The sequence below is a fragment of the Roseibium album genome (assembly GCF_965233825.1).
GTDB classification, from domain to species: Bacteria; Pseudomonadota; Alphaproteobacteria; order Rhizobiales; family Stappiaceae; genus Roseibium; species Roseibium album.
In genome coordinates this window covers 5,375,936-5,433,606 of the sequence record NZ_OZ247583.1, presented here as the reverse complement: position 1 = coordinate 5,433,606, position 57,671 = coordinate 5,375,936, and the positions used below count along the sequence as shown (strand labels likewise).

Below are 57,671 nucleotides of genomic sequence, written 5' to 3'. Positions count from 1 at the left end.
TTCTGCGCGCTCTTCATCGCAGTTTCCCCAGGCTCAAGATCGAGGTTTCAGTCGACATATCCGTCAATCTGAGGGAGTTGCTGCTGGATCGGTCGCTCGACCTGACCATCCTGATGGGCCCGATATCTGATTACAGTGTTGACAATCTGGACCTGCCGCCATTTGAACTCTCATGGTACCGGCCGATCGATCTTGCCGATCCGGACCTCAGCACGACACCGGTCATCACCTACAACCGGAATTCCCGCCCGCACCGCGAACTGACACAGCAACTCCGCGACAGGTACGGCAGCACCGCCCAGATCTTCCCTACGAATTCGCTTTCGACCGGGTTCGAGATGGTCGCCTCGGGGATTGGCGTCGGCATCCTGCCCCACGTTCTGGGCCATCGCCTGGTGGAGGAAAAACGGATAACGACCTTCGACCCAGGCTGGCAGGCCACGCCTCTCAACTTCACCGCAACCTATATTGGCGAACCGAGAAACGAACTGATCTCCCGCGCCGCGCGGGTGGCGCAGAAGGTGGCGCTGGAGTTTGGAGACGTGGACCAAAGTGCACAGGGGCGAGCCGGGCAGGGCGGCAGTTTGTGAATGGCTGACATTGGTCGCGAGCAATGAGGCCGCCGGATAGCGTTCCCGGCAGGTCGTGCACTGGCTTTGTTCAATGTCGGTTTTTGCGCATAACGTTTTTGACGTGGACATTCACAAGGAGCAACCTAAAGATACCTTCCTTCTCCTGGCCGTTGATAGAGGTCTCTGGAGCGAAGGTCAGATTTTGGCCTAATGGGAAATCGCGGCATGCAAGGGCTATGCGCGCGGATTTATCAGTTCGAGGTATCCTTGGATAACAAACTCAGAATTCGGCCCGCTGTCGGGCGTGATGTCCAAAGCGTACGTATATGCGCCGAGGGAGCTTACGAGCAGTATGTTGACGCAATTGGCAAAGCACCTGCCCCAATGGTTGCAGATTTTGAAGCCCTGATTGCAGCGGAGCACGTGCATGTCGCGGTCAATCCGGACAATGAGGTTCTCGGGTTTGTCGTGTTTTATCCAACTGATCAGCACGTCCTGCTGGAAAATGTCGCTGTCAAGGCGAGTGCATCAGGGCAAGGGATAGGAAAGGCGTTGATCGCGTTTTGCGAGGCGTCTGCCAGGAAACTGGGCGCTCGATCCATCAAACTCTATACGAATGAGAAAATGACCGAAAACCTGTCGATCTATCCCCACCTTGGATACAAGGAGACCGGCCGTGTAACCGAAGACGGCTTCGAACGTGTCTATTTCGAAAAGGTGATCTGACGAACGGCAGATCGCCAGATTTCGTTCAAATCAAATGCGCCTGATGTCGCCGAGGCCTATTCCTGCGAACTGGCACTCAGCGCATCTACCCTTTTGCACGGGCCGCCGCGGCAGTGTCATGATACTCGTGAAGCTCCACGACGCAGCCGTCTTTCACCGTCCAGAACAGGGCCAACTCGGTTTCTCGCGTAGCACCTGTGTGCCGGCTGGTGATTGTGACGCCAATCTGGGTCGCGGCGCGCTCGCCGGAAACGATAATGTCTGTCAGTCGATAGTCATCAATGCTCCAGTCAGCCTGTATCCGGCCTATCGTTTCCCAGAATGCATTGGTGCCACAACAATCGGCGCAATAGGGACCTGTTTCCGCATTGGCGTGGATGCAATAACGAATTTCATCATGAAGCAGCGAGGAAACTGTTTCTGCATCCCCGCTTTTGTAAGACTGAATGGCTTTGCGAACGACCTCTTCGGTTGTCATGAGTTTTCCCTCCAAATCCAGAAAATGGGAATTCAGCCAGAGCGTTGGCGTGTTGAGCCGAGCTGTTGCTGAACCTTTCATGGCCCGGCGATTTGACGCCCCTATTGCTTGCCGCAAAGGCAGCGATCGAAAGTATCTCCGTCCAGTGAGCCAAGCTGTTGAAACAGGCTGAGAAAGTCAAAATGGTTAAAGGCTTCGATAATCTGGTCGTCCGAGAAACGGCCATAAACGGTACCGGTCATCTTGATGGGTTCGCCCGTTTTACGCGACCTTCCCTCGAAGACGCAGAGCGCGCAAAGCCATTCATCGGAGGTCATGTGGTGCGTGACGCTTATTTTTACGTCCTGCAAAAGGCCGAGCAGAGCTTTTTGAAAAACCTTGAATTCGTCCGGTCCCAGCATTTCATGTTCGCGAAATTCGCTTCCGCCAACGCGGGTCTGTGCTCCCAGTCCAACAGCCCGACCGTCCCTGACGAACATTTCATCGATGGCTGTTTCATCTTCCTCGTTCCAAACACGCTGAAACCAGGTTTCAAGAATTTCAAGATTTGTCATAATGAAAGACCTCTTCTGGTATAAATACACCCACCTTGCCATTACTGGTTGAAATTACGAAGGGGAATCGTGTGATTTTTACCAAAAGGGCAAGATTGTGCCTTCGCTTTTTTGCCGAGAGATCAAGCAAACGCCTCACGTTTTGGAAATGGCGGGTGCGAACAGGGTCAAATGCAACTTTACGTGAGCGCATTTGTTTTCGCGTTTGACGCAGACCGTCTCAAGCCTTGCCCCTGGCAGTCGAGAAGTGACTTGTTGGCTACTCGTGGCCGAACCGACGAATGCCGAATGTCGATCCGGTATTGGTTTTGAGGGAAGAAGGGCACCTGTGGCTTCAGAATTTCGAGAGGAGACAGCGTGTTTTCGGTGATACTTGTCCAAAAACAAATGAAGGCGAGGGGAATTTCAATCACAGTGTTGCGGAAATCGATTGAGCGAACTTTATCGAATGCCGCAATTGGCATGTATCGGTTCAATCGTCGCAAGGCGGTCCCTGCTACTCTCAGCGAAACACCATTTGAGGGAAAACGCTAAGCAAAATCACGACTATTCCGGCCACCGCGACAAAGGGCAGCGCGGATCTGAAGATCGCGCCGGCTTTCACATCGGACACGGTCGCAGCCACGTAGAGGGCGACGCCAACCGGCGGAGTAACCAGTCCAAGTGTCAGGTTCAGGCACAGAACAACACCCAGGTGATAAGGGTCGATGCCATAGACGGATGTCGCAACCGGCAGAATGATCGGCACAACCATGATGAGGGCCGGTATGCCATCAATGATCATGCCGACAGCCAGCATGATCAAATTGACCAGAAGCAGAAACAGTATCGGATGCTCGGCCACCGTTACGACCCACTCCGCCAGGCTTTGAGGGATCTGTCCGTAAATCAATATCCAGCTGAAGACGTTCGCGGTGGCAACCATGAACAGGACGAGCGCTGCGTTTGAACCGGCAGTCAGCAGCATTTTCGGGATATCCCGGTCCGAAAGCTCGCGTGTTATGAATTTGCCGATCAGATAAGCCATGAGTGCAGCTATGGCGGCCGATTCAGTCGGGGTGGCGATACCGAGCAAGATGCTTCCGATGATCGAAACAGGAATGATGAGCGTCAGAAGACCGTCGCGCAGCAACCCGACCCGTTCCTGCGGCGTCAGCGGTGGAGCCACAGGAAATGGGCTGAACAGACCGATCAGGAAGATCACGATCATGAAGCCGGCGGCCATCAACAGACCCGGCACAATTCCGGCGATGAAAAGGTCCCCGATCGAGATCTGAGCCAGCACACCATAGACCACGAACATCATGGACGGAGGTATGATTGGAGATAGCAGCCCCGCCGAAGTCGTTGTGGCAACTGCAAATGTCTTTTGATATCCGGCCCGCTCCATTTCGGGAACCATCACTTTGGACATGATCGAAATCTGTGCCGTGGCCGATCCCAGAATTGAGGCCATCATCATGTTGGCAAGAATGTTCACATAGACCAATCCGCCCTTCATCGTGCCGACGACTGCTCGCGCCATGCCTATCAGCCTGGCCGTGATGCCGCCGCCGTTCATCATCTCGCCAACCATCATGAAAAGCGGGATCGCCAACAATCCGTATTTGCCGATGCCCGATTGCAATTGAAGCGCATAGGAGCCGATCAGGGCGGTGTTGCCGGTATCCAACACATAGATTGCCGCGGAGACCGCAAGAACGATGCCGATCGGCGCGCCGACAAACAGCAACACGACAAAGACCAGGGCCGTAATCATCGCGGCGTACCCGTGGCCGGGGTGCCGTGGAGGTCTCGCAGCAGGCAAGCCGTGCTATGGATCGTCAGTGTGAACGCAAATAGCGGCATCACCAAAAAGAACCACAAGCGCCGTACGCCGATGGTGTTGGTTACTTCCTGATACACGCTGTTGTATGTGCTCTCGAAAAATATCTGCAGGTTGAACCCACTCCGGGCCATCGTGACGGGATCGAACCAGACCCAGGTGGCATAGGCCAAGAACAGCGCGAAACCCAGGTTGACGCACTGCACAGCGATTGACATCCGGCGGCGGAGAGATTCTGAAACCGCATCCGACAGAAGGGTGACCGAAAAGTTTCGCCTTTGGGCAAACATCAGGCTGGATCCGACAAATGCAAAGACAACCATAAGGTTGATGGCCAGTTCATCCACCCAGTAGAGTGACCAGTTCACTGCACGGCTGGCGACATTCAGGATCATCAACATCAGTACGGCCGCCACCAGAATCTTCAATAGAAACGCCTCGATTCCGGCGATCCAGTCAGATGTTTTCAGCACCATCTTCATAGCGTGATCCTCTTTGGTCCCCAGGTTGACCGCCCACGCCTGAACGTGGGCGTCTGACTTAACCCGCAAGCATCTTTGCTTCCTTTTGCAATGCTGCGATGGACGGTGCCTTTGGTTCCCAGATACTCTTCCATTCGGAAATCGTGTCCCCGAAGAAACCAGGCTCTGCATCGACAACATTGATCCCGGTACCTTTGAGATCATTCAGCCATTTCGGCTCGAACTCGACATATTGGGCGAAGAGCCAATCGATCTGCTCGGAGACAGATTGCGACAGCATCTGCTTTTCGTCGTCGCTCAGAGCAGCCCAATACCGGCCGGAAACCACGGCAACCACCGGGAACATCATCTGGCTTGTGATCGTCAGATTGGGCGCCTGGTCATAAAGCTTGAGCTTCCAGGCCAACTCCAGATCGATATCAGCGCCGTCGACCTGGCCATTTGCGAGCGCATCAAACAGACCGGGTAGGGGCACCGGTGTGGGGGCTACATCCATCAGCTCATAGAAGTCCCGCAGCGGTGCAAATGGCGTGATGCGATACTTGCGTCCGGCCAGATCAGCCGACGACAATCCCGGCTCGCGCGATATCAGGTGACGCATTCCACCCAGTCCGAAACCAAGACCCTTCATGCCCAATGTTGAATACTGTTCTAGCATTCCCGTTGCCGTGGGACCGGTCAGCAGCTTGGACGCCTGGCTGACATTTTGCACCAGATAAGGTGTGAATAGGGCTGCCATGTCATCAAGACGGTTTGAGAACTCCGCCACCGTCAGGAAGCCCATGTCCAAACCACCGGACTGGAGCTGCTGGATCATGGTTGCCTCGTTGCCCAGCTGGCCCGACGGGAATACCTGAGTGTCGAACTTGCCGCCGCTCTTTTCCGCCATCGACGCCCCGACCCGGTCCATGGTCTGTGTCCAGAAGTGGCTGCCAGGCGTGATCGTGCCGATGCGGAGTGTTTTTTCCGCGGCAGCGCTGGCGATGCCCGGTGCGGCAAGCATTGCGGCTGTCAGTGAAGTGGTCTTCAGAAAGGTACGACGGTCCATTTGATTTCTCCCCTTTTGGTTTGGTTCTTGTCAGTGAAAATATGCTCCGCCATCGACGACCAGCGTCTGGCCGGTCATGAAGGCGGAGTCCTGCGAAGCGAGAAACGCCACAGCACCAACGACGTCTTCAGGCAGTTGGTCGCGCGCAATTACCCGTGCCTTTTGCGAGATTTCTTGAAGTTTTGTGATCTGATCCGGGTTCGCCTTGACACCGTCGGACATGGTAAAGCCAGGAGCGACACCATTGACGCGAATACCGTCTGCACCAAGCTCCTTGGCCAAGGCCTTGGTCATGGCGTTGATCGCGCCTTTGCTGGCGACGTAGTGCAGCAGGTAGGGCACACCCTTGAAGGGGGTGCCCGAAGACATGTTGACAATCACTCCAGCGCCCTGTGCCTTCATCGCCGGCAACACCGCGGCAGTAACAAACGCCTGACCCATAACATTGACGTTCAACACCCGTTGCCATTCTTCAGGCGATATGTCGGTGAATTCCGTAAGCTTCAGTGTGGAATAGAGACCGGCATTGTTCACCAGCGTGTCGATCTGTCCGAAGGCTTTCAGGGCTTCAGCGACCATCTCGTTGCATGAAGCCGGATCGGATATGTCACAAAAGACACCTATCGCGGCTGCGCCTGTTGCCGAGATTTCCGCAGCCGCTTCACTCGCTCCCGAAACATCGGCAATCACGACGGCAGAACCATCCCTGGCAAACCGGTCGGCGATGGCGCGTCCAATACCCATGGCTCCACCGGTCACGATGACAACCTTCTTTTCATCCATTGCTCTTCTCCCGTAAGACTTGAGGCGTTTACTGGCCTGGCGAGGCGCGCCGCAAGTCTTCGATGGTTTGTGTCGGAGTGATCAGTTCAGGATCTACCTGAAGCTCAATCAGGCTTGGCCCGGGATAGTCACAAGCACGCTCCCAAGCTGCCGCAAACTGTTCAGTGCGCGTCACTGTTTCGCCGTGACACCCGTAGGACTTTGCCAACATTGCAAAATCGGGGTTAACCAGATCCGTCGCGCTGACCCGGCCCGGATAGCTCCGTTCCTGGTGCATGCGGATCGTACCGTACATTCCATTGTTGACGACGATCACTTTCAGATTGGCGCGATACTTCACGGCGGTTGCCAATTCCTGTCCGTGCATCAAGAAACATCCGTCACCTGCGAAGCACACGACCTGCCGTCCTGGATGGGCTCTGGCAGCAGCCACGGCGGCGGGCAGTCCATATCCCATCGACCCGGAGATCGGTGCGAGTTGGGTTCGGTATTGGCGATACTTCAGGTATCGATGCACCCATACGGTGTAGTTTCCGGCACCATTGGTTACGATGGCATCATCCGGCAGAACGTTTTTCAGGTGATGCATGACATCGGCCATGGCCAGTTTCCCACGACCCACGGGCAGCGTCGACCATGCGCGATAGTCGGCATTGCAATGCGCGACATGGGCTCGCCTTTCAGGTGATCCCTCCACTGGAGGGGCCTGGTTGTTCAGTACCGCGATAGTTTCTGCTGCAGGTGCGGCAATGCCTATGTCGGGCGCGTAAACCCGCCCGATCTCTTCCGGATCCGGGTAAACGTGGATGAGTTTTTGAGCAGGTTTGGGAATATTGACAAGTCGGTAGCCGCCGGATTCCATCTCGCTGAACCGAGTGCCCAGCAGGACCAGAACGTCGGCCGCGCTTATCCGTGCGGCAAGACCCGGGTTGATCCCGATGCCGGCATCGCCTGCGTAGCAGGGGTGTGCATTGTCGAAAAAATCCTGACATCGAAACGAAGCGGCAACCGGAACATCCCATTTGGCTGCGAAGTTCTGAAGGTTCTGCCGCGCGCTCTCCGACCATGCTCCCCCTCCGACAATGATCATCGGGTTTGAGGCTGTCACCAGTGCGTTGAGAGTGTTCTGGACGTCTGTATCGATCGGAGCAGCTTTGGCTGGTCGGGCAACAGCCAATTTCGGCGGGATCACATCCGTTGTCTCGACCAACATGTCTTCGGGAAGCGCCAGAACCACCGGTCCGGGGCGTCCGGACATGGCAACGTGAAAGGCGCGCGATACCATCTCGGCAATTCTGTGGGGGCTGTCCACTTCCGCGACCCATTTGGCAACCTGGCCGAACATCCGGCGATAGTCGATTTCCTGAAATGCTTCGCGTTCGCGCATGTCTCGCGCAACTTGTCCTACGAACATGATCATCGGCGTCGCATCCTGACGGGCAATGTGCAGCCCGGCACTTGCGTTGGTTGCGCCCGGTCCCCGTGTGACCATGCAGATGCCGGGCCGGCCTGTCAGTTTCCCGAATGCTTCGGCCATCATTGCCGCGCCGCCTTCCTGACGGCAAACGGTGATGTCGATTTGAGGGGCATCGGTCAGTGCATCGAGCACGGCCAGGTAGCTTTCGCCGGGAACCAGAAAACACTGGTCAACTTCTTGTTGAAGCAGACAGTCCACAAGACATTGTGCTCCGGTAAGCGACCTTGTCTGGAGCATCTTGTTCACAGCAACAGTCCTGTTTCACCGAAATTGCGATAGCTTTGGGACTTGGGTTTTGTCCGATCTTCTTCATTTTCGTAGTGAATGGAGGATTTTCCGCGCAACTCGTCAGGCAGAATCATCGCCCGGATGAATCGGCTCTGGATTGCGTGATCAGCCTGAGCAAATACGGGAAGAGGGCCGCTTTCAAACCAGGCGCCGCCAGGTCCGAAGGAGGTCGACTTGCCACCGGTGTCAATCCTGATGCCTCCCTCGCGCAGACAGCGGATACCCGGACCTTGATGAGTGTGCAGCAGCGCCGTGCCCGAAGGTGGAAATGTTACGCTGTCAAGCCGCAGAAAATTGCCTGCCCTTGCCAATTGCGCCGGGACTTCGCCGGAAAGTTTTTTCGTCGTGTGCTGGGGACGGGCGGTAGGTGGCGCATCGGAAAGGTCCCAACGCCAAAGCGATGCGCCTTCCGTTCCCGCGACCAGTGTAACCGGCCCGCTGGCAACGAACCCCTCATCAAGGCCATAGCTGTTGCCTTCGACCGTGACTTCACCGGCGGTCACATAGATCGCCCTTGAGCATGTGTTGCCGAACGCAACGGTTTGACCGTTCGAGAGATTGTCTTCAAACAAGTGCAATTCCATCGTGGCTTTCCCTCGAACGCTAGTCTCGTGTCTGCATGAACGGTGCAGGCAGCAGCAGCTTGTTTTCCTGATGCCTGACCAACGGCCGGATTTTCTTGATGTAACTTGTCCATTCGGGATCGCGGACCAGTTCCTTGCGACGGGTCTGACGATCAGCAAAATCGGCATAGGACCACATGTGCACGATCTGGTTCTGGGGTCCGAATTCGACCTGGTAGTATCCGAGAAGATTTCCCAGTATCCGGGTCTGAACGGCCAGACCCTCAGCTTCGTAAAGCTTCAGATATTCAGGAACCTTTCCAACGTGCAGGGTGTAGATGCGCTCTTCGACGATCATGACGCAGCTCCCAGCCCGGCCAGGCAGATGTATTTCAGCTCGGTCCAGTCTTCGATGCCGTATTTAGACCCTTCTCGTCCGATGCCGCTTTCCTTCACACCGCCGAAAGGCGCGACCTCGGTGGAAATCAGCCCGGTGTTGACACCGACAATGCCCGTTTTGAGGGCATCTGCTACGCGGAAAATTCGTCCTACATCACGGCTGTAAAAGTATCCGGCCAGGCCGTATGGCGTGTTGTTCGCCATATCGATCGCGTCCTGTTCCTTGCGAAAGCTTGTGATCGTTGCAACCGGACCAAAAACCTCTTCGTGAGCGATATCCATTGCGGGTGTGACACCTGTCATGACCGTCGGCTGATAAAATGTTCCGCCAACCGCATGTCGCTGACCACCAATGCAGATTTTTGCCCCTTTACCCGTCGCATCCGCGACCAGGCGTTCCACCTTTTCCAATCCACGGTGGTCGATCAAGGGGCCCTGGCTCACGCCTCGTTCGAGGCCATGACCCACCTGGATCTGTTGAGCCCTTTCACACAGAGTCTCTACAAATCTGTCGTGAATACTTTCTTGAACGTAGATGCGGTTTGCCGCGATGCAGGTCTGACCGGAATTGCGGAACTTGCAGATTTGTGCGCCGTCGAGAGCCGCATCAATATCGGCATCATCGAATACAATGAATGCAGCGTTGCCACCCAGTTCGAGGCTCACCTTTGTCAAATCGCCTGCGCAGTCGCGCATCAACTGTTTGCCGACGGCCGTCGACCCGGTGAACCCGATCTTGCGCACGAGCGGGCTGTCGATCAACGCCCTGCCGATATGCGGCGCTTCCTCCCGGCCACCGGTGACAACATTGAATACGCCGGCAGGGACACCTGACTGTTCGGCCAACGCGGCGATTGCAAGCGCCGATAGCGGTGTCGCTTCGGCCGGTTTCAGCACCAAGCAGTTGCCGGCGGCCAATGCGGGTGCTGCTTTACGCGTCACCATTGCCGACGGAAAATTCCAGGGTGTTATTCCACCAACAACGCCGAGTGCATTTCGGGTGACCAGTATGCGCGCGTCGGCACGGTGCGGGGGGATGATATCTCCGTAAAGTCTGCGGCCTTCTTCGGCAAACCAGCTAAAGAAGCTGGCCGCATACTCGATTTCAACCAGAGATTCACTGAATGGCTTGCCCTGTTCGAGCGTCAGCAGACTTGCAAGCGCTGCTGCATTGGATCGCATCGCAGCAGCCCAGGCAAGAAGTACAGTTGCCCTGTCAGCCGCCGTCCTGTTGCTCCAACCTTCAAACGCCTTTTGTGCCTCGGCAATCGCATGAGTTGTTTCCACCGCGCCCATCCGCGGCACCGTTGCCAATGTCTCGCCGGTTGCAGGGTCATTGACTTCAAGGCGTTCACCTGATTCAGCCTTGACCCACTGTCCACCTACATAACTCTCGGTTTTCAAAAAATCAGGCAATTGGGCCAAGATAACTTTCCCTGTCTTTGCTGGTGGCGAAGCACGATTTCATTGACCTCAGGATGGCACGCTCCTGCTCAGTGGTCTTTGCCACGGTTTCGTGCTATTTACCTTTTTGTCCGATTAATTGAGGCAAATGCCGAAGGGATGCCGTGGCTGACGCACTTGGGATCGCTGTAGGAGCGTTTGGGCGCGTCGCCTTGCTGTCCGCAACGGAGCCGGTTCTGGATCACGCCCATTCCCAGGTTCATGCGCTCATCAAACTTACAGGGCCCGACACGGTCTACAGCGTCGACGGTAAAGGCGCGCGGCTAACCGATACCCAAATGGTGCTGGTCAATCCCTGGGTCGTTCATTCCAATCAGCGGTCTACGGGTGTAGAGCCGACGGTTCTCTTGGCGCTCTACATCGACACGCTGTGGTTCGGTGAGAACGGCAATCAGATACTTGCCGGCTTCAAGAACCTTCCTTTCGCGAAATCAACGGCGACAGTCAGTTCCCGCTTGCAGGAGCAGGCCGTGAAACTTGCGGATCAGATGATGGACATGCATAGCGATGAAGAGCAGTTCGACACATTGCTTCGTGACCTGGTCTGGTCAGTACTCCAATGTTCGAAAACCGACGCTGTGTCGGAGCAGAGCACAAACTGCCTGTTTGTAAGCGACCACCGAATTCGAAGAGCGGTAAAGGCATTTCGCCAGGAACCTTCCAAGGAACTGGACCTGAACGATGTAGCACGGGATGTGGGATTGTCGCGGTCACAGTTTTATGCACGCTTTCGCCAATGCACTGGCCTGTCGCCACGAACTTATCTGGATACCCTGTGCTGCGAACGCGCATCGCACCTTCTTAGTGACCCTGCCATTACGATTGCGGAAATATCTGAACTGTTGGGGTTTTCTGCTCAAGGGCATTTCACAAGGTTCTTCAAATCCAAAACGGGCGTGTCGCCGAACAGCTTTCGAATGGGGCATATCGAAATCGGACGCGTCTTGAGGTAATGCCTTTCCGACAAGATCCAGACTGACTGGACATGCAGCGCAATCACTGATTTGCGCGCAGTCTTGTCGCTTTGTCTCAAGTTTTCAAATCAGTGGTTTCATCGGGGCAAAACGCCGAATGCTCTAAGAGTGGCAATTGCGTTGAACAACAAGAACGGCTGAGTTGTCCAAAACCCGATCGTTCGCTCGTCAAGCAATGAATGTGCGGATCTGTGTTCGAACCTCAGCAGTTGAATGATCAATTTGAGGACGGGAAGCTGTCATCAAGACCAATGGACGCGCGGGGTTCGTTGTCAGCCTATTCGCGCGTACTATCTGGCAGCGCCTTCGTTGACCGCGGATTTTAGCTGCCGGACGACCAGATGGCACACCTAATATGGAAATCAGAGTGAGACTCAGCTGCTGACACCCGGCTTGAAACGGTAACGGCCGGTGATCGGGAATTCGAGCAACCTGTCTTCCAGGCGGGTACCGGCACCGATGTTGTGTATGACAAGCGGACGATTGCCATCCTGTGAGCGGTAGTGCGAGACGATAGCAATATGCGGCAGGTTGCCAGGCAACATCTGCGAGACAACGTCTCCGGGCAGATAGTCTGACGCGCCGTTGCTGACCGGGAGCGCTGCGTCCTGTCTTTTGAAAAAGGTCTGCAGGTTCGGGACCCGTCTGTGATCGATGTTCCGATCCGGTCGCCTGAGGCCCCATATCTTCGGATAGGCCCTGAAGTGCGATTTCATATCGCGATTGACCTCTTTTTGAAGATCGAAACCGAAGGCATCGCGATAGGCCCGGACGATGACGTCGGTGCAAACGCCACGTTCGCGCGGCAGGTCACCATTGGGAAAACCCAGTCCAACATAAGCCGGGTCGTAGATCAGCGTTACCCCGATCTGGTCTTCGGCGGCTGTTATCAGTTTTTCCGCCCAGGGCTCGGCCTGCTGAAGATCCCGTTGAAAAGTAATCCTGACCAGTGGCTCGTCGTGATTTTCAATCGCGTTTTGTGCAAGTTGCAATCCGGCTTCGAGTTTGCCGGGTATCATCGCAGCTGCAGTCAGGCCGCTGCCTGCGGCAATACCTGCCCCGATCAGAAATTCGCGTCGCTTCATCCGCCATCCATAGTTTCTCGCCCGCTGACCTGAATATGCGGATTCTGAGTCAGGAATGGGGCAGGGGCCGGTTTTGTTTCTCAGGCGAAGCTTTCTGACGAAATAAGTTGTTCCGGCTCCTTCGATCCGGACCATTCAGGCGTATGACCCGTTCAGTTTTTGCATTGCCACCCAAGCAATAAAGTCGCCGATGGAGACGTCAAAGGAGAAACGTTACTTGAAACAGCAGAAACGGCATTGCAAGTCTTGCTGACATGGCATCTAGGCTCGATGTGAGCGAAGCGAGGGCCAGGTTTCCTCATGCTTTCAAAATTCCTGCCAGCAATTTCTTGGTTGCCTGTTCGTAGGCCTCGCTGTCTTCTCCGTTTGCAATCGCCAAAGCCGCCCGGTCAAACGCTGATGAGAGCAGGTCTGCAAGCGGCTCCAGAGGAATGTCTCCTATGGCACCCTGGGCAGCTGCGTGGCGAAGCCCCTCGAGCAGGGTTGCGCCGCCGGTTTCCCGGTCTATTTCAGCCATTTCGCCCAGACCAAGCACTGCGGGCCCTTCCAACAGCAGGATCCTTGCCCGGCCCGGCGCCGACATTGCCGAAAAATAGGCCTTTGCTCCTGCCATGAATGCATCAAGCGGGGATTGATCCGTACTCGTATCCGCGTTGATTTCCGATGCAACGGCGGCTGCCTCCTGGTGCACAAGCGCGCGCATCAAGTCTGCCTTGTCGGAAAAGTGGTGATAGAGCGCACCTCTCGTCACGTCCGCATATTTCACGATTTCCGGCGTTCCTGTCTCGGCGTAGCCCTTGGCAACGATCAGTTTCCTGGCGGCGTCCAGAAGGGCGCGTCTGGTCTCTGCCCTGCGCTCGGCCTGTTTTCGGCGTGGTTTTGCATCTTGCATACATGCAGCCTGTATGTTAATTCGAGTTACATACAAACTGTATGTCTTTTTAGAGCGCCTGAAAAGCCCCGGCGTTCCAATGCCGGGATTTGAAAGCGACTCACGAACAAAGGGAGAAACGCCATGAAAGCCACCCAGTACTACCCGGTTCTGATGACAGACGATGTTGCCGGGACGGCCCGGTTTTACCGCGATCATTTCAAATTCAAGGCAGCCTTTGAGGCGGACTGGTACATTCACCTGCAGTCGGAAGATGACGAGAAAATCAACCTGGCCATTCTCGACAAGGATCACCCGACCATTCCAGAGCGGGGACGCGGCAATTGCACAAGAGGCTTGCTGTTGAATTTTGAAGTCGAAAACGTGGACCCGATATACGACCGGCTCAAGGAAAAGGGGTTACCCATTCTTCTGGCCTTGAAGGACGAACCTTTCGGCCAGCGCCATTTCATCACGCAGGATCCAAATGGTGTCCTGATCGACGTGATCACGCCCATTCCGCCTAGCGCTGAGTTTCTCGCGCAGTATTCGCCGGACGCGGTCCCGGCGTGACCGACTGAAGCGGAAGAACGTTTTTTTCGGCAGCGAGACACTCAAGTCTTCTCCCGGATTGCCGCTTTCGGCAATCCGGTTCCCAGTTTTGGAACATCTGTGGATCGGAACATGCGCGCGACTGCAGGAACAGCCGCCGGCCGCAGGTGCAATGCGCAGCCCTGTGAAGCTGTCGGCGATCCGTTACATGCCGGGTACCTGATACCGCGATTGTTTCATCCTGGCGTTTCAGGCAATTCAGACGAAACCAACTCGACGCGGCATTTGCCTGGGGAAGAAAGAAACCCAATGTTCGAGGCAGCAAATCGGCTTTCGTATATAAAGATGGATGTTCCTGCGCAGAAGTAAAACGTCTCAAGTTTCTGAAAATGTTTACTTATCTTGCTGTCTGATCAACCTTCGCTTGTGGCGACGCGGTCGGTTTCAAGTTCGGGACAGCGCTGCCGGAAATTGCAATCCTGAACCAAATGGCCACATGAAGTGCGGCCAACCGGCAGAGGCAGGACACGCTTTGGATTGGATGATGAGGGGCACATGAAGCGAATTGGGACAGCTTTGTTGCTGATGCTCATTGCCTTGGCAGTTTTTGTCTGGATCAGTGATCCCACGAAACTCAAAACATCATCGGCGTCGCTGACACGGTTTGAAACCGGCGCGATGTCCGGGACAGAAGAGGGTATTGCTCTGTTCGGTTTCGGCGACTTCGGCGGTCTGAGTTCGGACACGCTGCGAACGTCGGCGGCACCCTGGAAACTTGCAGTTTCAGCGTTGGCGCTCCAGGAAACCGCCGGCGATGTTGCAGCATTGAAGCAAATTGATATTGCCGCAATCTATCGCAGGTTCGGATTTCACAGTCCGACGCAGATCGCCAACTGGCCGCCGACACTTGCCAGGCCGGATCTCTCGAAACCGGTCGGGATCAATACCGGTCTTGCGAAGCATACACTCCTGCCGATTGCCGTGACCATTGGAAACACCGGTTGCGCGGCCTGTCATTCGGGCGTGACCTACCGGGAAGACGGCACACCGGATACGACAAGAATCTGGTTGGGCATGCCAAACAGTTCGATCAATCTGGAAGCCTATACCGCTGCGCTCTACGCAGCGTTCCGGACTTACGGACATGACGATGCAAAGCTGTTTGAGGCTGTCGAGATCCTGTTTCCGGAGACAGGCTGGAGTGAACGGCAAACGCTTCGTTTCGCGATATTGCCAATGCTTCAACAGGAAATGGACGAAAGGAACAGGACTATTGGTCGACTTGTTCCGTTCGTGGCCGGGTTACCCGGTGCAACAAACGGTCTCGATGCATTGCGCAACCGGCTGGGGCTTATTCCCGAGGGTACCGTTGTCGACAAGAGCGTCTTCAATTCGGTTCCCGAGCTTGGTGGGAGGCTCTGGCGGCGCAGCTTCCTCAACACCGGCTCCTACGTGCCGCCGGGCGTTGATCCCCTCTCGGAAACCGTTCCGAAGGATCTCGATGAAAACCATCTGAAGGAAATGGCATCCATCGTCGCCTATTTCACGGTTCCGAGTATGGGGGTAAGCGCTGAAGTAGCCGAGGCCCATATTGCGGATGCTGAAGCGGTACTGCGTTGGCTTGGAGACTATGAGCCGCAGAGATTTCCTGGAAAGATCAACCGACATCTTCTGACCGATGGACGGTCTGTTTATGCCGACAACTGCAGTCAATGCCACGGCGTATACAACCAGGATCTCACCAAACCGGAGTTGGTCGCATTTCCAAACTGGCAGGGAGATATCGGAACCGATCGGCGCCGTCTGGAATTGACCGGTGAAAACGTCGCTGCCGCCGTCAATTCCGGTCATTTCGGACGCTATATCAGTGCAAGAAGCACCGGCACCTACGCGGCGCCGCCGCTGACCGGTATCTGGGCCAGCGCTCCCTATCTTCACAACGGCAGTGTTCCGACACTGTGGCACCTCATGCGTCCGGACAAGCGGCCCGAACGTTTTGTCGTCGGCGGCCATGCGCTTGACATGACACTGGTGGGGCTCCGCGGATCGGAAGATAAGAAAGGAGGCTGGATGCCGCCGCCTGATTATGAACCCTGGGCACTTTCGGCAGAAATCGACGTCAGTCAGTATGGCCTGGGGAACGAGGGTCACGAGCGTCCGTTCTCTTCCCTGTCCGAGGACGACAAGGCGGCACTTCTGGAATATCTCAAGCTTTTGTGACGAGTTGGTCGGCTGGCAGTCTGGCTTTTTCCGGCTGCCTGTTTCCAGGGTGGGGTCCGACACGCAAGACCGTAATCAGTTCGCGCTCCTCGGCGAGCTCAAACAGTTTCATCACCTCCCGCCGTGCCGTGGGATCGTCGGCGAGGACGGCCATGGGCCAGGCCGCGAATCCGGCGGCGGTCAACGCGAGCCAGAATTCATAGAATTTGCCGCCGCTTGTCCAGCGATCTTCTTCTGCCGGACGGTGAAAGGCGACGAGCCCGGTAGCCGTGACGGTTTTGCCGTGTTCTGAAACGATCGCCTTGCCGAACCCAAGCCGGTCGAGAATTTCAAACACCGGACGTCCAAGCGCAATTCCTGCCACACGCGCTTCGAGGCCTGACAACGCCAGAGATTCAGCGGAAAGACCATCAAGGGCCCAGCGCGGGTCCGAAGCGCGAAGCCGCATCCAGTCCACCAACTCCTTACGAAATGACGGAGATCGCATAACTGCGAGGCTTGCCTGGTCGTTCAATTCCGAGAGCATCGCAATCCTGTGCGCGTCCTGCGTGAGCGCCGTGTCGGAACGGCCGGCACACATGCCACTGAGTGACTTGCGCAGCTCCGGGCTGGCCTGTGCAAACCCTGCGCGGAACGTGGTCCGTCTTTTCAGGGTTTCGATCGGTTGGACAGGTCCGGGTGGGCCGGCGATGGCGAGGCGGGCGACGTCGTCAGAAATTTCCCAGCCCGACACGCCGTGGCCATGGCGGGCAAGGGCAAGCATCGTTCCGTAAAGTGCGGCACCGCCACTCAATCGTGCATCCTTGTTTTCCGGGTCACCCACAGGGAGCAGGCGGGCGGGGTCGAGGGACAAAACAATGGTTTTTTGACCGTCCATCGCCCAGCGGGTCGGCTGGGTGTTGTGCGCCGAGGGAGCGAGATTGGCTTCCGCCGCGATCTTTTCTAGAAATTCGGGGGTCACGTCAGCGCCTTCCGGTAGAGGTGCGCGCGGTGAAGCATGTGTGCACCGGCCTTCGTCTTCTGGGCCAGGCTCGCGGCGTTGACGTCAGCGATCCAGGTGTTGCCGAGTGTCTTGTAACCGGCCTTCTTCATCGCCAGGATCACATGCCGCAGAACAACGGGATTGATGCCCTTGCCCTGCATGTCCGCGCGGACCGCTGAATAGATCAGCACGGCGCGCTTGTTGGCAAACCTGTGCCGGAGAAAATGCCACGGCATCGTGAGCCCTGGACGGGACTGGATCTTTTTCAGAAATGGGTTGAGATCCGGGATGCACAAGATGGTCGCCACCGGGTCGCCTTTGTAAGTCAGGAGTGCGGAAATACGCGGGTCTATTATCCAGACCATATCCTTGGCCTGAAAACTGTATTCGTCGGCACTGACCGGGACGAACATCGGATTTTGCGCAAAGGCCGAGTTCAGCAGGAGCCGCGCCTGTTCCATACGTTCGCGGACATTCCAGCGTGAAATTCGGGCAAAAGCATAGTCCGGATCGTCAAGTACCTGCTGTTGTTTCGGTCCGATTGCCGGAGGTGCGCACGACGTCAGATCAACTTCGAAAGTTGCCATTGGAAAGTCACGCGCATATCCGTTTTCTTCCAATAGCCGGGGTATGTGGGGAGGGTTCCAGACCTGGTCCGTGTAAGGTGCGTTTTCGAACCCGTCCGTAACGACACCAATCTGCTGCATCGCTGTCAGGTTGATGTTTCCGACAATTTCGTCCAACCCGCGGGTGTGTGCCCAGGTTTCGGCAGCGGCCAGCAGGGCGCTGGCTGCGTCCCCGTCATCTGTACAATCGAAAAAGCCGAAATAGGCGCGCCGCCAGTCGAACTTCTTGTTGGACGCGTTGTGGACATGTGCAGTGAGGCGGCCGACGGGTTTTTCGCCTTGAAAGGCTGTGAAGATCGAAATGTCGTCAGGACCGGAAAACAACGGGTTCTTGTCGTGTGAGACGAAGCGAAGGAGATCCGCGCGTAGAGGAGACACATAAAGACTGTCGGGTCCATAGGCATTGAAGGGTGCTTGGAAGAAGGCGTCGAAATTGCCGGTCTCGATACGGATTGTCATGAGGTTCCCCTCCGGACCATGTCGCGTTCCGCGATCACCCGTGCAAAGCCGAAAGCGGAGCGCAGGCTGCTGCTTGAAGTTGCTGAAAAACCGGCAGGGGACCCGACTGCGACCATCAGCGGTTCTTCTGCCACGAGCAAAACCTCGTTTCCACCGGTGCGCGCGATCAATTCCCTGATCTGGCTTTGTGCTGCCGTGTCCAGCGAGCGGTTTTTCGGAAGATCGGACATGTTATGGGATCCCGTCGGTTTAAGCACCTGCACCATTAGATCGCCGTCATAGTCCTGAAGCTCGTTTGTTCGCAGAATTGTATAACCGGCCGTCAAGCCGTTGTTGTCGAGAGCGGCCAGGTAGTCGTCGAGACGTTTTGCATGTCGCATGGCGGCAAGGAGGGATGTTTGACGGCGGTCGCGGCGAATGGCTGCGGACGAAAGGCCGAGGACCAGGACAAGCATAAGCGAAACGACAATCGCCGAAGTCTCAAGTGTCTCTTCGGGAGACAGACCCGTCTGCAGTTTGACAAGCCAGGCTGCAAGGCAGCCTATGAAGGCAATCGAAGCGACAGCAGAAAACACGCGTGCGGCACTGGCTATCCTGGCTTCCAGCGTCACGGTGACCCAGGCGATCGTCAGCGCCCCAAGTCCGGACAGATAGGGCAGGTTTTCCGGTGGCAGCAGGTCGTAGTCCGACAACAGCAGGATCATCACGATCGGGATCGCAATGGCAAATCTGTTGATCGCCGTATTTTCAGTTGCAGTCAGGCTGGATCTGTCTCGCGTCAGAAGCATCACGAATATCAAGGTGAAGGACATCAACTGGTACGCGGCCAGGAGAAGCAGAAAACCTGGAGAGGACGCGACTGAGCCGGGTAAAAGCACCGCGGCGCACCCCGTGGCTATCATTCCGGCGGCAACGACCAGTTTCACGAAACGGGGTGCGTGACGGCGCAGGAAACCCTCCGTCAGCAATAACGCGGCGAACGGTATGACGGCCGCCGCAACGAAGGTTGCCGTTCTGAAAAGACCGAAGTCTGTCAGCCAGTCGGCAGCGCGCACGAAATAAAAGACAGCGACCACAAGCAGCGCAAAACGGAACCTGCCGGCAACACCACCACTGGCCGGATCGATCTGCCAGCGAACAACCAACAGACCGACGACGGCGGACAGGGTGACCGTGAGGTCTGTAACCAGTTGCGATTCATCCATCGGCTGCCTCAACCATGCCCGTAAGCTTTCGCCGCACGAACGGCCTCAACATTCCGGACAGGAGGCGAGGGAGCGGACGTTCGATTCTGGCCGTATAGGGGTTGAGGAACCAGCCGTTCTCGTCGGTATTGCTCGTCCTGCCAAGCAACAGGCCCAGCGTTTCATACGCCATCAGTGTCCCCGTGCTGATCACCATGGGCGCAAATGACATCCGGCTTCGCCTGCCGGCAGCGACATCGGCTGCAAGATCCAGATCGATATGGTGCCTGGATGAAGAGTTCAGCATGACATAGACGGCTTCAGCGAAGAAAGAAGCATCGCACTGGTCTTTCGTAAGCGCATTCCAGTCGGTTCCGATTGTCGGATAACCAAGACGCTCCTCCGGCATCGGTCTTCCGGGACGGGTTACATAGATCGACGGCAGCGGGGAAGCGTAAGCATCTATGACGGCACGGCCAAGTTCTCGTGACGTGCGATAGAGCAGGAGCGTGGCTGCAAGATCATCGGTACCGTTGATGACCACGTCAGCCTTCGAGACAAGCTCGGTGGCGCTTTGAGTCCAGGTCTGGTCGTAGACGTCGATATTGGCATCGGGATTGATGTTGAGGCACTGGGCCCTTGTTGCTTCGGCCTTGTCCCGGTCCAGGTGATCGAGATTGGCGAAGACCTGGCGGTTGAGGTTTGACGTCTCGAAGGAGTCAAGGTCCGCGAGGATGAGGTTACCGACACCTGCCCGAATGATCGACTGGATCGCAGCTCCACCCATTCCGCCTGTCCCGCACACGAATACGCAGGCCTGTTTCAACATCTGCTGTTCGGCTTCGGTGACAAATCCGATGTTCCGTGTGGTGAATTCCGAGTAGGTGAATGTCATCGTGCCCGCAGTAGACCGTAGTCTTTTTCTGAATTGAACCAGTGCGCCGCGGGAAGAAATACACGCCGCGCAAATACCAAAGTGCCCAGCGCCGCCAGCTGCATCAAAGATCCTCTGGGAACCGCGCGCGCTACGTACCGCTGAGCTGCTGCCAGATCGATCAGACCAATCTGCAAGACATCGTCTCCACGATCGTAGTTGAGTTCGTTTCGACACCAGGTGTTGTATTTTTCGTCACGATGCCTGGTGGTTTGTTCGATCGTTTTTTTCAGGTCGTCAGATCCACCGGTATAGGCATTGCGAATGACAAATCGCTTTTCGTCGAAATCCGCGTCAGCGCCCACGCCAAACACATGACGATGGTTCTGCATGATTTCGCGCGCAATCAGGATTTTTCGGAAGTCACTCGGTTCCGGTTCTTCTGGGCTTGGGCACACTTCGGAAAACGTCTCGCAAACCATGCCGACCACTGCCGGGACCTGCGTGACATTGGAGACATAAAGCGGCCGCAAGCCACCACGTATGAAGAGCAGGAGACACGTCAGTCCGTAGAGGATCCAGGAAAGCCCCTTCTGACGTTCCTGCGGATCTATCATGACCAGACCAAGGTGAATTATCCGGCACCTTGAGGCTGACTGATTGCAGTCCATCAATGAAAGTGCATTGAATGCAACGGGTTTGCCGTCGCTTGTTCGCCTTACCAGCGTTACGATCGCATTTTCCAGGCGCTCCCGGTTGCCTGACAACACTCCGTAGTCGAGTGCCCCGGTTTCAAGTGTTGCCGTTGCGATCCCGGTCAGGTCCGACCGGAGCTTCTCCAGACGGTCAGCGGTCATCCAGCGGCCCGGACGTTCGACGATTTCAACGGTATTGGTGCCGCTCTGGAACGACACATCGAGATAGTCCTTACTGACAGCTTTGGCGATCAGCCTCATCAGCAATCTCTCATGGCTGCCCAGTACGTCGCGAAACGCTCAGGCAAGCCTGTTATCCCGTTACCATAGTACCGGGACCAGTTGCACCTTCAGTCAGATGGACCGCAAGATCTGAAAATTCAATGAAGATGCCAAGAACTGCCGTGTGTTCAGCCGGATTGTCAGGAAGCGACACGCGGGCACGAACTACTCTGTTCGGCTCTCGACTTGAGGCCCTGAAGGCTTTGCATCGTGTTTGGATTGCCCGGCAGGACGAAACTCTGTTCCAGCGCGGTGCGAACGTTGTTGATGACGGCAAGATCCTGTACCGCGAGGGTCTGGCACTGGTTTCCGGTGAAACGCACACGGATACGGATCACCCTGTCGCCGTTGTCGGAAGGTCCGAATTCTGAATCCAGAGCGGGGTTCTCGCCGGCCATCGGACGTTCCAGAACAATCATGTTGGGCTGATCCTGCAGCACCACCGTTCCTCTTTCCTTTGCGCTGGAGACCAGGGCACTGCGAACGGTAACCGGGTCCGCCGCAATATTCACGCTCTGGGCCCCTGCGGGAACATCCAGTCTCGGCTGATCACCGAGAGAGGCCGACCGGTTCGAACCGGACTGGCATGCAGCAAGGGTTAGGGCGCAAATGCTGAAGATTACTGTATGTCGCATCGGGTGGTCCACAGTCCAAAGGGGTTTCAAAGGTCCGGTATTTACCGTGTTTTAGTCCAGGTCCAACCTCAGACACAACAAGTCAGAATCTCTTCCTGTCCCATGTCTCAAGTCTTCTACAAGAGTGCTAACGAAACCTTGTGGCAAAGACCGGGCAGATTTCCAACTAAAACTGGTCGCCCGTTTTGAAGCCGCCGCCGCCAAAACTGCCGCCTCCCTTGAAGCCTCCACCGCCGAATTGTCCGCCAGATCCCGAAGACCGGCGACCCGAGCGTCCGAAACCACCCATGGACTTCGGTAATCCGGATCCATTGGGAAAGGCAACCTTGCGGCCGCGCGGTTTCCGGCGACGATGAGATCGTTCCGCTCGCGCCCAGTAGTCGGCGCCCGTGATAGCGCCCTTGACAAGTTCGCCGAGCAGAACCGTCGTGAGCTTGTCATCGGAAAATGTCGATTCCCAACTACCGTAGTCTTTCGATCGAAAGCGCTTGATGACATCGGCGAGTTCTGCTCTCCGGCGGCTGATGTCACGCTGCAGTTCGCGGTCCTGCCGGATTTCCCGGGCAACCTGCTCGACGCGCTCCCTGAAGTCCTCTATGCGCTGGACGATCTTCTCGTCCTCCGGAGAGGGGGTGTCCATTGCGGCTCGCCACAGGTCATTGAGATCGTCGGCTTTCAGGGATTCCGACAAAAACCCCTCGGCCTTCTGAAAATCGGAATCCTCGCCGCTGGAGAATTCCGCGAGTGCGCCAGCGAGTGTTTCAATCTGACTGTCAAGTTTTTCAAGGTCCGTGTCGATCTGCTCGATCTCGTCACTATAGCCTTCGATCGATCCGACCAGATCCGTGCCCGCAGCATCGTTCATGGCATTGCGGCTGAATTCGGCAAGCTTTTCTTCTTCCTGCGCGGCAATCTCGGCGCAACGTTCGGCATGTCTTGCCATGCGGTCGGGAATGCCTGTCAGCATGGCGTAGTTTGCCCGTGCATCATCATAGCGGATCAGTCCGGCAACCCAACGGTCAAGTGACCTGGTCAGTCCCCTGTAATTGTAGTCAGGCGTCCCGTAACCACGCTGCCACAGATAGACAAATAGCGGATCGGCATCATAGGCTTTGCCCTTCTGTTCCTGGTCCTGCTGGGCGGTACGCGCTTTTTCGGCCGCAGCCTCGGCAGTCGCATTTGCCTGTTCTGCGGTTTCGCGCTGAGCCAGGTAAGCGCTGTCGTTTTCCAGGCGACCGTCGACCGTTTCCATCAGGTCGTCCATCTGGTTTTCTGCCGTGTCGCGCGACGTGTCCAGCTCCTGGCGCTGCTTGTGCTTCTGGTTCCGTTCGGATTCAGACTGGCGAAGCTGTTCGCTCAGAACCTTGTAATCGTCGCTGCGCTTGTCGAGCAGGCGTCTTGCCTCACGAGCAGCACTGTCGAGGCGCGTGTTAAGTGTTCCGGCCGCATCAGTGTCCAGACGAAATCGGGCGAGGTCGCGATAAGCCTCGCTTTGCCGTTCCTGCAGGTCCGTCACCGAACGCGTCGAACGTTCGATGCGCTTGCTCAGCTCTGCTTCTTCCCGGCGGAGATCTGCCATGGACTGCTCAATCGTCCCGAGTGTTTGCCGTCCCGTCAACATGAGATGTCCTCCGGCGAGAATGACGGCTTAACCTGCGCTACCATGTCGTAATCGCTCCGCCCTGAACACCGCTGCGCCATTTGACATCGAGTTCGCCACGCCGTTTTTGACCGAGAACTCCCTTTTGAACGATGCCGTCTTCGATCTTGTCGCGCCGTACAGCGTCATAGATCGCTTCCGATACCCGTTGCCCCCATTTGTCAACGGATTCGGACTTGCCCGTTTCTTCAGACTGGATCGTCTGCTTGAGAACATTTCCGTCCGGATCGATGGCTTCCACGACAATGTAGAAATTCTCGCTGTTCGGATTGGCTTCCGGTATACGTGTGAGGCCGGTCGGTTCACCCTCGCGCGAGACGATCTGGACCTCAAACACCTGTTGAAGCCGCCCGGCGAGTTGGCGCAGATCCGCTTCCGCCTTGAAGGCCGCTTCGTTTTTGCCGTCCTCCAGCGCAAGGCGGCCATCTGCAGCAAGCGAGTTTGCCTCGGCTTCAACCTCGGTATTTTCGGTCAGCGTCTCGACGCGCTCCACGAGTTCGGTGAACGTCGCAGGAAGAGCTTCAAGCCGCGCGGTCAGCTCCGCTTCGGCGCGTTGCTGTGGCAATATGACGAGGAAATACCAGGCGGCGACAACCACAAAAAGCAAAGCGGCGGCCGCCGCAAGCCACTTGGACCAGGTTCCTCTGGAAATGTAGATCATCGCCAGCGTGCGCTGAAATCCGGTCTTGGGCGGCGAATAGACAAAGCGATCGCGCTTGAGGTCTTCGACACCGGCTTTCAGGATGTGCTCGGGGACCTCGATACCTTGCGAGGCATACACATGACGCAGCCGTTCGACCATCGCGGCGTCACGCTCATCCGTCTTCAACTCCCGCGCAACCTGACCTTCTTCGTGACGCAGCGTATCCACCACGTCCATCACCATCATCAGATCGTCGAGAGGCGCGTCGGATTTGTCAGTCCTGCTTGCCATCAATACCCGTCTTCTTGCATCGGTCGGGCCGACCTCTTGCCGGCCCGATACAGTCTTTCGTGATCAGAGACCCTGACCCTGTGCAGTCAGTTTTGCGAGCCGGCGCTTGCCTTCTTCGACCGCGTGGCGAATTTCCTCGGAATTCTTGGTCGACATGTCCCGCATTTCGGAAATGATCTCGCGGGACTGGACCTGGAAATTCACCACGGAATCGACCAGTTTTTTCACTGATGCTGCGGCGACGGTCGGGCCATAGCCTGCCTTAAGGGCCTCTTTTTGCACGGCGTCGCCGATTTCAGCCAGAGTTTCGAGGCTCTTGTTGATACCTTCCTTCATGGCATTCAAGGTTTCGGTGGACTCGTGCAGGCCCTGCAATCCGGTAAAGGACGCGTTGAGAGCTGTCAGGACGGATTCGTTTGTCGAAAAGAAACTGACGGACTGCGCGTAAACACGTTCCTTGGCGTTGGTGGTCTGCACAAGACGCGCCATGATCACTTCCGAGGTGTTGTAGCCTATGGTCAGATTGTCGGATAGGTCCTTGGCAATCTGATAGCGCTTCTCCTCGTCCTGCATCTCGCGCATGCGTTCGTCGCGGGTGAGCTCCAGCCGTGCCTTTTGTGCCGGATCGTCACCGGCATAGCCTTCCACTTCCTTGGAAGCGGCTTCCAGCGCGAGTTTTTTGCCATTCAGCTTTTCGGTTGCCATGTTCAGCAACTCCAGCGCTGTCACCTCGGCCTGTTTCAGGGCGCCGCGAAAGTCGCGATAAGAGTCCAGGATTGTCTGCTCCCGCTCGATCTGGTCCTTGGTCGCAAGGGCGACTTCCTTGTACGTCCCGCGAATATCCTGAAACCGGTCAGAGATCGTGCCCCGGCGCATGTCACGCCATTTGTTCGACAGGTTTTCCGTGAAGGAGATCTTGCCGTCTGCCAGCTGATCCACCAGCGACTTGGCGTCGTCCCTGATGGAATTGAAGGCGTTGGTGATTTCCTCGTATCGCTCACCGATATCCATCTGCTGGACCTGCGTGCGGACAACCTCGTTGAAATTGGAAGCCTGGCTGAGCGTGCGCGAGATGACCAGCACCTTGTCGGGAGACAGCTCCGAAATCTGTTCAAGAAGCGCGTTGATAGGTGCGTCCGCTTCAGATTCCGGCGTAATTCCAATATCGCGCAGTGTCGACAATGCGCGATCGAGATACTGAAGCGGTGAGAAGCTTCCCGCCGGCGTTGCTGCCGTTCCGGTGGTTTCCGGTGTTGACGCGTCAGTCATTTTCGAGCCTCCTGTGCGAAACGGCTTTTATAAATGGTGGGGGCACATTCCCTGAGGTTCGCCCTGCCGTCCCGTTGACAATCATATGCTGCAAGTAAGGGCAGGCTAACGCCGCTCTGTCAACGGCTTAGCGTCGGTTGACAGGAAATTTGCCGCCGGTCACAATCTGCGCGCACACAACCCGCAGGCGACAATTGCGACGGCGTCATATCGAACGACGGGGATTGTCAAAAGGGATCAGGCGTCTCTGCTGCTCCGATTGTGAAACCGGGTTGGATTTCAGCCAAGATTGGCAGCGATCTTTGCCGCCAGCCGCGCGTTGTTGCGCACCAGGGCGATGTTGGTGTCGAGGCTCCTGCCATCGGTCAGCTCAAGAATTGCACCAAGGACAAAGGGAGTGACGTCCTTGCCCCTGATTTTTTCTCTTTCGGCTTTTTTGATTGCTGCATCAATGTACCCGGACATTTCATCGCGCGGGATCTCGTCAGCTTCTGGGACCGGATTGGCTATAAGTACGCCGCCGTGATCAGTGAATTTGGCGCGCATGTTCAAAAGCCGGCCGATTTCACTTGCCGAGTTCAGTGAATAGGGCGCGACAAGTCCACTGTTGCGTGACCAGAAAGCCGGAAGCTCTTCTGTTCCATAGGCGATCACAGGAACGCCCTTGGTCTCCAGTACCTCGAGTGTTTTCGGAATGTCGAGCAGCGCTTTTGCTCCTGCACTGACAACGCAAACAGGCGTCCGTGCAAGTTCGTCGAGATCGGCAGAAACATCAAAGGTCTCTTCGGCGCCCTTGTGAACGCCGCCGATGCCGCCGGTTGCAAAAACCTTTACGCCGGCGAGGTGCGCGGCCATCATCGTGGCTGCAACGGTCGTAGCGCCAAAACGGCCTGTCGCCAAAGCAAAAGTCATGTCTGCCCGTGAACACTTCATAACGTCGTCTGCCTGTGCGAGACGATCGAGATCCGCATCACTCAGGCCAACGTGAAGCTTGCCGTCCATGATGGCGATTGTCGCGGGTACGGCGCCTTCCGCGCGAATATCAGCCTCAACCTGCCGCGCGGTTTCGACGTTGCGGGGAAACGGCATGCCGTGGGTGATGATTGTCGATTCCAGCGCAACAACGGGTTTGGCGGATGCAAGGGCCTCGCTGACTTCTTCGCTATAGACAATCAACGTTTGGACGGCGGCGGCGTTGGAAGGTTGGGTCACGTTGTGAGGCCTTTGTTGTTGAGGCTGTCCCATCCAAAATTGTTGGGACGTGAGTTGAGCGCCTTATAGGGAGATCGTGGCGTTGCGCCAAGGCTACAATTTGTCCGACTGGTCAAAAATCTCGAGATTTTGCCAGGACAAATCGCCGGCAAGCGCACCGGTAGACCTCAGGGTCAGCGCCGCCGCCGACAATCCGAAGCGCGTCGCATCGAGGAGGTCATACCCTCTTGCCAGTGCCGCGATCATTCCGGCGGTCAAGGCATCGCCTGCGCCGGTTACATCCACGATTTCGGCTGTATGAGGAGCGAAGCTGCGCAGCGTTTCGCCGGAAAATACCCGCAATTCGCCGCCACCGTTGGTCAGGATGAACGACTTCAGGCCGCTGTCGATCAATGCCTGCGCCAACGCTTCGGCGGGTGTCTCGGTAGGCCTGTTAAGGAGAGATGCTGCTTCGCTTTTGTTGAGCGTGAGGCAATCGAGACCCTTCAGAACAGGTCCGAGACGCGGTGCCTTGGCGTCCGAGACCGCATTGGCGATGACAAACTGGCCGCCGATACGTTCGATGGTGTGCTGCAGCATCGCTTCGGGCAAGTTCGCGTCAAGAAACCAAAGGGTCTTTTCGGTTGATACCTTTGTTTCCTTGTCCAGGAGAGTGTCGAACAGATTGTCCGGTGCTTCGGACAAGACACGATCGTCGACGCAGGCCGCGGCAAGTTCTCCGCCAGGGTCATGGAATGCGAGATATTGTCCTGTCGAATGATCCAGGCGCTGCACCAGGTTCAGGCGAAGTCCTTCCCGTGTCAGTTGATCTTCAAGCATATGAGCAGCACCGTCTCCACCGACTGCTCCGATCAAAGTCGTTTCAACACCAAGCTGTGAAACGGCGCGGGCGATGTTGGTGGCAACGCCGCCCGGTCTGGCGCTGAAGCGGGCAGGGGTCGATGTCTCACGATGAATTTTGGTGACCGCATGCGCAATCGTATCGTAGTGAACCGCACCGATGGAAACCAATCGATATTCGGGTGTGGAGAACACAGGTATGGCACTTCCGTCTAGAGCAGGCCGGTCTTTTGACCGGGACCGAGAAAACCTGCGGGCTAGCAGATCATCAAGACTGCGGCAACCTGTTCGGCGGGTGACGCGATTCTGCCGGAAGACAGAATCACGATATGTTTCCATTCTTTTCTAACGCAACGGTATCTTATTTGACGAAAATGAGAACATATTGGAAACAAAGTATAATTTCCGTATTAAAACCAAGCAGTTTGTTGTTCTTGTTTATTGAGAACAAATAGTGTACAAACCCATCCATTGAAACAACGCGTCCGTCGTGGAATAAGGAGCGTAAGCTATGTCGCAAAATACACTTCGTCTCGTAGAAAGCAGCCAGATGGATAAGACAAAAGCGCTGGATGCAGCGCTCAGCCAGATTGAACGCTCCTTTGGCAAAGGATCCATCATGCGGATGGGGCAGGGGCAGGTTGTTGAGGTTCAATCTGTTTCGACCGGGTCCCTGGGTCTTGATATTGCACTCGGGATCGGTGGATTGCCGCGCGGCCGTGTTGTCGAGATTTACGGCCCTGAGTCTTCCGGCAAGACAACGCTTGCCCTGCATACCGTCGCCGAAGCCCAGAAAGAGGGCGGTATCTGCGCTTTCATAGATGCAGAGCATGCTCTTGATCCTCTCTATGCTCGTAAGCTTGGTGTCGATATCGACAACTTGCTGATATCGCAGCCGGATGCCGGTGAACAGGCTCTGGAGATCGCCGACACGCTGGTCCGGTCGGGCGCGGTCGATGTACTGGTCGTTGACTCCGTCGCCGCTCTGACGCCGAAGGCCGAGCTGGAAGGCGAGATGGGTGACAGTTTGCCCGGCATGCAGGCCCGCCTGATGAGCCAGGCCCTGCGCAAACTCACGGCTTCGATTTCCAAGTCAAAGTGCATGGTCGTCTTCATCAACCAGATCCGTATGAAGATCGGTGTGATGTTCGGGTCTCCCGAAACCACAACAGGTGGTAATGCGCTGAAGTTCTATGCCTCCGTCCGTCTCGACATTCGCCGGATAGGCGCGATCAAGGATCGTGACGAGGTCGTCGGAAACCAGACACGTGTGAAAGTGGTCAAGAACAAGCTTGCCCCTCCCTTCCGGCAGGTTGAATTTGATATCGTCTATGGCGAAGGCGTTTCCAAGATGGGTGAGCTCATCGACCTCGGCGTCAAAGGCAATGTTGTCGAAAAGTCCGGTTCGTGGTTCTCCTACAACAGCCAGCGCCTCGGTCAGGGCCGGGAAAATGCCAAGCAGTTTCTGAAAGACAATTCGGAAATTGCGGAGGAAATTGAACTGGCCATCCGTCAGAATGCAGGCCTGATTGCGGAAGCGATCATTGACCCTGAAGCGGCTGAAAGCGCTGAAGATCTGGTTGATGACCAAGGCTAAGATATTGTTTTTGAATACTTAGTATCGGTGACTTGCGCGATTTGATAGAGGCTTTCTCCCGTTTCGGAGAAAGCCTTTTTCATTGTCTATCGGAAAAGGACCAGCGCTCATGGAGTGCTCTGACTTTGTCAGGACGTGCTCAATTGCTGGACAGGGTTTGAGGTCAAAGTTAAAAGGCAGTTCCGGTGCGGACCCTGAAATGGGGCCTTCGCACCTTTAGATTTTCAATTGGCCCGAATTACCAAGGGCAGGCACTGATGTGAGACCCGAATGACCGGCGTAAATGAAATCCGTTCTACCTTTCTGGACTTTTTCAAGAAAAACGATCACGAAGTGGTTGAGTCCGGACCGCTGGTTCCGCGCAATGACCCGACCCTGATGTTCGCGAATGCGGGCATGAACCAGTTCAAGAACGTTTTTACCGGGCTGGAAACACGCCCCTATTCGCGCGCTGTGACCGCCCAGAAGGTTGTCCGCGCCGGCGGGAAGCACAACGATCTGGACAATGTCGGTTACACGGCCCGTCACCACACGTTCTTCGAGATGCTCGGCAATTTCTCCTTTGGAGACTACTTCAAGGAAAGAGCAATCGAGCTTGCCTGGAACCTGATCACGAAGGAATACGGGTTGCCCGCGGACCGGCTTCTCGTAACCGTTTATTCTCAGGACGAGGCAGCTGCCGGATTCTGGAAGAAAATTGCCGGCCTCAGCGATGACAGGATTATCCGTATTCCAACGTCGGACAACTTCTGGTCCATGGGTGATACGGGACCCTGCGGTCCGTGTTCGGAAATCTTTTACGACCACGGCGATCATATCTGGGGTGGTCCTCCAGGTTCCGCCGAAGAGGATGGCGACCGTTTCATCGAGATATGGAACCTCGTCTTCATGCAATACGAGCAGACGAGCGATGAACGTCTCGACCTGCCGCGTCCCTCGATTGATACGGGCATGGGTATCGAGAGACTGGCGACCATATTGCAGGGCGTCCACAACAACTACGATATCGACCTGTTCAAGGCGCTGATCGCTGCGTCGGAACATGAAACGAATGTCGAAGCTGCCGGTGCTGCGCTCGGCAGTCATCGGGTGATTGCTGATCATCTGCGCTCGACAAGTTTTCTGATCGCTGATGGTGTATTGCCCTCCAATGAGGGCCGCGGCTACGTGCTGCGCCGTATCATGCGAAGGGGGATGCGCCACGCGCATCTCCTTGGTGCGGCTGAACCCCTCATGCACAAGCTGGTGCCGACACTCGTGCGTGAAATGGGACGTGCCTATCCGGAACTGTCTCGCGCAGAGGACCTGATCACCGAAACGCTGAAGCTGGAAGAGACCCGGTTCCGCAAGACGCTGGAACGCGGCCTTGGGTTGCTCGACACCGCAACGGACGATCTGACGGCCGGTGGCCAGCTTGACGGTGAAACGGCCTTCAAGCTTTACGACACATATGGCTTCCCGCTCGACCTGACACAGGACGCGCTGCGCGCGCGCGACATATCCGTCGATACCGACGGTTTTGATGCCGCGATGGAGCGCCAGAAAGCCGAAGCTCGCGCTGCCTGGTCCGGGGCCGGAGGGGCCGCTACCGAGGCCGTCTGGTTTGCCTTGAAGGAAAAACACGGCGCGACGGATTTTCTCGGCTACGAGACCGAGCGCGCGGAAGGTGTTGTTGTTGCACTTGCCTCTGAAGATATGGAAATCGAAAAACTGTCCGCCGGTGAAAGCGGCTTCGTCGTTCTGAACCAGACACCGTTCTATGGTGAAAGCGGTGGTCAGGTCGGTGATACCGGAGAGATGCTTGCAGCCGGTCTGAAAGCTACGGTGACCAACACGCAGAAAAAAGCCGATGGTCTTTTTGTCCACAGTGTCACGGTTGAGGACGGAGAGCTCGTCCCCGGCCTTGCTCTGGAGCTGAAGGTTGACCACGCCCGGCGCAGCGCTGTGCGGGCAAACCATTCCGCGACACACCTTGTTCACGAGGCTCTTCGTGAAGTGCTCGGTACGCATGTGGCACAAAAAGGGTCTCTGGTCTCGCCGGACCGTTTGCGGTTCGACTTCTCTCACCCAAAGCCGATGGATGACAGCGAACTGGCGACAGTCGAGACCTATGCAAACGAGATCATCCTGCAGAATGCTCCGGTCGAGACACGCCTGATGGCGGTCGATGATGCCATCGAGGCCGGTGCGATGGCGCTTTTCGGTGAAAAATACGGTGATGAAGTGCGCGTTGTCTCGATGGGAACGGCATTGCACGGGTCACGGGAAGGCAAGCCCTATTCCCTGGAACTTTGCGGCGGTACCCATGTCAAGCGGACCGGCGACATCGGACTGGTGACGCTTGTTTCCGAAGGTGCAGTTGCCGCCGGTGTGCGCCGGATCGAGGCACTTACGGGCGCTGAAGCGCGTTCCTATCTTGATGCGCAGGACAAGCGCATGCGCGCAATCGCGGCACTTTTGAAGATCGGCGCCGATGATGTGCCGGCCAGGGTCTCCCAGCTTGTGGATGAACGCCGCAAGTTGGAAAAGGAACTTGCTGATGCCAAGAAAAAGCTCGCGATGGGCGGAGGCGGCAACGGAACTGCGCCGATCAAGGATGCTGGTGCCTTCAAATTGATGGCACGCACGGTTGAAGGCATCAATCCGAAGGACTTGAAGGGCATGGCTGACGAGGCCAAGGCCCAGCTCGGGTCAGGGGTGATCGTACTGATCAACGTCGCCGAAGATGGCAAGGCGGCGATCGTGACCGCAGTCACCAAGGATCTGACGGAAAAGGTGAACGCGGTGGATCTGGTGCGCATCGGATCGGAAGCGCTTGGAGGACGGGGCGGCGGAGGCCGTCCGGACATGGCACAGGCCGGGGGACCGGATGGCGCAAAGGCGGACAGCGCGATTGCGGCGATCGAGACTCACCTGAGCGCAATGTGATTTGGTATCGATGACTTTGAGAAATGAAAAAGCGTGCCAACTGGGCACGCTTTTTTCATCAGGACCGTGGTGCCGGTCAGTTCAGAGCTGCGGTGACGGCCATCGCGATTGCGGCCAGGAATGTCGACACGATCAGCATTTTCAGCACGATGTGGTGAGGTGACGTCTCCGCTGCGCGGACCTTGTTGGTTTCAATTGTCATAATTCCCTCCTGACGAGTTGTGTCGCCCACATCCATAGAAATGGGGCCTGCGACAAATTTGCCCAATCACGTTCGCGGAACCGGCTCTCACGGAATCGCGCGGTATGCGTGAAGACCCGAACGGATGATTTTGTCCTGAAACGATATTCGGCTATTCATGAAATCGCTGATTTTTCAATACGGAGCGCGCAGTGCAGGACGAAAGTTTCAAACGGGCTCTTTATGAAGTGCTTGAGGACACGGGCAAACGAAAGGTCGCAGCCCGTACTTTGAGTCATTTCCTGATTTTCCTGATTCTGCTGAACATAGGTCTGGCGGTGTTGGAAACGGTGCCTCAGGTGCGCACAACTTTTGGCCACCATTTGCGGTTTCTTCAGCTCGGCAGCGGGTTCATTTTCCTCATAGAGTACATATTGCGGCTTTATGTTGCCGATCTGCACCCGCCGCTTCGTCGTTATGGTCCGTTGTGGTCTCGACTGCGTTATGCGGCTCATCCCGATGCGATCATCGATCTGATCGGAGCCCTTCCGCTTCTGTTCGTTCTCTTCCTGCCCAATCAGGCCTTCACAATCGTCGTCATCCTTCGATTGCTCAGGTTCCTGAAACTCGCACGCTATTCACCGGCGCTCCGGTCGCTGATTTCGGCTGTCGTCGGTGAGAGGAAGGCGCTTCTGGGTTCAAGCATGATCATCAGCGGTGTGATCCTGTTGTCGGCGACCCTGATGTATCTCGTAGAACATGACGTTCAGCCCGAGAAATTCCGTAGCATTCTTCACGGCATCTACTGGGCAATCACGACGATCACGACTGTGGGCTATGGGGACGTCGTACCGGTCAGCAACCTCGGGAAAATCGTTGGCAGCGTGGTCATGCTGATGGGGTATGGCCTGATTGCGCTGCCCGTGGGAATTATCGCTTCCGCATTCGCGCGCGAAATTCACAGCAGGGATTTTGTTGTCACCTGGTCGATGGTCGCCCGTGTCCCGCTGTTCGAAGACCTGAAGGCAACCGAAATCGCGGAAGTTTCAAAACTCCTGCAGGCACAGGCAATTCGCAAAGGCGGGGTGATAGCAGAAAAAGGCGACGTGGCTGACCGGATGTATTTCATTTCGGAAGGTGAAGTGGCGATCAAGCTGCAACATGAAACGGTTTATCTAGGAGAAGGAAGTTTCTTTGGAGAGCTGGCTCTCATCAATCAAAGCCGCCGAACGGCAACCGTAACGGCCTACCGGGACTGTCAGTTGCTTGTGCTTGAGTCCGACACACTCCAGGAACTCATGAACAGGGACGAAACGCTTGCCAAAAAGATCATGGACGAAGCGCGCGAGCGTGTCGCTGCCGGCAAGAAGGTGCTTGGCGAACTTGCGGAAGAAGAGCTTCAGCAGGCCGGGGTCTATGCTTCTGCAGACGAGATGAGCGAAGAACCGGAGCTTTCATTCGACAAGGACGATGAAACGGACAAGGATCCCGCCCGGTAGTCTTTATTCAGAGGGCCGGTCAGATTTCAGTCCAGCCTGCAAGCAGCGTCTGTCCTCGGAGTATCGGTCACCTGGATCAACAGCAGGACACAAGGTTCATCGCCAACAACACCCGACAGGTGTCCCTCCTGTCCGTTGGCACCGGGCCTGGAGAGCTGGTCTTCACCAAAGGAAGCCATGCCGGGCCCCATTTCCACACGGGTCCCATCCATGCTTTCAACGAACCAGGTTCCCGAGAGCGGAACGATCCACTGCGGCTTCGGATTGCGGTGCCACCTCAACGTCCCGGGCTGAAGGACCAGTATCGTGATGTCCTCGGGATCGGCTGCAAGGCGTTTTACCCAGAGGTCGCTGGCCGGTGGGGCGAAACTCTGGAGTTCAAAATTGGAGAACCGGCAATGGGACTGGTGTGTGACGCCGTCAATATCGGTCCAAAGATGCCAGTAGTGAGCAGCAGGGTCTTTTGTATCGCTTGTCGAATTCATGAGCGTGGTTCCGTTGTTGCGCTCGTGCATGGCGCACCAGGAGACTTGCCGCGAGGGGAGCGCTCGCCCGGGATCAGGATGCTGTTTTCCAGGAACGTGACACTCAATATGGCAGCAGGCCTGGCGGCACCTGAGCGTAGAGCGGATCGCCATGCCAGAAAACATCGGTCGGACCCACGGCAAAGTCGATCAGGTTCCATCGATTGTACTGGTAACGCAGCAGGGCGAATGTCATGAGGCCATCCATGTATTCCGCCTGCATGGCATATGTCGTTCTGTTCAAGTCGATGACGCCGCCTCCCGGGCGCTGTGGACTGACCTGGACAAAGGCCCAGCCTGATCCGGCCCGCATCCAGTCAACGACAAATTCAACAGGTGGTCCGACGCGCGCTTCAAGCATCGGACGGATCGCGTTCAAAATGCCGCTTCGGTCCGCTGTCCCGCGTCCTGGCTCGTAGACGGATTGTGCCGAAGCCCCTAGACTGATCGAAATCAGGAGGAAGGCACCCAAGAGAATTCTCGTAAGCTTCTGAAAAAAATGATCAAAAAATCGAACTTCAGAAATTGAATCAAGCATGCTTTCCCCCGTCTGCAGAATCAAAAAGTCAGCTTCCTGAAATCCCGGAAAGGCTAACATGAAAACCATCGGTTTGCTTGGCGGAATGAGCTGGGAAAGCACGGTCACCTACTATCAGTTCCTGAACAGAATGGCCCGCGAAAAGCTGGGCGGACTGCATTCGGCGCAATGTCTCATCTGGTCCTTTGATTTTGCCGAGATCGAGGCTGCACAGGCATCGGGGGACTGGGACAGGGCGACTGACATGATGGTGAATGCTGCCCGTCAATTGGAGCGGGGCGGGGCGGATTGCCTGGTCATCTGCACAAACACGATGCACAAGATGGCCGGAGACGTGGAGGCGTCTGTCAACATTCCGCTTCTTCACATTGCCGATGCGACGGCGCCTTCGATCACGGAAAACGGCTGCAAGACACCTCTGCTCCTGGCAACCGGTTACACGATGGAGCAGGACTTCTACAAGGGACACTTGAAAGACATACACGGCATCGACGTGCGTGTGCCGGATGCGGACGACCGAACGGAAATTCATCGCATCATCTATGAAGAGTTGTGCAAGGGAGAGATCTGGGCCGACTCAAAGCAGACGCTCCTTGAAATCGTCGCAAAGGAACACGAAGCCGGGGCGGACGGTGTCATTTTCGGCTGCACGGAAATCGGGCTTCTGGTATCAGCCGATGACTTCAGCATTCCCTCATTTGACACAACAGCTCTGCATGCTCGGGCAGCGTTGAAATTCGCGCTGGAAACCGGTTGATCGTGTGAATTTCAAGTGTGACAGGCCTGCTTCACGAATAGGGATACGCCAAGCTGCATCACTGCTTCTGACGACCGCATTGATCTGCCTCGCATAATGAGTGTTTTGAAAGTAATTAAGAAATAAATTATGAAATTGTTATGTAAGATATCGCATTTATATCTTTAATTTCTAGTAAGAATTTTTGTGTTGTTTAGTTCGGCAGCGCCAATTCTTGAGATTTCTGCGGCCATTTCATGGGGAGCCAATTGTACGGTGGGCCGAGATCGGGTTGGCCATCGGGCCATGCGGACATCTTCGGACTGCGTCAGGGGAGCGGTTGGCCTGTCGAAAAAAGTCGACCGGATGCCGAAGCGCCTCCTACTTTAGGCCATGTATATTCAAGGTTTAGCGGGTCGCCGGAATTCATCACCTGGTAGAAAGTTACCTGTCAATTTTCGCAGGTGTGTTTGAATATTCAATTAGCTAAAGTTGAAAAAGTTAATCCGTAAGGATGCGTTAATTTCTTAAGTGCGAATTTATGCTCCATCTACGTAAGCGCTTACACGATCGCTATCGATTCGCTCAGTTCGCTAGTCATTCTTTCGTATTCCGAGGTGGAAAAAATGCTCAAGAATATACCCGTCACGCTGAAAATTTTCGGCGGCTTCGGAATAATACTATTGCTTCTTGTCGTGACGGGGGCGACAGGTGCATTGAACCTGAGCAGCGGCAATGATCAGTTCAAACGATACCGCTCAATCGCCTTGCAAGCCAACCAGGCGGGTCGGGTTCAGGCGAACCTTCTGGAAACACGGCTGGCGGTCAAGAATTTCATTATCAACGGTTCCGAAGACGCAATTGCGACAGTGGAAAAACGTGCGGCCAGCACGCTGGATCTCGCCGGAAGACTTGGTGAAATGGTCGATTCAGATGCCAAGAAACAGACGGTCACCGTAGCGTCCGAAGAAATGCAGGCATATATCCAGGCGTTTGGTGAAGTCACAGCGCTTCAGGAGCAGCGAAACAAGCTGGTTCTTGGCTCCCTTGATGTTCTTGGACCGCAAATTGAGCGCGACCTGACTGCCGTGATGAAAAGCGCGCATGATGACGATGATGCGACGGCTGCCTATTATGCCGGGAACGTGCAACGCAATTTGCTGTTGATGCGTTTGTATTCCGGCAAGTTTCTGATTTCCAACAAGCAGGCGGACTTCGAACGGGCAATCAAGGAATCCGAAGAATTTACCGCCAATTACGAAACCCTGATCGCTTCGTTGCAAAATTCGGAACGCAGAGAGCTGGCGCAGGAAGCGGAACAACTCTTCGTACAGTACGTTTCTGCCTTCAACGACGTTCGCGAGACAATACTTCAGAGAAATGCCATCATCGCCGGGACGCTTGATACGGTTGGGCCAAAGGTTGCTTCGGAAATGGAGCAGTTAAAGCTGGGCGTGAAAAAAGAGCAGGATTCGCTCGGCCCAAAAACAACGGCCGCCCTTGAAACTGCCGTTACCGTAACGATTGCGATCGTCACCGTCAGTATCCTTCTTGGTTCCCTGGCTGCCTGGTTTATCGGGATGGGAATTTCCAAGCCGATCAATTCGATTACAGTCTCGATGAAATCCCTGGCGGAAGGCGACAAGACCGCAGAAATTCCGGATCAGAACCGCAAGGATGAGGTTGGCCTGATGGCGGCAGCCGTTCAGGTCTTCAAGGAAAACATGATCAAGGCGGACGAGCTTTCCGATCGAGAGGCCAAGGAGGCTGAAACGCGGGAAGCCCGTTCCCGAGCAATCGAGAACCTGACACAGGAATTCGACACAAGTGTTTCCGACTTGTTGGGAGGAGTTGCTGGGGCCTCCACCGAAATGGAATCAACCGCTCATTCCATGTCGAACATTGCAAGTGACACAAACGACCGGGCATCGACAGTCGCAAATGCTGCAGAAAATGCCTCCGCAAACGTTCAGACGGTGGCGAGTGCGACCGAAGAACTGAGCAGTTCAATTCAGGAAATCTCCCGCCAGGTGTCTCAATCCGCTGAAATTGCAGGACGGGCTGTCGAGCAGGCCACAAGTACCGACCAGCAGGTACAGGGACTGGCGATAGCAGCGCAGAAGATTGGCGATGTCGTTAAACTGATTTCCGATATTGCGGAGCAAACCAACCTGCTTGCGCTCAATGCAACTATCGAGGCAGCCCGGGCCGGGGAGGCAGGCAAGGGATTTGCCGTTGTTGCGGCTGAAGTCAAGGATCTTGCCAGTCAGACAGGCAAGGCGACGGAGGAAATCGGTCAGCAAATCGCGAGCATTCAGACAGAGACAGAAGGCGCGGTGGCCGAAATTCAGAGTATCGGCAAGACGATTGCGGACATCAACGAGATTGCTTCGGGAATTGCCTCGGCTGTCGAAGAGCAGACCGCTGCAACTCAGGAAATTGCTCTCAGTGTCGAACAGGCAGCAGCTGGAACCGGTGAAGTGACCTCCAACATTCTGGAGGTGACCCGAGCCGCCAGCGAAACCGGATCGGCCGCGACACAGGTGACAGCGACGGCATCTGAACTCAGCAGCAAGTCCGAACAGCTCAAGGCACAGGTCGAGAAGTTCCTGGCCGAAGTCAGAGCTGCCTGATCCAATGGAGGGAGTTGTGGATCTCAGCTCCCTTTCAAAATTCTTCCTGACAATCGATCGGGCGAAAAATCTGGCGAACAATAGGAGGGAATGATGGGTGAAGTGGTTTCAATCCTGGGATTTCTGCCTTCTGATGATATCGACAGTTCCAAAAATGAAATGTTGATCGCCGGTTTTCAGAGATTGGTGGATTGTTGGGAAGCCGATGGTGTCGACAGCTATTTCGACAAGTCCGGCGAAGTGGTTGCACTGTCGCGCAACATTATTGAAATGCTCGAATTGTCAAAAACAAATCCGAGCGAGGCGGTGATCGTCCGAAAACTGGCGAAACAGGTAGCAATCGTCATTGACAACTACTCCAGCAGTGTTTGCGTGCTTGGAAAAAACCGATGAAATGCAATGCAGGCTTCAGTCGGGTTCTGTTCAGATTGACCTCAGGCTGAACGCGCCGAGCCAGTACCGCTATCGTCATCTGGGTTCCTCTGGAGCTGACCAGATCGGATCCTGCAGCCTGGCTGTGGTCAGGTTCGGACCGGAAATTCCTTGGGCCTGCAAGAGCGCATTGCGGCTTTTATGATCGATCGAAATTCCTGCTTCTCATCCAGGTGATCAGCGACATTCAAATCATCATACTGCGTTCTAGTCGCCGGCAGTCGGCGCGGTTTTTACAAAACTTGCTCTCGATCTGAACATCTCAAGCCAGCGGGACAACACCGGAGCGCTCTTCAGGAGCAGGGCACCTTCTTCCGCCTGCTGAAACAGATGCATCATCGAGGCCGCGTGACAGTCAGCGAGGGTCAACTGGTTGCCGAGAAGAAACGGCCCGGACCGCGTCAATTCTTCAAGCGCCGTGACAATTCGTCGGGCCTGACCGATTGCCGATGAGATCCTGACCTCGTCCGGAGCGCTGCCGTCGCGCGGCTTCACCACACGCTCGACATAGATCTCCCAGACAAGCGTCGAATAGGCATAGGCGTCCAGGATGGACAGGATCTGGTTCATCCGTGCTCGCACCTGAATGTCGTCAGGCTGAAGCGCGGGGCCTTCAAGCTGCTCATCGACATAGCGCATAATGGCGCCGGTCTCGTAAATGACGAATGTGCCGTGCCTTAGAGTGGGGATTTTCGCAAAGGGATTCAGCGCCCGATAGCTGTCCGGTGGGCCACCGGGCGCGAAGACATCAATCGGACACAGGGTGTAGTCGATGCCCTTTTCCTCAAGCGTCAACCTGGCTGAGCGCACATAAACTGAATAGTCCGAGCCGAATAATTCGATCATCTGTGTCCGCTCATCTTGTTGGCCGGCATCAGCCTGGTGGTTCCGTCGATGTTGCATGTCCCCGGAGCAGGGACCGGTCAATAGAGACATTAGCTTGCGTCAAATGACTGAACAACGGGCCTCAGCCCTGTTAATTTTCCGGAGGGGTACGACGCGATTGTTTTCCGTGTCTTGAACAAGCCGAAAAATGCTGTTCAAAGCCTTTGATCGCGAGGTTTTTCCAGGTTGTGGCGCACTTGTTTGTTATCGCCAAGCAATTACGTTTCTTTTTTTAGACGTTCCCGAGGTGAATAAAACTCAGGACTATTCTTACGTGTAATTGCGTTGTGTTCTTTTGTATTAATAAGACAAAATTATAATAGTTTCGAGGAATTTTGTTCTCGAATAATACTTTTATTCTCTAGTTCGTGTTGAGCTCTCTGGTACTGTTAATAATTGTACCCTCCTGCATCATTTCTGCAGGTCTTATATTTCATGGAAAAACGACTTTTATAGGGAGATTTATCATGAGCAATGGAGAATATGAAGTTATTGCCACGGTCTCACCTCGCTCGCTTGGCCCGACAACATTATTTGACGCGGAGGAAGCGATCACCAGTGACAATGTAAAACAGTTCAACTCCGATCCTTCGGACGTCCGCGATACAAAGCGCGCCTTGAGCCGGGCGGGGTTCCATGTCTTTGAAGAGGCGTCGAACGAAACAACAATATCAATCGGCGGTACCGCGAAGCTCTTCAAGGATTTTTTCGGAGCAAAACTGACTAAGCAAAAAGCGGAAATCCGTCCGGAGACGACTGTCGAGTTCATGGCGACAAGCGAGGAGCCGGAGGCAGCCCTCATGAATGCGCCCGACGAATTCAGCAAGCTGATCGAAGGCGCAGTTGTTGCACGTCCTCCCACCTATTTCGCGACTCACCCGATCCCGCCGCTCGCATCGGTTCACAAGGATGCTTACCCCTATCTGATGGTCCCCGATGGTGTTGCCGTCGTGTTGAGAGCGGCCCGGGTTCACCGGCTCGGAGTGACAGGCAAGAACATTGTGGTCGGGATGCTTGATACCGGCCACTACCGGCACCCGTTTTTCAGTTCCCGCGGCTACAGGCTTCTGTCCACGATCCTGGCCCCGGGGGCGACGGACCCGGCCGATGACACCAACGGCCATGGCACAGGAGAAAGTGCCAACGTGTTCGCCTGTGCGCCGGACTGTAAATTGCGCATGACCAAGATGGGTAACGATACAGTTGGGGCGATAAATGCGGCGTTGAATGCCAACCCCAAACCACAAATTCTGACAAACAGCTGGGGTTACAGCGTCGATACACCCGGGACCACGATCCCGAACTGGCTGAAGCCCCTGGAAGCAGCGGTTGCCAATGCGGTAGCCCAGGGTGTTGTCGTGTGTTTTTCGGCCGGTAACGGTCACTTCGGGTTCCCGGGAAGCCATCCGGACGTGATATCCGTCGGTGGTGTCCACGTGAACCTTCCTGATGAGAACGACTTTGAAGCTTCCAGTTATGCCTCAAGTTTCAATTCAACCTGGTATCCGGGGCGCCAGGTGCCCGACCTTTGCGGGCTGACCGGCAAAGGCGTCAATATCGGCGGAACCAAAGCGCCAAGCCTGATGTTGCCGGTCCAGTCGGGAGCGTCTCTGGATGGCATCGCACCGTCAACCGGCTCGAACACGGACGGGTGGGGACTGTTTTCCGGAACTTCCGCCGCGTGTCCGCAGATCGCAGGAATTTGCGCCCTGATCCTTGAAAAGGATGCGTCGCTTACGCCTGCACAGGTAAAGGACAGCCTGATCAAGAGTGCCCGTGACGTCAAAAAGGGCACAACCCAAATGGGTCACACCGCCACGAGCGGTCCCGATCTTGCGACCGGAGCGGGGCTTGCAGATGCCAAATGGGCATATATCAATACGATGGGTGACGTTGCAGCTACGTTCTTCAACGCCACACGCGAGAAACAGCTGGCAATGGTGACGTCGGGCTCCATGCCGGAATTTTCCAAGGAGTTTATCGACGACATGATAGATACCTTGCGCTCAAGGTAAGGCCTGTAGCAGGCTGAGGAAAGATCGGCATGCGCACGGTGCGCATGCCTTTGTCGGCAATTTGTCCTGAAAGTGGAGACCAATGACGGACGACGACACAGTCTACGGCGCGCAGGTGGTGCTCAAACGAGCCGACGGAACGTCCATCCTGGATGCACAAGAGGCGCTGACCGCCAGCGTGATAGACAAATACAGGGTCCCCCCGGAAGTCCGCGACACCGCGCGCAAGGCGCTGGAAGGATTTGGCTTTCGGGTCACCGGAGATGACGGGACGACGATTTCAATCGAGGGGTCCAGAACGAAATTTGTCGAGACATTCGGAATTGAGGCCGGTGCGGAGGCGGTGGGTGTTGCAGCCCACGCCACCCGGATGCCGGCCAATGTCAGCGACTATGTCGCGGACGTGATCGTACCACCATCGCCTTCATTCTTTTGACATTGCGACGCGGATCCACGCACTAGAGATCCGCCATTTCCTTCGCCAGGTTTTCATCGATCTTGTCGAGAAAACCCGTTGTCGTCAGCCAGCCCTGATCCGGACCCACGAGCAAGGCAAGATCCTTGGTCATGTAACCGGATTCAACGGTTTTGATACAAACGCTTTCAAGCGTCCTGGCAAAACCGGCCAGCTTGTCATTGCCGTCTAGTTTCGCCCGGTGGGCAAGGCCACGGGTCCAGGCGAAGATCGAGGCGATCGAATTGGTCGACGTGCTTTCGCCCTTCTGATGCTGGCGATAGTGACGCGTAACCGTGCCATGGGCAGCTTCCGCTTCCACGGTCTTGCCGTCTGGTGTCATCAGAACCGAAGTCATCAGACCGAGAGAACCGAACCCTTGCGCAACTGTGTCGGATTGGACATCACCGTCATAGTTCTTGCAGGCCCAGACATAACCGCCTGACCACTTGAGTGCAGAGGCGACCATGTCATCGATCAGGCGATGCTCATACCAGATACCCGCATCAGCATATCCGTCCTTGAATTCGGCATCGTAGATCTCCTGGAAAAGATCCTTGAAACGCCCGTCATAAGCCTTGAGAATCGTGTTCTTGGTGGAAAGATAGCAGGGCACCTTGCGTTGCAGCGCGTAGTTCAGTGACGCGCGGGCGAAATCACGGATCGAGTCATCAAGATTGTACATGGCCATTGCGACACCGGAGGAGGGGGCGTCATAGACGTCGCGCTCGATTTCGGTTCCGTCCTCGCCGACAAACTTGATTGTCAGCTTGCCCTTGCCCGGGAACGTGAAATCTGTCGCTCGATATTGATCGCCAAAGGCATGGCGGCCGACGATGATCGGCTGTGTCCAACCGGGAACCAGCCGAGGGACGTTCTGCATGATGATCGGTTCGCGGAAAATGACGCCTCCCAGAATATTGCGGATCGTGCCGTTGGGAGACCGGTACATGCGCTTGAGGTCGAATTCCTCGACACGGGCTTCATCGGGCGTGATGGTTGCGCATTTGATCCCAACCCCGTGCTCCTTGATGGCATTGGCTGCGTCGACGGTGATCTGGTCGTCGGTTTCGTCGCGCTTTTGAATGGAGAGGTCGTAATACTGCAGATCGATGTCGAGATAGGGATGGATCAGCTTGTCCTTGATGAAGGTCCAGATGATACGTGTCATCTCGTCGCCATCGAGTTCGACGACCGGATTTTCGACTTTGATCTTTGCCATGGACGGATGTGCCTCGCGGGATTAGGTGCCGGGATCGGCGAACGAAGTCTTGCGATACAGAGTTGTACCGGAAAACAATTGTGCGCGCTTGTATACAATCGAAGTTTGCAATGCAACACGCTCCATTCCCGCTCGACTGAGATTGCGTTTTTTTTGCCGGTTAGGGCATATGACGCTTCGAAACAGCGCGTCTACAGAACAAAATGAAAGATAATCTGATTTTTTTTGCCTCTGACATGCTTTGAAAGATATCGAATGAACAATGGGTGAAGCGCTTTCATAACCTTTATCAGTGGTAAATTTGCGGGTGTTCCAGCCCGAAAGAGATTTTGCTTCAAAGTGTTTACTCTTGTTCAAATGAATGTATTTTGACTATTTACATTTTGTTAACTTATAGAATTTGAGAATATACACAAATAAAATTCAAATTTTAAAAAATTATACTTTGCAATACTATTTTTTATATACCCCAAGTTGGTGGATAGCTTGCTTTCCGTAACCCAGAGTATGGGCCGTCTGCTGCAGGATTTTTGATTTTGCGGATCTAGGGAAACCTGTTTTGAGAGGCTTCATGCATCCGGCATTTAATTTTGGGTTCAAAAACGGTCCAGTCATTCCACAGGCTGTCTTCGGGTCTTCCGTTGCCGCGAGTTTCAAGTCGGGGCGGTGGTCTTCAGAGATTTCTCAAGGGACACCGGCGATCGACCCGGAAGACACGGACATTTCCGGCGCAACTTCGTTCGGCGCACGTTGGATACAGTTTCTCGGATCAGGCCCGGCGTGGAAATCAGCGCGATCCCGCAAGGAAGATCCTACCGACACTGATGTCGCTGAAGTGGAAGACGACGCTTCTGGTTCTTCTGTTGAGCCTGACATGAGCGATGCCGGAAACGACAGCCCGCTCAAGGCGCTTTTCGATTCACTCTTTGATGGCGAACCTGACGCGAACGGTGAAGGCAACCAACCTGCGAGACCGGACACAAATACCCCGGTAGCTGAACCGGGGGGCGCTACCGAAAACACCGATCATGATGCCCGTTCCACTGAGCAGGCTGCGCAGCCGGGGGAAGGCGACAGCACGGCATCGGTTTTCGAAGCCTTTGCCCCAGCGGTTGGTGACGACGGCATTATCCTGCATGATCAAACCTGCCCATGCCCGGGATGTGGTGCCCGGGAAGAAAGCAGCGTGACGCTCAATGCGGATTCTGAAGCGGGTCTGAGCTCGACTGGAACGACTTCCGCGCCGTCTACGCTGGGAGATATGGCAGACTATCTGACCAGCGGTTACTGGGCGGACAAGGGACTGAATGTTTCCAATTCGGAAGGGACATTGTCCCACAATCTTGGAACATCCGGAACCGACGCCAACAATGGCGTTCTCCATTACAACCTCTCCGGTTTTTCCTCCGACAGCAATGGCATCACCGAAGAACGCAAGGTTCTGGTGCGTGAGGCCTTCAAGTTGTTCGAAGCGACGCTTGGCATTGATTTCGAAGAAACGACTTCGACAAACACGTCTGAAGTCGATTTTTTCTTCAGCGACAATTCCTCCGGTGCCTGGGCCAACTACAGCTACTACAGCAGCGGCACAATTGCGGCGAGCTATGTGAATGTTGCCAGCTCCTGGTCGGGGGGAACGTCGACCTACAACGACTACACGCTGCAAACGATCTTCCACGAGATCGGTCATGCGCTCGGCCTCGGTCACCAGGGCAACTACAACGGCTCTGCGACCTTCGGTGTCAGCAACAATTTTGCAAATGACAGCTGGCAGGCATCGATGATGTCCTATTTCAGCCAGACAGAGAATACGAATGTAGATGCGTCGGGTGCGCTTTTGCAAACACCGATGTCCGTCGACTGGATGGCGCTGGATGCGATCTACGGGTCACAAGGTTACGGCGTTTCGAATGCATTTACAGAAAACACGACCTGGGGCTTCAACACGACGGTAACGTCCGATGTGAGTGATATCTGGGCGCAATGGTCAAGCTATGCGCACAGGACCGCGTCAACAATTGTCGACAGCGGTGGCATCGATACGCTCGACCTGTCGGGCTATGGCAACAATTCCGTAATCAACCTTGCGCCAAGCGACAGTCAGTCAACGGGACCTTCGGTATCAAGCATCGGCGGCAGAACCGGAAACCTGACAATTGCGGAAGGCACGATCATTGAAAACGCGATCGGCGGTTCGGGAGCGGAGACGTTCCATGGCAATAGTGCCGACAATACCCTGACCGGGAATGGTGGCAACGATACATTCCACGACAGCGCGGGCAATGACACTTATCTCGGTGGATCGGGAACGGATACGGCTATCTTCTCCGGCAATTTTTCGGACTACAGTTTTGCAGTGAGCGGCTCGTTCCTTCAGGTCATCAATGTTGCCGTGGACCTTGTGGAGTTTACGGTCGAGTGGCTTGGGTTTGCAGATCAGACAGTCAGCCATCAGTCCATCCTGGATTCGCTCGAGGCGGACACGAATTCCGCGCCCGATGCTGAAAACGACGGTTACACCGTTGGCGAGGATGGCCTGCTTTCCGGCCAGAACCTTCTTGCCAATGATACGGATGCCGATGGCGACGGTCTGTCGGTTGCCTCGGTCAACGGCTCTTCCGCTTCGGTCGGTTCCCAGATCGTGCTGGATTCCGGTGCGCTGCTGACGGTGAATGCCGACGGAACATTTGACTATGACCAGAACGGTGCATTCGATCACCTGGGCGATGAAGAGACCGCAACGGAGACCTTCAGCTATGTTGCCAGTGACGGCGAGGGGAACTCCGAACCGGCAACGGTGACGATCACCATTGAAGGATCGCATGACAACACGGCACCGGTCTCGGCCGACGACAGCTACACTGTCGGTGAGGATGGTCTGCTTTCCGGCCAGAACCTTCTTGCCAATGATACGGATGCCGATGGTGACGGCCTGTCGGTGGCGTCGGTCAACGGCTCTTCCGCTTCAGTCGGCTCGCAGATCGTGCTGGATTCCGGTGCGCTGCTGACGGTGAATGCCGACGGCACGTTCTCTTATGACCAGAACGGTGCATTCGATCACCTGGGCGATGAAGAGACTGCAACGGAGACCTTCAGCTATGTTGCCAGTGACGGAGAGGGGAACTCCGAACCGGCAACGGTGACGATCACCATTGAAGGATCGCATGACAACACGGCACCGGTCTCGGCCGACGACAGCTACACTGTCGGTGAGGATGGCCTGCTTTCCGGCCAGAACCTTCTTGCCAATGATACGGATGCCGATGGTGACGGCCTGTCGGTTGCCTCCGTCAACGGCTCTTCCGCTTCGGTCGGTTCCCAGATCGTGCTGGATTCCGGCGCACTGCTGACGGTGAATGCCGACGGCACATTCTCTTATGACCAGAACGGTGCCTTTGATCACCTGGACGATGAAGAGACCGCAACGGAGACATTCTCTTATGTTGCCAGCGACGGCGAGGGGAACTCCGAACCGGCAACGGTGACGATCACCATTGAAGGATCGCATGACAACACGGCACCGGTCTCGGCCGACGACAGCTACACTGTCGGTGAGGATGGCCTGCTTTCCGGCCAGAACCTTCTTGCCAATGATACGGATGCCGATGGCGACGGTCTGTCGGTTGCCTCGGTCAACGGCTCTTCCGCTTCGGTCGGTTCCCAGATCGTGCTGGATTCCGGTGCGCTGCTGACGGTGAATGCCGACGGAACATTTGACTATGACCAGAACGGTGCATTCGATCACCTGGGCGATGAAGAGACCGCAACGGAGACCTTCAGCTATGTTGCCAGTGACGGCGAGGGGAACTCCGAACCGGCAACGGTGACGATCACCATTGAAGGATCGCATGACAACACGGCACCGGTCTCGGCCGACGACAGCTACACTGTCGGTGAGGATGGTCTGCTTTCCGGCCAGAACCTTCTTGCCAATGATACGGATGCCGATGGTGACGGCCTGTCGGTGGCGTCGGTCAATGGCTCTTCCGCTTCGGTCGGCTCGCAGATCGTGCTGGATTCCGGTGCGCTGCTGACGGTGAATGCCGACGGCACGTTCTCCTATGACCAGAACGGTGCATTCGATCACCTGGGCGATGAAGAGACTGCAACGGAGACCTTCAGCTATGTTGCCAGTGACGGCGAGGGGAACTCCGAACCGGCAACGGTGACGATCACCATTGAAGGATCGCATGACAACACGGCACCGGTCTCGGCCGACGACAGCTATACTGTTGGCGAGGATGGCCTGCTTTCCGGCCAGAACCTTCTTGCCAATGATACGGATGCCGACGGAGAAGGCCTGTCGGTGGCGTCGGTCAACGGCTCTTCCGCTTCAGTCGGCTCGCAGATCGTGCTGGATTCCGGTGCGCTGCTGACGGTGAATGCCGACGGCACGTTCTCTTATGACCAGAACGGTGCATTCGATCACCTGGGCGATGAAGAGACTGCAACGGAGACCTTCAGCTATGTTGCCAGTGACGGAGAGGGGAACTCCGAACCGGCAACGGTGACGATCACCATTGAAGGATCGCATGACAACACGGCACCGGTCTCGGCCGACGACAGCTACACTGTCGGTGAGGATGGCCTGCTTTCCGGCCAGAACCTTCTTGCCAATGATACGGATGCCGATGGTGACGGCCTGTCGGTTGCCTCCGTCAACGGCTCTTCCGCTTCGGTCGGTTCCCAGATCGTGCTGGATTCCGGCGCACTGCTGACGGTGAATGCCGACGGCACATTCTCTTATGACCAGAACGGTGCCTTTGATCACCTGGACGATGAAGAGACCGCAACGGAGACATTCTCTTATGTTGCCAGCGACGGCGAGGGGAACTCCGAACCGGCAACGGTGACGATCACCATTGAAGGATCGCATGACAACACGGCACCGGTCTCGGCCGACGACAGCTACACTGTCGGTGAGGATGGCCTGCTTTCCGGCCAGAACCTTCTTGCCAATGATACGGATGCAGATGGTGACGGCCTGTCGGTTGCCTCCGTCAACGGCTCTTCCGCTTCGGTCGGCTCGCAGATCGTGCTGGATTCCGGTGCGCTGCTGACGGTGAATGCCGACGGAACATTTGACTATGATCCGAATGGCGCGTTTGACGAACTCGACGCCGGTGAAAAGGGCGCCGACAGCTTCACCTATCAGGTCTCGGACGGTAACGGTGGCCTTGATACGGCGACGGTGAACCTTACCATTGACGGTGAGACAACACCCGATGAGGACCCGATTCCGGATCCGGTTCCGGGCACCGACAAGCCGGTGGTCATCGATTTCGAAGGTCTGGCACCTGGTGAATACATGGGCGAGGCAGGATTCTCACTCGCGGGGATCAACGTCACGACAGATGGCCAATTGGCAGGCTCCCTGTCCGGGGCGACATCAGGCTTCACGATTTCGGCAGGTGGCTCGGATTTCGATCTTGACGGCATTTTGCTTCAATCCGTGACCCGCAGGGCGCGCGTGACTGTTGAAGCCTATGATGACGGTGTTCTTGTCGGATCGATGAAGGTTCGCATCAACTCAAAAGGCACTTACGAACTTGAACTGGATGAAAGGTTCGACAGCGTCGATGAAGTGGTGGTGAGCAGCCGAAGGGACAAACCCTTTTATGTCGACAACATCTCACTGGTGACGCAGACGGAAGGACCGTCCGGAGGCAATCAGGGGCCCGTCGCGTTCGATGACAGTTTCGCGACGAACGAATCTGGTGTTGTGAGCGGTAACCTTCTGGGCAACGACAATGATCCGGACGGTGGCGAAATGTCCTTGCAGACCGTTGCCGGCCGATCCGACGGCACGGCAGTTCTCGCTTCAGGCGCCATTGTCACATTCGCGAGCGACGGCACGTTCAGCTATGATCCGAATGGTGCATTTGACCATCTTTCCGACGGTGAAACGGCAACCGACATCTTTGTCTATGACGTTGCAGACAGCAATGGCGGAACCGACACGGCCGAAGTGGAAATAACCCTCAATGGCGAGGGAACGTCACCGGTGGAGACCCACATCGGTTTCGAAGGCGGCTCTCCGTGTCGCTGGTTTGACGAAGAAGATGAATTCGTCTTCACCAACACCTACGTGACGGCCCGCACTCGGGGTGTCTCGGAAGGAGATTACGCAGGACGCAGCTATGGTGACAGCCTTTCATTTGCGCGTGCCGACGGCGAAAGCTTCGATTTCGAAGAAGCAACCTTCACGGCTTTGGGCTGGCGCAAGGCGACTGTCACCGTAGAAGGTTATCTGGATGGCGAACTCGTCGGTGTGGAAGATTTCCGCATTCGCGCAAACAAAGAAAAGACGCTTTCCCTGTCCGATGAGATCTTCGATGAAGTTGATGAGGTCGTTGTAACGTCCAATTATGGCGTCATACTTGACGATATGACCCTTATGGTTTGATCCGTTTATCGGCACTGCGATACCGTGGACCGGGCAGACAGGTGGATCTCCTGTCTGCCTTTTTGCGTGATGGAAGGGTGGCCAGGTCGGCTCCCGTGACTTCCGTCATGCGTCAAATTTGCATCAGCCGGCTTCGTTCAAGACATGACCGGGCAACGCCCGTGGAAAATATGTGACGATGCCGCATTTCGACGGCTCACGGCAAAAATGCGCTTGCACCTGTTCCTGGAAAGAGGCAATCCTCGCTTATGGATGGTTCCGCCGATACGAACGTGAAGGCGGATGAAATGGGAACACGGTGAGGCGTACCCAACAGGGGCCTAGACCGTGGCTGCCCCCGCAACTGTGAGCGGCGAGCAAAGCCCGACATGCCACTGGCCGATATGGCCGGGAAGGCGGGCTGCGCAAGGACCCGTAAGCCAGGAAACCTGCCATCCAAACGGTCGCTCCGACCAATTCAGGAAACCTATCGCGCACGGAGGGTGCGCAAAGGAGAAAAACATGCATATCGAACCTGGCATCGTTGATGGTGCCAAAATCGTACTCAGCTATGGCACGGCTGCCGCTTCCTTCGGTCTACTCGGAAAACTCGCGCTTGATACGGTGCGCAAAAGTGGTGTTTCCGGTCTTGCCGTCCGTTCCCTGATTACCTCGCTTCTGGTCTTCAGCTTTTTCGAGCTGCTGCCGCATTACCCGGTCGGAGTGTCCGAGGTGCACTTCATTCTCGGCGCAACCCTGTTCCTGATGTTCGGTGCGGGACCTGCGGCGATCGGCCTGGCCGCCGGCCTTGCCCTGCAGGGTTTCCTCATCGCTCCGTTCGATCTGCCGCAATACGGCATCAACGTGACAACTCTGATCGTGCCGCTGTGGGCCGTGAGCCTGCTGGCAAAGAAAATCATCCCTGAAAAAACGGCCTATGTGGATGTCTCCTATGCGCAGGCCCTGGCGCTGTCGACGACCTATCAGGGGGGTGTTGTCGCCTGGGTCGCCTTCTGGGCATTTTACGGACAGGGTTTCGGCGCAGAAAACCTGGCGTCAGTCGGGACTTTCGGAATTGCCTACATGCTGGTCGTTCTGGGTGAGCCCCTTCTGGACCTGGCCGTTCTTGCGGGAGCCAAGACACTGGCACCATTCACAAGAACGATGGCGTTCAACAGCCGTCTTCACCAACCTGCTGCCTGAAACGCGGGCTGTTTTCAAATACGGGAAAGGGCGGCAACGGGCCGCCCTTTTTTTTGGCGATGGCACTGGTGGTATCGGTTCAGGGGAAAAACCCGATCAGGTCGGCTGCACTTTCCAGAACAACATCCGCATGCGGCGAAAGTTCCTGCCGTGCGCTCGTTCCTGTCAGAACTCCGATCGTCAGGCCGGCACCGGCAGCATGAGCCATTTCGATGTCGTGGGTGTTGTCGCCGATGACCGCGATTCCAGACGTGGGAACGCTGATCGCGTCGGCAAATCCATGCACCATGCCGGGTTCAGGTTTGGGACCGTGACCTGTGTCATACCCCGTCACGAAGTCGAATTTCGGTGCAAGGTTCGTGCCCTCCAGAAAGGCGCGGATTGCAGCTTCGCTGTCGCTTGAAGCAACCCCCAGCCTGAAGCCACGCGCCAGGAGCGCATCCACTGCCTCTCGAATGCCAGGCAGAGGGGCGGCATCATGCATTTTTGAAACAAATATGCGGTCGAGCTCAGTGGTCAGATCCGCGAGGCCAAAATCCGCACCTCCGGCTATCCAGGCCTCGGCGATTTCTTCAGAATTGCCCGCAGCAAGCAGCGACCCGGCCTCCGATCTGCGCGTTGCAAGATCCAGTCCGGTCAGCTCAAGAAACCGCTCTGCATCGGTTGTCACACCTCTTGAAGCCAGCCTCGCCGCTTCCTCGTAGGCAGGTGTCCAGGTTGCGTCGAAGTCGAGCAGGGTGCCGTCCTTGTCGAAGAGGATCGCTTTTGTTGCGGCTTTTTTTCTTCGCAGTTCTTCAGACGTCATGCGGGCCTCTGATGTGTGCTTTGACTCTTTGGGTGACATCGGCACTCTATTCGAATTTCTCTCTGCAGGGAGATCGCAAAAGCGGCATTTTCAGATGTGAAAAAAAATCAGCGGCTGCGACAACAACGGCAATTCTACCGGCGAGCAACCCCAAAGCTCGCCAGATCAAGATTTCCACTCCAGCGCCATGCACCGAGAAACGGTTCGGACAATGTCCTGCGTCCGTGTACTGCCCCCGCCGGATGATGAACAAAGGACCCGGGCGGCGCTTGCCCATATGGCGCGCCTTCGAGAACCCACTCGGCATTCCCGGCGATCACAAAGTATGTTTCTTCCGCGGCGTGGCTGGAAGGCGGGTAGTCGGTCCCGGCCTCGGAGACGAGCAGGCCAACGCGAACCTCGTTGTCCCGGACATGCCCGTCCGGACCGAGCAACTCCGTGGTGTAGAGGCTGTTTGAAACGTCGTCGGCAAGCCCGGTGCCTTGCCAGTGTTCCCAGTCGAGACTGGCCGCGCATCCGAGCACAAGCCTTGCGCAGTCGATGGCGTTGTCGAGTGCACATACCTGCCGAAGCAGTGCACCGGGGTGGTCTCGTGCAGGCCTTGCGTAAAAAGGCCGCTTCGACGCAGCTCTAAGCCTGACTGCGGCTGCGTCACCGCCCGATCTTCCTTCCGCGCTGAAAGCCGATGCAATTGCCAGAAGCAGGGCGTCGAAGGCCAGGCGTTCCTTTGCTGCTAACGTCATCTGCGGCCTCCAGACTGATTTTTCATTTCGGCAAAACGTTCACCCTTGAAGACCCTGACGGGATTGCCGCGCTCCAGCAACCTGTGCAACTGGTTCTGCGCCGACCGGTCCCGCGCAAGGTTCTCCTCTCGCTTGAGGATGAACCGTGCCACCAGCCGGTCAAGGGCAACTCTACGGTTTCTGTGTTGAGAGCGTTCGTCGGTGGAGACGGCAACCAGTCCGGTCGGCAGGTGTGTGACCCGGACTCCACTGTCGGTGGTGTTCTGGTGCTGACCACCGGGACCACCGGAGCGGAAGGTCTCGATCCTGAGCGCACCGGTCTCCAGATCGATCTCCGGCAGGTCCGAATTGTCGACCGAAAACACGCCGACATACCAGTTCTGCCGTCTGTGATGTGCGCGGAAGGGGCTTTTACAGATCCATTGGACGGTGCCGATCCAGGTGTTCGTGAATTCCGGCATCTGATTTCCGGACAGTGTAACCAGCGCGGATGACGGATCCGCGCCGTCGCAGCCACCTGACACATCTGAACTGAACCGCAAGTCGGCTCGCCTTGCCTCGTGTTCCATTTGACGAAGAACGTGGGCGACGGCCCTGCGGCATTCACGGGGACCGTCACCGCTTGTCACCAGGAGGTGCTTTCGACTGGAAGTGCTCATCGCATCGCCCTCCTATCCTTCAGGCGACCGTGTTTGTCCCGCCGCGCGGCTGCGAGTTCCCGGTTCACCGCCTTCTTGAACGTCAACAGCGGTTTCAGCGTTGCAACAGATTGTGCCAAATCGGACGTCCGCAGGTCGTCCAGCACCTGGTTAGGATCCTTGTACGCGTTCGGTGCTTCCTCGATGAGGAGCTGGCGATCCTCGCAGATGACGTGTCCACCAAACGATGTCCGGATCAATCCGTCCCGGTCGGAACGGGTCGTTCCGGCGCGACCGGCCATCGACCGGCGATCATATTTTCGGCCCGAGCCGTGGGCAAGCGAGGCGAGTGCCTCCGGCCTGTTGGCCTTTGGCACCAGCAGATAGCTAAGGGCATCCCGGGATCCGGCGAGCGGAACCAGCGGCATGTCGGCTTTTGCCGCGCCCTTCCTGTGCAGAAGCCCGTCGTCGTGCTCCTCAATCAAGTTGTGGGGTGCGTCCGCAACCAGCCGAAGGTCCGAGCGGAGCGCACGCGCGGCTCTTTCGGCAATCAGCCTTCTATTGAGGCTCGCCCAGCGAACCGCGTCGTTGTGCGCTGCCAGGTAGGTCCGTCCGACGGTGCTGTCGAGGTCCAGCCCGGAAAAACTCTCCAGAACCGTACCGAACACGGCCATGCCAAGTGATCTGGACCCGGAGTGCACCAGCAGCATCAGGTCGCCTTTCCTGATATCCGTGCCCGCAAGCAGGCAATCATCGGACAAGCTGTCGAGCTCCTGCAATTCACAGAAATGGTTGCCGCCGCCAATGGTCCCAAGCGCGACCGGATGAAGATCAGTCGGCAGGCCATCAGCTGCAAGACAAGCGCCGGGGTCTCCATGCCACGGTTCTTCCAGCACACGGATTTTCTGTGCGGCCTTGTCGAGCCGCAGTTTGCGGGCCGGCAGGTCGAGCGCAAACAGGCTCATGCCACAGCCGATATCGTTGCCGATCAGTTGAGGATAGATGCGGTCAGCCAGAATTGCGCTGCCGACCGGGCCGTATTTGCCTGGGTGGAGGTCCGGAAACGCGGCGACATGCGACACACCGGCCAACCTGGAGACAAGATCGAGCTGTTCTTCAGCCGCGCCTTCGATCCAGGTGGTCCTGGAATAGAAACGATGGATGGGCGCAGCATCACTTGAAGACGCTAGCCCTTCCTTTTGAGAAGTGCCCATTTGGGAACCCTTTTGAAAACAGGAAATACATCGGGTGCAAGTCAGTCTTGCACCGGATTGCCTCCACCGCACCGCGAGCGCGGATCAGTACAGGTTTGCCGCCGTCCTGGGCGCGCGCAACATGATCGTCATGTCTTTCTGTCCCGTCTTCAAAAGTCATTGTGCCGCTTGGCGCGGTCGCAGTCACATAAGCCTTGGCCACGCAAACCACAACCCGCCAGCCTTCAGAGCGGACAGTTCGCTGGTGGGTGTTGTGGTTGTGCAACGAGGTCAGGCCGGCCGGACATGCCCGGGGACGAAAAAGATCAGGCGCACCACTGGGCGCGCCTGAAATCGTCAGGGAGTGACTCTGTTTCTTGCCGTCGGGATCAAAACCGATCAAAGATCCTTGGCGGCGGTTGTGCGGATCTTTTTCCAGTTTTCGTCGGCCTTGGCGATGGTCCCTGCCTCGTCCTTCTGGAATTCACGAAAGATCTCCTCGTTCAGGAAGAGATAGAGCTTGCCGTCGACGATGGCCGCAAACTGGGGATCGCCGTCGAACTTCTTGCCAACCGAAACGCCGAACGTGCAGAAGCCGCCGTTTTGCGGCAAGTACGCAGCCGGCTTTGCGGTGAACTTGTCCATGGTCTCCTTGGAGGAGAAATAATAGGCAACACCGTCGTGAACCGCCGTGTGACGGGCCGCGCCGTCAATCCGGTTGCCGAGATTGACGAAGGTGACGGGATCTACACCATGCATGCCAAGCGGGGCACCTGCAGCCGTAAGGCCGCTGGATGTGTTGTATTCGTCGGCCGAAAAGGCCGGGCTGGACAGGTTCGCAATGCTCAGAAGCGTTGCGGCGACAAGCGTCTTGGACAGGGACATATTGAATTCTCCTAATCTGGATCTGTAAGTCGTTCGGCCGGTCTTTGCACCAGACATGTGTACTTTGCGTTCAGAATTTTGATTGATCCATGCTCAAAACCCCTCCAGAATTTGCCGATCGTCCGGCTTGTACGCAAAAAGAAAACACCGGCGGGGAGCCGGTGCTTTTCAGGTTCAGATGCCGGGAAGGCGTTGATCGCAGGTGAGGTCATCACATTTTACGCGGCCTGCGGTTCGGCGGCTTCCGGCTTGTGAAGGGAGACGACGGTCAGAACGGCGAGGGCGTTGACGACGTAGTAGGCGAAGTCGATGCCCTTGAAGCCGAGGACGAACGGAGCGGCCAGGAAGACGACACCGACCGCAAAATCGACGATCAGGTGAAACGAATAGGGTACGACCCGGATCAGGCCGGTTTCGTGATCGGTCAACATGGTCAGGATCAATGCCGCAACGCCGGTGACAACCGACAGCCAGAAAGCGAGCGGGTTGGACTGGCCGAGATTGAGGACCACCGGCAAACCAATCAGGCCGAGCGCGACCGGATAGTCCAGATAGGCATGGATGTTTTTTGTGACAAAGCGAATGTTCATGTCAGGCTCCTGGATAAAGGCTGGTTGGAGGCGTGTGCCTCTCGTGGCTTAAGATGATCCGCACCATCCGATTGATCCATGCACGAAAGTCCCTGAAAATTGACTGATCGTCCGGGACACTTGCGATAGATAGGTAAATCCCGCACAACAGGGGGAGACATTACCGAAGATGGAAACGCATGAGACATGACGCCCTTAGCCAGATCCTTGACGCGCTGAAGCTGCGTGGGTCGATCTATTTTCACACCAACTTCTCACCGCCCTGGGCAGTGCAGGTACCGGCATTCGGCAATGTTGCCCGGTTCCACATGGCCATGCGTGGAGCCTGTTGGCTCAAGGTTGAGGGCTATGCTTCGCCCATCTATCTTGCGACCGGAGACCTGGTGGTCATTCCGCACGGTGCAGCCCATATCCTGTGCGACGAGCTTGGCCGGGAACCCACTTCCGTCGACCGGGTGCTTCAGGAGACCGGCTATACGGGGGAAGGTGCGCTGTATTTCGGTGGCCCGGAAGAAGAGCAGAGCTGCAAGCTTTTTTGCGGCCACTTCGAGTTCGAGGACGGCTCGGTTCATCCGATTCTGGAAGCGCTGCCGCAGGTCATTCATGTTCCCAATACGCAGACGATGAACGCCTTCTGGCTGGAAACGGTGATGCGCTTCGTTGCAAGCGAGGTTCGCGCGACCATGCCCGGCTCCGACGCCATCGTCCACAGGCTGACGGAGATCATCTTCATCCAGGTTGTGCGTACATTTGTCGACCAGCAGGGTGACCGGGCAGGGTGCCTCGCCGCAGTGCTCAACCCGAAGCTGGGGCGGTCGATGTCCCAGATCCACCTGGCTCCCGAACAGCCCTGGACCGTGGAAACGCTGGCTCGTGAGGCGGGTATGTCACGCACCGTGTTTGCCGAACGCTTTACCGATCTCGTCGGCATGACGCCGCTTGCCTATGTCACGCATTGGCGCATGGAAAAGGCCCGCCGGGACATCCACGACACCGACCTGCCGCTGATCGATATCGCGGAGAATATCGGCTACGCCTCGGAAGCTGCCTTCAACCGCGCCTTCAAGCGCCAGTTCAACCAGACACCGGGCCAGATGCGGCGCATGGGGGCGGACGTGGCTGCGGAGCGAATATGATGGTTTCGTGCTGATGGCCGCCAACCCATGTCCGGCAGTCGACAAAGGGCTGCAGTCTTCCCGATTTTGAGCTCATCCTTCGAGACAGTGCTGTCACCAATCCCCGGGGACGCGCAGAAACACCGTTGTTCACCTTGTCCTTCAGGGGCGACCCCGGACGCGGGGGAGCGAAGATCCGGGACGACGCGAGTTGTGACTGTCCACGATGTGCAGGATTTTCAAACTTCATCCTAAAAAACAAAAGGGCGGAAAATTCCGCCCCTCGCGATCGCAATCATGTTTTGTTGCTTAGCCGATAATGCCGTTCAGCGTTGCGCTCGGGCGCATCACTGCGTCGACCTTCGCCTGCGGCGCGTGGTAGTAGCCGCCGGTGTCTGCCGAAGAGCCCTGGACGCTGTTGAGTTCGCCGACGATCTTGTCTTCGTTGGAGGATAGC

The 57,671-nt window shown here is 56.2% G+C and carries 51 protein-coding genes and 1 riboswitch (2 of these 52 running past the window's edge); of the genes, 16 read left to right on the top strand and 35 right to left on the bottom strand.

What is annotated here, in order from left to right; all coding sequences use genetic code 11:
* Both ACO6TI_RS24985 and ACO6TI_RS24980 read left to right on the top strand, forming a co-directional pair.
* Positions 1-590 carry the 3' portion of a LysR family transcriptional regulator gene (locus ACO6TI_RS24985; RefSeq protein WP_422383590.1) on the top strand. Its footprint begins 322 nt before the window's first position, so only the last 590 of its 912 coding nucleotides appear in the window; its start codon lies off the left edge, out of view; it ends in the stop codon at positions 588-590.
* A 366-nt stretch (positions 591-956) separates the two neighbouring features.
* On the top strand, positions 957-1,298 hold the full coding sequence (locus ACO6TI_RS24980) for a GNAT family N-acetyltransferase (RefSeq protein ID WP_422383589.1): 342 nt from the start codon (positions 957-959) through the stop codon (positions 1,296-1,298).
* Positions 1,299-1,383: 85 nt separating this feature from the next.
* Here ACO6TI_RS24980 and ACO6TI_RS24975 read toward each other — a convergent pair whose 3' ends face one another.
* The 10 genes from ACO6TI_RS24975 to ACO6TI_RS24930 form a co-directional block, all read right to left on the bottom strand.
* A complete protein-coding gene (locus ACO6TI_RS24975) occupies positions 1,384-1,776 on the bottom strand; it encodes a nuclear transport factor 2 family protein (RefSeq protein WP_158510387.1) in 393 nt (130 codons plus the stop codon).
* Positions 1,777-1,877: 101 nt separating this feature from the next.
* Complete coding sequence (locus tag ACO6TI_RS24970; protein WP_422383588.1) at positions 1,878-2,330, bottom strand: ester cyclase; 453 nt, start codon at positions 2,328-2,330, stop codon at positions 1,878-1,880.
* A gap of 502 nt (positions 2,331-2,832) precedes the next feature.
* Entirely contained in the window at positions 2,833-4,089 is a 1,257-nt protein-coding gene (locus ACO6TI_RS24965; protein WP_422383587.1) for a TRAP transporter large permease, read from the bottom strand.
* Complete coding sequence (locus tag ACO6TI_RS24960; RefSeq protein ID WP_196876943.1) at positions 4,086-4,637, bottom strand: TRAP transporter small permease subunit; 552 nt, start codon at positions 4,635-4,637, stop codon at positions 4,086-4,088. Before ACO6TI_RS24960 ends, ACO6TI_RS24965 begins: the two co-directional genes overlap by 4 nt.
* 58 nt (positions 4,638-4,695) lie before the next feature.
* Positions 4,696-5,685 carry a TRAP transporter substrate-binding protein gene (locus ACO6TI_RS24955; RefSeq protein WP_055116499.1) on the bottom strand — a complete coding sequence of 330 codons (990 nt, stop codon included), beginning with the start codon at positions 5,683-5,685 and terminating at the stop codon, positions 4,696-4,698.
* A 30-nt stretch (positions 5,686-5,715) separates the two neighbouring features.
* Positions 5,716-6,468, bottom strand: coding sequence for an SDR family NAD(P)-dependent oxidoreductase (locus tag ACO6TI_RS24950; RefSeq protein ID WP_281929748.1), 753 nt, complete (start codon positions 6,466-6,468; stop codon positions 5,716-5,718).
* A gap of 28 nt (positions 6,469-6,496) precedes the next feature.
* Positions 6,497-8,182 carry a thiamine pyrophosphate-binding protein gene (locus tag ACO6TI_RS24945; protein ID WP_422385333.1) on the bottom strand — a complete coding sequence of 562 codons (1,686 nt, stop codon included), beginning with the start codon at positions 8,180-8,182 and terminating at the stop codon, positions 6,497-6,499.
* Between the two features lie 5 nt (positions 8,183-8,187).
* On the bottom strand, positions 8,188-8,817 hold the full coding sequence (locus ACO6TI_RS24940) for a hypothetical protein (protein ID WP_055116495.1): 630 nt from the start codon (positions 8,815-8,817) through the stop codon (positions 8,188-8,190).
* Positions 8,818-8,836: 19 nt separating this feature from the next.
* Positions 8,837-9,154, bottom strand: coding sequence for an NIPSNAP family protein (locus tag ACO6TI_RS24935; protein WP_422383586.1), 318 nt, complete (start codon positions 9,152-9,154; stop codon positions 8,837-8,839).
* On the bottom strand, positions 9,151-10,623 hold the full coding sequence (locus tag ACO6TI_RS24930; protein WP_422385332.1) for an NAD-dependent succinate-semialdehyde dehydrogenase: 1,473 nt from the start codon (positions 10,621-10,623) through the stop codon (positions 9,151-9,153). The genes ACO6TI_RS24935 and ACO6TI_RS24930 overlap by 4 nt, the downstream gene beginning before the upstream one ends.
* Positions 10,624-10,763: 140 nt before the next feature.
* On the opposite strand from ACO6TI_RS24930, the gene ACO6TI_RS24925 reads away from it, so the two are divergent.
* Positions 10,764-11,612 (top strand): helix-turn-helix domain-containing protein, encoded by an 849-nt coding sequence (locus ACO6TI_RS24925; RefSeq protein ID WP_055116489.1) that lies wholly within the window; start codon positions 10,764-10,766, stop codon positions 11,610-11,612.
* 395 nt (positions 11,613-12,007) lie between these two features.
* On the opposite strand, the gene ACO6TI_RS24920 is transcribed toward ACO6TI_RS24925, so the two are convergent.
* Complete coding sequence (locus ACO6TI_RS24920; RefSeq protein ID WP_422383585.1) at positions 12,008-12,718, bottom strand: DUF1287 domain-containing protein; 711 nt, start codon at positions 12,716-12,718, stop codon at positions 12,008-12,010.
* 298 nt (positions 12,719-13,016) lie between these two features.
* The gene (locus ACO6TI_RS24915) at positions 13,017-13,610 is read right to left on the bottom strand and encodes a TetR/AcrR family transcriptional regulator (protein WP_422383584.1); all 594 of its coding nucleotides are present in this window, start codon (positions 13,608-13,610) and stop codon (positions 13,017-13,019) included.
* A 123-nt stretch (positions 13,611-13,733) separates the two neighbouring features.
* Between ACO6TI_RS24915 and ACO6TI_RS24910 the strand changes: the two genes are divergently transcribed.
* Both ACO6TI_RS24910 and ACO6TI_RS24905 read left to right on the top strand, forming a co-directional pair.
* Positions 13,734-14,162 (top strand): VOC family protein, encoded by a 429-nt coding sequence (locus tag ACO6TI_RS24910; RefSeq protein WP_422383583.1) that lies wholly within the window; start codon positions 13,734-13,736, stop codon positions 14,160-14,162.
* Between the two features lie 534 nt (positions 14,163-14,696).
* The gene (locus tag ACO6TI_RS24905; RefSeq protein WP_422383582.1) at positions 14,697-16,361 is read left to right on the top strand and encodes a hypothetical protein; all 1,665 of its coding nucleotides are present in this window, start codon (positions 14,697-14,699) and stop codon (positions 16,359-16,361) included.
* Here the strand turns inward: ACO6TI_RS24905 and ACO6TI_RS24900 are convergent.
* From ACO6TI_RS24900 to ACO6TI_RS24850, 11 genes are all read right to left on the bottom strand, one after another.
* Positions 16,348-17,322: a hypothetical protein gene (locus ACO6TI_RS24900; protein WP_422383581.1), complete on the bottom strand. Its 975-nt coding sequence runs from the start codon at positions 17,320-17,322 to the stop codon at positions 16,348-16,350. The two genes, ACO6TI_RS24905 and ACO6TI_RS24900, sit on opposite strands and share 14 nt — an antisense overlap.
* The gene (locus ACO6TI_RS24895) at positions 17,319-18,428 is read right to left on the bottom strand and encodes a GNAT family N-acetyltransferase (RefSeq protein WP_422383580.1); all 1,110 of its coding nucleotides are present in this window, start codon (positions 18,426-18,428) and stop codon (positions 17,319-17,321) included. The genes ACO6TI_RS24900 and ACO6TI_RS24895 overlap by 4 nt, the downstream gene beginning before the upstream one ends.
* Complete coding sequence (locus tag ACO6TI_RS24890; protein ID WP_196876934.1) at positions 18,425-19,633, bottom strand: hypothetical protein; 1,209 nt, start codon at positions 19,631-19,633, stop codon at positions 18,425-18,427. Before ACO6TI_RS24890 ends, ACO6TI_RS24895 begins: the two co-directional genes overlap by 4 nt.
* A complete protein-coding gene (locus ACO6TI_RS24885; protein WP_108873836.1) occupies positions 19,626-20,507 on the bottom strand; it encodes a HesA/MoeB/ThiF family protein in 882 nt (293 codons plus the stop codon). Before ACO6TI_RS24885 ends, ACO6TI_RS24890 begins: the two co-directional genes overlap by 8 nt.
* Positions 20,504-21,442, bottom strand: coding sequence for a hypothetical protein (locus ACO6TI_RS24880; RefSeq protein WP_422383579.1), 939 nt, complete (start codon positions 21,440-21,442; stop codon positions 20,504-20,506). The genes ACO6TI_RS24885 and ACO6TI_RS24880 overlap by 4 nt, the downstream gene beginning before the upstream one ends.
* Positions 21,443-21,603: 161 nt before the next feature.
* The gene (locus ACO6TI_RS24875) at positions 21,604-22,098 is read right to left on the bottom strand and encodes a hypothetical protein (protein WP_108873838.1); all 495 of its coding nucleotides are present in this window, start codon (positions 22,096-22,098) and stop codon (positions 21,604-21,606) included.
* A 166-nt stretch (positions 22,099-22,264) separates the two neighbouring features.
* Positions 22,265-23,719, bottom strand: coding sequence for a hypothetical protein (locus tag ACO6TI_RS24870; protein WP_055116468.1), 1,455 nt, complete (start codon positions 23,717-23,719; stop codon positions 22,265-22,267).
* Positions 23,720-23,756: 37 nt separating this feature from the next.
* Positions 23,757-24,692 (bottom strand): DUF6384 family protein, encoded by a 936-nt coding sequence (locus ACO6TI_RS24865; protein WP_104702119.1) that lies wholly within the window; start codon positions 24,690-24,692, stop codon positions 23,757-23,759.
* Between the two features lie 63 nt (positions 24,693-24,755).
* A complete protein-coding gene (locus tag ACO6TI_RS24860) occupies positions 24,756-25,961 on the bottom strand; it encodes a cell surface protein (protein WP_104702118.1) in 1,206 nt (401 codons plus the stop codon).
* A 279-nt stretch (positions 25,962-26,240) separates the two neighbouring features.
* On the bottom strand, positions 26,241-27,173 hold the full coding sequence (locus tag ACO6TI_RS24855) for a pseudouridine-5'-phosphate glycosidase (RefSeq protein ID WP_422383578.1): 933 nt from the start codon (positions 27,171-27,173) through the stop codon (positions 26,241-26,243).
* A gap of 93 nt (positions 27,174-27,266) precedes the next feature.
* A complete protein-coding gene (locus ACO6TI_RS24850; RefSeq protein ID WP_422383577.1) occupies positions 27,267-28,208 on the bottom strand; it encodes a carbohydrate kinase family protein in 942 nt (313 codons plus the stop codon).
* Between the two features lie 316 nt (positions 28,209-28,524).
* Between ACO6TI_RS24850 and recA the strand changes: the two genes are divergently transcribed.
* Both recA and alaS read left to right on the top strand, forming a co-directional pair.
* Positions 28,525-29,610 (top strand): recombinase RecA, encoded by a 1,086-nt coding sequence (gene recA / locus ACO6TI_RS24845; RefSeq protein WP_108873842.1) that lies wholly within the window; start codon positions 28,525-28,527, stop codon positions 29,608-29,610.
* A gap of 270 nt (positions 29,611-29,880) precedes the next feature.
* Positions 29,881-32,538, top strand: a complete 2,658-nt coding sequence (alaS, locus tag ACO6TI_RS24840; protein ID WP_196899711.1) for an alanine--tRNA ligase — start codon at positions 29,881-29,883, stop codon at positions 32,536-32,538.
* 76 nt (positions 32,539-32,614) lie between these two features.
* Here the strand turns inward: alaS and ACO6TI_RS24835 are convergent, their stop codons facing one another.
* Positions 32,615-32,740 carry a hypothetical protein gene (locus ACO6TI_RS24835; RefSeq protein ID WP_268873255.1) on the bottom strand — a complete coding sequence of 42 codons (126 nt, stop codon included), beginning with the start codon at positions 32,738-32,740 and terminating at the stop codon, positions 32,615-32,617.
* 191 nt (positions 32,741-32,931) lie between these two features.
* On the opposite strand from ACO6TI_RS24835, the gene ACO6TI_RS24830 reads away from it, so the two are divergent.
* Entirely contained in the window at positions 32,932-34,218 is a 1,287-nt protein-coding gene (locus ACO6TI_RS24830; RefSeq protein WP_055116458.1) for a cyclic nucleotide-gated ion channel, read from the top strand.
* 26 nt (positions 34,219-34,244) lie between these two features.
* On the opposite strand, the gene ACO6TI_RS24825 is transcribed toward ACO6TI_RS24830, so the two are convergent.
* Positions 34,245-34,703 (bottom strand): cupin, encoded by a 459-nt coding sequence (locus tag ACO6TI_RS24825; RefSeq protein WP_108874067.1) that lies wholly within the window; start codon positions 34,701-34,703, stop codon positions 34,245-34,247.
* Between the two features lie 103 nt (positions 34,704-34,806).
* A complete protein-coding gene (locus ACO6TI_RS24820) occupies positions 34,807-35,214 on the bottom strand; it encodes a hypothetical protein (protein WP_208992712.1) in 408 nt (135 codons plus the stop codon).
* 124 nt (positions 35,215-35,338) lie between these two features.
* Between ACO6TI_RS24820 and ACO6TI_RS24815 the strand changes: the two genes are divergently transcribed.
* The 3 genes from ACO6TI_RS24815 to ACO6TI_RS24805 all read left to right on the top strand — a co-directional run bounded on the left by ACO6TI_RS24815 (position 35,339) and on the right by ACO6TI_RS24805 (position 39,042).
* Entirely contained in the window at positions 35,339-36,037 is a 699-nt protein-coding gene (locus ACO6TI_RS24815; RefSeq protein WP_196899710.1) for an aspartate/glutamate racemase family protein, read from the top strand.
* Positions 36,038-36,642: 605 nt separating this feature from the next.
* On the top strand, positions 36,643-38,649 hold the full coding sequence (locus ACO6TI_RS24810) for a methyl-accepting chemotaxis protein (RefSeq protein WP_348315184.1): 2,007 nt from the start codon (positions 36,643-36,645) through the stop codon (positions 38,647-38,649).
* 93 nt (positions 38,650-38,742) lie between these two features.
* Positions 38,743-39,042 carry a hypothetical protein gene (locus tag ACO6TI_RS24805; protein ID WP_144436008.1) on the top strand — a complete coding sequence of 100 codons (300 nt, stop codon included), beginning with the start codon at positions 38,743-38,745 and terminating at the stop codon, positions 39,040-39,042.
* A 246-nt stretch (positions 39,043-39,288) separates the two neighbouring features.
* On the opposite strand, the gene ACO6TI_RS24800 is transcribed toward ACO6TI_RS24805, so the two are convergent.
* Entirely contained in the window at positions 39,289-39,927 is a 639-nt protein-coding gene (locus ACO6TI_RS24800) for a glutathione S-transferase family protein (RefSeq protein ID WP_348315182.1), read from the bottom strand.
* A 506-nt stretch (positions 39,928-40,433) separates the two neighbouring features.
* On the opposite strand from ACO6TI_RS24800, the gene ACO6TI_RS24795 reads away from it, so the two are divergent.
* On the top strand, positions 40,434-41,981 hold the full coding sequence (locus ACO6TI_RS24795; RefSeq protein ID WP_104702110.1) for a S8 family serine peptidase: 1,548 nt from the start codon (positions 40,434-40,436) through the stop codon (positions 41,979-41,981).
* Positions 41,982-42,063: 82 nt separating this feature from the next.
* Positions 42,064-42,417: a hypothetical protein gene (locus ACO6TI_RS24790; protein ID WP_197000876.1), complete on the top strand. Its 354-nt coding sequence runs from the start codon at positions 42,064-42,066 to the stop codon at positions 42,415-42,417.
* Positions 42,418-42,439: 22 nt separating this feature from the next.
* On the opposite strand, the gene ACO6TI_RS24785 is transcribed toward ACO6TI_RS24790, so the two are convergent.
* On the bottom strand, positions 42,440-43,657 hold the full coding sequence (locus ACO6TI_RS24785; RefSeq protein ID WP_055116446.1) for an NADP-dependent isocitrate dehydrogenase: 1,218 nt from the start codon (positions 43,655-43,657) through the stop codon (positions 42,440-42,442).
* 571 nt (positions 43,658-44,228) lie between these two features.
* Here ACO6TI_RS24785 and ACO6TI_RS24780 point away from each other — a divergent pair.
* Positions 44,229-50,063 carry an Ig-like domain-containing protein gene (locus ACO6TI_RS24780; RefSeq protein ID WP_422383576.1) on the top strand — a complete coding sequence of 1,945 codons (5,835 nt, stop codon included), beginning with the start codon at positions 44,229-44,231 and terminating at the stop codon, positions 50,061-50,063.
* A gap of 236 nt (positions 50,064-50,299) precedes the next feature.
* Positions 50,300-50,513, top strand: a riboswitch (cobalamin riboswitch).
* 51 nt (positions 50,514-50,564) lie between these two features.
* Entirely contained in the window at positions 50,565-51,245 is a 681-nt protein-coding gene (locus ACO6TI_RS24775; RefSeq protein WP_055116442.1) for an energy-coupling factor ABC transporter permease, read from the top strand.
* A gap of 79 nt (positions 51,246-51,324) precedes the next feature.
* Here ACO6TI_RS24775 and ACO6TI_RS24770 read toward each other — a convergent pair whose 3' ends face one another.
* The 6 genes from ACO6TI_RS24770 to ACO6TI_RS24745 form a co-directional block, all read right to left on the bottom strand.
* Complete coding sequence (locus tag ACO6TI_RS24770) at positions 51,325-52,050, bottom strand: HAD family hydrolase (protein WP_197000348.1); 726 nt, start codon at positions 52,048-52,050, stop codon at positions 51,325-51,327.
* Positions 52,051-52,184: 134 nt separating this feature from the next.
* Entirely contained in the window at positions 52,185-52,793 is a 609-nt protein-coding gene (locus tag ACO6TI_RS24765) for a dimethylsulfonioproprionate lyase family protein (RefSeq protein WP_422383575.1), read from the bottom strand.
* The gene (prfH, locus tag ACO6TI_RS24760; RefSeq protein WP_197000346.1) at positions 52,790-53,452 is read right to left on the bottom strand and encodes a peptide chain release factor H; all 663 of its coding nucleotides are present in this window, start codon (positions 53,450-53,452) and stop codon (positions 52,790-52,792) included. The genes ACO6TI_RS24765 and prfH overlap by 4 nt, the downstream gene beginning before the upstream one ends.
* The gene (locus ACO6TI_RS24755) at positions 53,449-54,645 is read right to left on the bottom strand and encodes an RNA ligase RtcB family protein (protein ID WP_422383574.1); all 1,197 of its coding nucleotides are present in this window, start codon (positions 54,643-54,645) and stop codon (positions 53,449-53,451) included. The genes prfH and ACO6TI_RS24755 overlap by 4 nt, the downstream gene beginning before the upstream one ends.
* A 378-nt stretch (positions 54,646-55,023) precedes the next feature.
* Positions 55,024-55,509, bottom strand: a complete 486-nt coding sequence (locus tag ACO6TI_RS24750) for a YHS domain-containing (seleno)protein (protein WP_422383573.1) — start codon at positions 55,507-55,509, stop codon at positions 55,024-55,026.
* A 218-nt stretch (positions 55,510-55,727) separates the two neighbouring features.
* Positions 55,728-56,099 (bottom strand): hypothetical protein, encoded by a 372-nt coding sequence (locus ACO6TI_RS24745; RefSeq protein WP_055116430.1) that lies wholly within the window; start codon positions 56,097-56,099, stop codon positions 55,728-55,730.
* Between the two features lie 179 nt (positions 56,100-56,278).
* Between ACO6TI_RS24745 and ACO6TI_RS24740 the strand changes: the two genes are divergently transcribed.
* Entirely contained in the window at positions 56,279-57,235 is a 957-nt protein-coding gene (locus ACO6TI_RS24740) for an AraC family transcriptional regulator (protein WP_104702099.1), read from the top strand.
* Positions 57,236-57,523: 288 nt separating this feature from the next.
* Here the strand turns inward: ACO6TI_RS24740 and ACO6TI_RS24735 are convergent, their stop codons facing one another.
* Positions 57,524-57,671, bottom strand: the end of a protein-coding gene (locus ACO6TI_RS24735; RefSeq protein ID WP_422383572.1) for an NADP-dependent isocitrate dehydrogenase. It continues 2,078 nt past the right edge of the window; 148 of the gene's 2,226 nt are visible here — the last part of the coding sequence; the start codon falls outside the window, past its right edge — the gene reads right to left on this strand; it ends in the stop codon at positions 57,524-57,526.

Excerpts from the sequence above, each read along its gene's own strand:
- ACO6TI_RS24950 (WP_281929748.1), bottom strand. The coding sequence starts at position 6,468 with ATGGATGAAAAGAAGGTTGTCATCGTGACCGGTGGAGCCATGGGTATT.
- ACO6TI_RS24915 (WP_422383584.1), bottom strand. The coding sequence starts at position 13,610 with ATGCAAGATGCAAAACCACGCCGAAAACAGGCCGAGCGCAGGGCAGAG.
- ACO6TI_RS24780 (WP_422383576.1), top strand. The coding sequence starts at position 44,229 with ATGCATCCGGCATTTAATTTTGGGTTCAAAAACGGTCCAGTCATTCCA.
- recA (WP_108873842.1), top strand. The coding sequence starts at position 28,525 with ATGTCGCAAAATACACTTCGTCTCGTAGAAAGCAGCCAGATGGATAAG.
- ACO6TI_RS24870 (WP_055116468.1), bottom strand. The coding sequence starts at position 23,719 with ATGTTGACGGGACGGCAAACACTCGGGACGATTGAGCAGTCCATGGCA.
- ACO6TI_RS24905 (WP_422383582.1), top strand. The coding sequence starts at position 14,697 with ATGAAGCGAATTGGGACAGCTTTGTTGCTGATGCTCATTGCCTTGGCA.
- ACO6TI_RS24955 (WP_055116499.1), bottom strand. The coding sequence starts at position 5,685 with ATGGACCGTCGTACCTTTCTGAAGACCACTTCACTGACAGCCGCAATG.
- ACO6TI_RS24975 (WP_158510387.1), bottom strand. The coding sequence starts at position 1,776 with ATGACAACCGAAGAGGTCGTTCGCAAAGCCATTCAGTCTTACAAAAGC.
- ACO6TI_RS24810 (WP_348315184.1), top strand. The coding sequence starts at position 36,643 with ATGCTCAAGAATATACCCGTCACGCTGAAAATTTTCGGCGGCTTCGGA.
- ACO6TI_RS24835 (WP_268873255.1), bottom strand. The coding sequence starts at position 32,740 with ATGACAATTGAAACCAACAAGGTCCGCGCAGCGGAGACGTCACCTCAC.
- ACO6TI_RS24890 (WP_196876934.1), bottom strand. The coding sequence starts at position 19,633 with ATGGATGAATCGCAACTGGTTACAGACCTCACGGTCACCCTGTCCGCC.
- ACO6TI_RS24755 (WP_422383574.1), bottom strand. The coding sequence starts at position 54,645 with ATGGGCACTTCTCAAAAGGAAGGGCTAGCGTCTTCAAGTGATGCTGCG.
- ACO6TI_RS24910 (WP_422383583.1), top strand. The coding sequence starts at position 13,734 with ATGAAAGCCACCCAGTACTACCCGGTTCTGATGACAGACGATGTTGCC.
- ACO6TI_RS24875 (WP_108873838.1), bottom strand. The coding sequence starts at position 22,098 with ATGCGACATACAGTAATCTTCAGCATTTGCGCCCTAACCCTTGCTGCA.
- ACO6TI_RS24885 (WP_108873836.1), bottom strand. The coding sequence starts at position 20,507 with ATGACATTCACCTACTCGGAATTCACCACACGGAACATCGGATTTGTC.
- ACO6TI_RS24865 (WP_104702119.1), bottom strand. The coding sequence starts at position 24,692 with ATGGCAAGCAGGACTGACAAATCCGACGCGCCTCTCGACGATCTGATG.
- ACO6TI_RS24750 (WP_422383573.1), bottom strand. The coding sequence starts at position 55,509 with ATGTCCCTGTCCAAGACGCTTGTCGCCGCAACGCTTCTGAGCATTGCG.
- ACO6TI_RS24790 (WP_197000876.1), top strand. The coding sequence starts at position 42,064 with ATGACGGACGACGACACAGTCTACGGCGCGCAGGTGGTGCTCAAACGA.
- ACO6TI_RS24740 (WP_104702099.1), top strand. The coding sequence starts at position 56,279 with ATGAGACATGACGCCCTTAGCCAGATCCTTGACGCGCTGAAGCTGCGT.
- ACO6TI_RS24945 (WP_422385333.1), bottom strand. The coding sequence starts at position 8,182 with ATGCTCCAGACAAGGTCGCTTACCGGAGCACAATGTCTTGTGGACTGT.
- ACO6TI_RS24795 (WP_104702110.1), top strand. The coding sequence starts at position 40,434 with ATGAGCAATGGAGAATATGAAGTTATTGCCACGGTCTCACCTCGCTCG.
- ACO6TI_RS24745 (WP_055116430.1), bottom strand. The coding sequence starts at position 56,099 with ATGAACATTCGCTTTGTCACAAAAAACATCCATGCCTATCTGGACTAT.
- ACO6TI_RS24800 (WP_348315182.1), bottom strand. The coding sequence starts at position 39,927 with ATGATCGAATTATTCGGCTCGGACTATTCAGTTTATGTGCGCTCAGCC.
- ACO6TI_RS24940 (WP_055116495.1), bottom strand. The coding sequence starts at position 8,817 with ATGGAATTGCACTTGTTTGAAGACAATCTCTCGAACGGTCAAACCGTT.
- ACO6TI_RS24775 (WP_055116442.1), top strand. The coding sequence starts at position 50,565 with ATGCATATCGAACCTGGCATCGTTGATGGTGCCAAAATCGTACTCAGC.
- ACO6TI_RS24860 (WP_104702118.1), bottom strand. The coding sequence starts at position 25,961 with ATGACTGACGCGTCAACACCGGAAACCACCGGAACGGCAGCAACGCCG.
- ACO6TI_RS24920 (WP_422383585.1), bottom strand. The coding sequence starts at position 12,718 with ATGAAGCGACGCGAATTTCTGATCGGGGCAGGTATTGCCGCAGGCAGC.
- ACO6TI_RS24765 (WP_422383575.1), bottom strand. The coding sequence starts at position 52,793 with ATGACGTTAGCAGCAAAGGAACGCCTGGCCTTCGACGCCCTGCTTCTG.
- ACO6TI_RS24880 (WP_422383579.1), bottom strand. The coding sequence starts at position 21,442 with ATGAGGCTGATCGCCAAAGCTGTCAGTAAGGACTATCTCGATGTGTCG.
- ACO6TI_RS24970 (WP_422383588.1), bottom strand. The coding sequence starts at position 2,330 with ATGACAAATCTTGAAATTCTTGAAACCTGGTTTCAGCGTGTTTGGAAC.
- ACO6TI_RS24935 (WP_422383586.1), bottom strand. The coding sequence starts at position 9,154 with ATGATCGTCGAAGAGCGCATCTACACCCTGCACGTTGGAAAGGTTCCT.
- ACO6TI_RS24965 (WP_422383587.1), bottom strand. The coding sequence starts at position 4,089 with ATGATTACGGCCCTGGTCTTTGTCGTGTTGCTGTTTGTCGGCGCGCCG.
- ACO6TI_RS24785 (WP_055116446.1), bottom strand. The coding sequence starts at position 43,657 with ATGGCAAAGATCAAAGTCGAAAATCCGGTCGTCGAACTCGATGGCGAC.
- ACO6TI_RS24815 (WP_196899710.1), top strand. The coding sequence starts at position 35,339 with ATGAAAACCATCGGTTTGCTTGGCGGAATGAGCTGGGAAAGCACGGTC.
- ACO6TI_RS24960 (WP_196876943.1), bottom strand. The coding sequence starts at position 4,637 with ATGAAGATGGTGCTGAAAACATCTGACTGGATCGCCGGAATCGAGGCG.
- ACO6TI_RS24805 (WP_144436008.1), top strand. The coding sequence starts at position 38,743 with ATGGGTGAAGTGGTTTCAATCCTGGGATTTCTGCCTTCTGATGATATC.
- ACO6TI_RS24980 (WP_422383589.1), top strand. The coding sequence starts at position 957 with ATGGTTGCAGATTTTGAAGCCCTGATTGCAGCGGAGCACGTGCATGTC.
- ACO6TI_RS24895 (WP_422383580.1), bottom strand. The coding sequence starts at position 18,428 with ATGACAATCCGTATCGAGACCGGCAATTTCGACGCCTTCTTCCAAGCA.
- prfH (WP_197000346.1), bottom strand. The coding sequence starts at position 53,452 with ATGAGCACTTCCAGTCGAAAGCACCTCCTGGTGACAAGCGGTGACGGT.
- ACO6TI_RS24770 (WP_197000348.1), bottom strand. The coding sequence starts at position 52,050 with ATGACGTCTGAAGAACTGCGAAGAAAAAAAGCCGCAACAAAAGCGATC.
- ACO6TI_RS24825 (WP_108874067.1), bottom strand. The coding sequence starts at position 34,703 with ATGAATTCGACAAGCGATACAAAAGACCCTGCTGCTCACTACTGGCAT.
- alaS (WP_196899711.1), top strand. The coding sequence starts at position 29,881 with ATGACCGGCGTAAATGAAATCCGTTCTACCTTTCTGGACTTTTTCAAG.